60 protein-coding genes and 1 tRNA gene are annotated in these 53,964 nt (G+C 60.7%); 30 read left to right on the top strand and 31 right to left on the bottom strand.

The genetic code is table 11. The annotated features are described in order from the left end of the window. Positions 1-116 precede the first annotated feature (116 nt). From AC24GY_RS28120 to AC24GY_RS28085, 8 genes are all read right to left on the bottom strand, one after another. Positions 117-1,730: a peptide chain release factor 3 gene (locus AC24GY_RS28120; RefSeq protein ID WP_487689858.1), complete on the bottom strand. Its 1,614-nt coding sequence runs from the start codon at positions 1,728-1,730 to the stop codon at positions 117-119. Positions 1,731-1,965: 235 nt separating this feature from the next. Further along, positions 1,966-3,081 (bottom strand): glutathionylspermidine synthase family protein, encoded by a 1,116-nt coding sequence (locus AC24GY_RS28115; RefSeq protein ID WP_487689855.1) that lies wholly within the window; start codon positions 3,079-3,081, stop codon positions 1,966-1,968. Positions 3,082-3,088: 7 nt separating this feature from the next. Further along, positions 3,089-3,670, bottom strand: coding sequence for a hypothetical protein (locus AC24GY_RS28110; RefSeq protein WP_422319462.1), 582 nt, complete (start codon positions 3,668-3,670; stop codon positions 3,089-3,091). A gap of 16 nt (positions 3,671-3,686) precedes the next feature. After that, positions 3,687-3,929, bottom strand: a complete 243-nt coding sequence (locus AC24GY_RS28105) for a DUF350 domain-containing protein (RefSeq protein ID WP_487689853.1) — start codon at positions 3,927-3,929, stop codon at positions 3,687-3,689. A 361-nt stretch (positions 3,930-4,290) separates the two neighbouring features. Then, complete coding sequence (locus AC24GY_RS28100; protein ID WP_487689851.1) at positions 4,291-4,455, bottom strand: hypothetical protein; 165 nt, start codon at positions 4,453-4,455, stop codon at positions 4,291-4,293. 45 nt (positions 4,456-4,500) lie between these two features. Continuing rightward, positions 4,501-5,340: a tRNA pseudouridine(38-40) synthase TruA gene (gene truA / locus AC24GY_RS28095; RefSeq protein WP_487689849.1), complete on the bottom strand. Its 840-nt coding sequence runs from the start codon at positions 5,338-5,340 to the stop codon at positions 4,501-4,503. Then, positions 5,315-5,806, bottom strand: coding sequence for a Holliday junction resolvase RuvX (gene ruvX, locus AC24GY_RS28090; RefSeq protein WP_487689846.1), 492 nt, complete (start codon positions 5,804-5,806; stop codon positions 5,315-5,317). Before ruvX ends, truA begins: the two co-directional genes overlap by 26 nt. 30 nt (positions 5,807-5,836) lie before the next feature. Then, a complete protein-coding gene (locus AC24GY_RS28085; RefSeq protein ID WP_487689842.1) occupies positions 5,837-6,919 on the bottom strand; it encodes a mannose-1-phosphate guanylyltransferase in 1,083 nt (360 codons plus the stop codon). Positions 6,920-7,015: 96 nt separating this feature from the next. Between AC24GY_RS28085 and AC24GY_RS28080 the strand changes: the two genes are divergently transcribed. Both AC24GY_RS28080 and AC24GY_RS28075 read left to right on the top strand, forming a co-directional pair. Next, positions 7,016-7,342 carry a hypothetical protein gene (locus tag AC24GY_RS28080; protein WP_422319452.1) on the top strand — a complete coding sequence of 109 codons (327 nt, stop codon included), beginning with the start codon at positions 7,016-7,018 and terminating at the stop codon, positions 7,340-7,342. Positions 7,343-7,674: 332 nt separating this feature from the next. Next, positions 7,675-10,497 (top strand): hybrid sensor histidine kinase/response regulator, encoded by a 2,823-nt coding sequence (locus AC24GY_RS28075; RefSeq protein WP_487689840.1) that lies wholly within the window; start codon positions 7,675-7,677, stop codon positions 10,495-10,497. A gap of 317 nt (positions 10,498-10,814) precedes the next feature. Here the strand turns inward: AC24GY_RS28075 and AC24GY_RS28070 are convergent. Then, a tRNA-Ser gene (locus AC24GY_RS28070) sits at positions 10,815-10,904 on the bottom strand. 118 nt (positions 10,905-11,022) lie between these two features. On the opposite strand from AC24GY_RS28070, the gene AC24GY_RS28065 reads away from it, so the two are divergent. Then, positions 11,023-11,241, top strand: a complete 219-nt coding sequence (locus AC24GY_RS28065) for a hypothetical protein (protein WP_422319448.1) — start codon at positions 11,023-11,025, stop codon at positions 11,239-11,241. A 628-nt stretch (positions 11,242-11,869) separates the two neighbouring features. Here AC24GY_RS28065 and AC24GY_RS28060 read toward each other — a convergent pair. The 3 genes from AC24GY_RS28060 to AC24GY_RS28050 form a co-directional block, all read right to left on the bottom strand. Next, positions 11,870-12,484: a DNA-3-methyladenine glycosylase gene (locus AC24GY_RS28060; protein WP_487689838.1), complete on the bottom strand. Its 615-nt coding sequence runs from the start codon at positions 12,482-12,484 to the stop codon at positions 11,870-11,872. Positions 12,485-12,510: 26 nt separating this feature from the next. Then, the gene (locus AC24GY_RS28055; RefSeq protein ID WP_487689835.1) at positions 12,511-13,113 is read right to left on the bottom strand and encodes an ankyrin repeat domain-containing protein; all 603 of its coding nucleotides are present in this window, start codon (positions 13,111-13,113) and stop codon (positions 12,511-12,513) included. 77 nt (positions 13,114-13,190) lie between these two features. Continuing rightward, complete coding sequence (locus AC24GY_RS28050) at positions 13,191-14,690, bottom strand: catalase (RefSeq protein WP_422319466.1); 1,500 nt, start codon at positions 14,688-14,690, stop codon at positions 13,191-13,193. A 140-nt stretch (positions 14,691-14,830) separates the two neighbouring features. On the opposite strand from AC24GY_RS28050, the gene AC24GY_RS28045 reads away from it, so the two are divergent. Continuing rightward, positions 14,831-15,715, top strand: coding sequence for a LysR substrate-binding domain-containing protein (locus tag AC24GY_RS28045; RefSeq protein ID WP_487689833.1), 885 nt, complete (start codon positions 14,831-14,833; stop codon positions 15,713-15,715). A gap of 207 nt (positions 15,716-15,922) precedes the next feature. On the opposite strand, the gene AC24GY_RS28040 is transcribed toward AC24GY_RS28045, so the two are convergent. Continuing rightward, on the bottom strand, positions 15,923-16,678 hold the full coding sequence (locus tag AC24GY_RS28040; protein WP_487689830.1) for a Nif3-like dinuclear metal center hexameric protein: 756 nt from the start codon (positions 16,676-16,678) through the stop codon (positions 15,923-15,925). A 387-nt stretch (positions 16,679-17,065) separates the two neighbouring features. On the opposite strand from AC24GY_RS28040, the gene gluQRS reads away from it, so the two are divergent. Then, positions 17,066-17,971, top strand: a complete 906-nt coding sequence (gene gluQRS / locus AC24GY_RS28035) for a tRNA glutamyl-Q(34) synthetase GluQRS (RefSeq protein ID WP_487689827.1) — start codon at positions 17,066-17,068, stop codon at positions 17,969-17,971. 64 nt (positions 17,972-18,035) lie between these two features. Here gluQRS and AC24GY_RS28030 read toward each other — a convergent pair whose 3' ends face one another. Then, a complete protein-coding gene (locus AC24GY_RS28030; RefSeq protein ID WP_422319436.1) occupies positions 18,036-18,761 on the bottom strand; it encodes a hypothetical protein in 726 nt (241 codons plus the stop codon). Positions 18,762-18,867: 106 nt separating this feature from the next. Here AC24GY_RS28030 and hemL point away from each other — a divergent pair, with 106 nt between their 5' ends. Genes hemL through AC24GY_RS28000 form a run of 6 tightly spaced genes read left to right on the top strand, consistent with a single transcriptional unit; the run spans position 18,868 to position 22,719 of the window. After that, on the top strand, positions 18,868-20,154 hold the full coding sequence (hemL, locus tag AC24GY_RS28025) for a glutamate-1-semialdehyde 2,1-aminomutase (RefSeq protein ID WP_487689825.1): 1,287 nt from the start codon (positions 18,868-18,870) through the stop codon (positions 20,152-20,154). Between the two features lie 42 nt (positions 20,155-20,196). Then, positions 20,197-20,493: a hypothetical protein gene (locus AC24GY_RS28020; RefSeq protein ID WP_487689823.1), complete on the top strand. Its 297-nt coding sequence runs from the start codon at positions 20,197-20,199 to the stop codon at positions 20,491-20,493. Next, positions 20,474-20,824 carry a type II toxin-antitoxin system RelE/ParE family toxin gene (locus AC24GY_RS28015; RefSeq protein ID WP_487689820.1) on the top strand — a complete coding sequence of 117 codons (351 nt, stop codon included), beginning with the start codon at positions 20,474-20,476 and terminating at the stop codon, positions 20,822-20,824. Before AC24GY_RS28020 ends, AC24GY_RS28015 begins: the two co-directional genes overlap by 20 nt. A gap of 21 nt (positions 20,825-20,845) precedes the next feature. Continuing rightward, positions 20,846-21,193: a cupin domain-containing protein gene (locus AC24GY_RS28010; protein WP_487689817.1), complete on the top strand. Its 348-nt coding sequence runs from the start codon at positions 20,846-20,848 to the stop codon at positions 21,191-21,193. Positions 21,194-21,202: 9 nt separating this feature from the next. Beyond that, complete coding sequence (locus AC24GY_RS28005; protein ID WP_487689814.1) at positions 21,203-21,514, top strand: putative signal transducing protein; 312 nt, start codon at positions 21,203-21,205, stop codon at positions 21,512-21,514. A gap of 8 nt (positions 21,515-21,522) precedes the next feature. Next, entirely contained in the window at positions 21,523-22,719 is a 1,197-nt protein-coding gene (locus AC24GY_RS28000; RefSeq protein ID WP_487689811.1) for a redoxin domain-containing protein, read from the top strand. A gap of 30 nt (positions 22,720-22,749) precedes the next feature. Here AC24GY_RS28000 and AC24GY_RS27995 read toward each other — a convergent pair whose 3' ends face one another. Continuing rightward, positions 22,750-23,769 (bottom strand): murein hydrolase activator EnvC family protein, encoded by a 1,020-nt coding sequence (locus AC24GY_RS27995; protein ID WP_487689808.1) that lies wholly within the window; start codon positions 23,767-23,769, stop codon positions 22,750-22,752. Beyond that, on the bottom strand, positions 23,769-24,431 hold the full coding sequence (locus AC24GY_RS27990) for a hypothetical protein (protein WP_487689805.1): 663 nt from the start codon (positions 24,429-24,431) through the stop codon (positions 23,769-23,771). Before AC24GY_RS27990 ends, AC24GY_RS27995 begins: the two co-directional genes overlap by 1 nt. A 137-nt stretch (positions 24,432-24,568) precedes the next feature. On the opposite strand from AC24GY_RS27990, the gene pyrR reads away from it, so the two are divergent. From pyrR to AC24GY_RS27975, 3 genes are all read left to right on the top strand, one after another. Continuing rightward, on the top strand, positions 24,569-25,120 hold the full coding sequence (gene pyrR / locus AC24GY_RS27985; protein WP_487689802.1) for a bifunctional pyr operon transcriptional regulator/uracil phosphoribosyltransferase PyrR: 552 nt from the start codon (positions 24,569-24,571) through the stop codon (positions 25,118-25,120). Beyond that, positions 25,117-26,043, top strand: coding sequence for an aspartate carbamoyltransferase catalytic subunit (locus AC24GY_RS27980; RefSeq protein WP_487689799.1), 927 nt, complete (start codon positions 25,117-25,119; stop codon positions 26,041-26,043). Before pyrR ends, AC24GY_RS27980 begins: the two co-directional genes overlap by 4 nt. Before the next feature lie 176 nt (positions 26,044-26,219). After that, positions 26,220-27,476 (top strand): PQQ-binding-like beta-propeller repeat protein, encoded by a 1,257-nt coding sequence (locus AC24GY_RS27975; RefSeq protein ID WP_487689796.1) that lies wholly within the window; start codon positions 26,220-26,222, stop codon positions 27,474-27,476. Between the two features lie 107 nt (positions 27,477-27,583). On the opposite strand, the gene AC24GY_RS27970 is transcribed toward AC24GY_RS27975, so the two are convergent. The 4 genes from AC24GY_RS27970 to AC24GY_RS27955 all read right to left on the bottom strand — a co-directional run bounded on the left by AC24GY_RS27970 (position 27,584) and on the right by AC24GY_RS27955 (position 30,041). After that, on the bottom strand, positions 27,584-28,000 hold the full coding sequence (locus AC24GY_RS27970; protein ID WP_487689794.1) for an HNH endonuclease: 417 nt from the start codon (positions 27,998-28,000) through the stop codon (positions 27,584-27,586). After that, a complete protein-coding gene (locus tag AC24GY_RS27965) occupies positions 27,993-28,388 on the bottom strand; it encodes a hypothetical protein (protein WP_487689791.1) in 396 nt (131 codons plus the stop codon). Before AC24GY_RS27965 ends, AC24GY_RS27970 begins: the two co-directional genes overlap by 8 nt. 201 nt (positions 28,389-28,589) lie before the next feature. Further along, on the bottom strand, positions 28,590-28,958 hold the full coding sequence (locus AC24GY_RS27960) for a hypothetical protein (RefSeq protein ID WP_487689788.1): 369 nt from the start codon (positions 28,956-28,958) through the stop codon (positions 28,590-28,592). A gap of 60 nt (positions 28,959-29,018) precedes the next feature. After that, the gene (locus AC24GY_RS27955; RefSeq protein WP_487689784.1) at positions 29,019-30,041 is read right to left on the bottom strand and encodes an NAD-dependent epimerase/dehydratase family protein; all 1,023 of its coding nucleotides are present in this window, start codon (positions 30,039-30,041) and stop codon (positions 29,019-29,021) included. A gap of 241 nt (positions 30,042-30,282) precedes the next feature. On the opposite strand from AC24GY_RS27955, the gene AC24GY_RS27950 reads away from it, so the two are divergent. The 8 genes from AC24GY_RS27950 (at position 30,283) to AC24GY_RS27915 (ending at position 36,108) form a co-directional block, all read left to right on the top strand. After that, positions 30,283-31,056 (top strand): TerC family protein, encoded by a 774-nt coding sequence (locus tag AC24GY_RS27950; protein ID WP_422319407.1) that lies wholly within the window; start codon positions 30,283-30,285, stop codon positions 31,054-31,056. 576 nt (positions 31,057-31,632) lie between these two features. Beyond that, positions 31,633-32,070 (top strand): Hsp20/alpha crystallin family protein, encoded by a 438-nt coding sequence (locus AC24GY_RS27945; RefSeq protein ID WP_422321195.1) that lies wholly within the window; start codon positions 31,633-31,635, stop codon positions 32,068-32,070. Between the two features lie 40 nt (positions 32,071-32,110). Next, positions 32,111-32,491: an Hsp20/alpha crystallin family protein gene (locus AC24GY_RS27940; RefSeq protein ID WP_422321196.1), complete on the top strand. Its 381-nt coding sequence runs from the start codon at positions 32,111-32,113 to the stop codon at positions 32,489-32,491. Between the two features lie 107 nt (positions 32,492-32,598). Then, positions 32,599-33,984 carry an APC family permease gene (locus AC24GY_RS27935; protein WP_487689779.1) on the top strand — a complete coding sequence of 462 codons (1,386 nt, stop codon included), beginning with the start codon at positions 32,599-32,601 and terminating at the stop codon, positions 33,982-33,984. 42 nt (positions 33,985-34,026) lie between these two features. Next, a complete protein-coding gene (locus AC24GY_RS27930) occupies positions 34,027-34,275 on the top strand; it encodes a hypothetical protein (protein ID WP_422321198.1) in 249 nt (82 codons plus the stop codon). After that, complete coding sequence (locus AC24GY_RS27925) at positions 34,268-34,549, top strand: hypothetical protein (RefSeq protein ID WP_422321199.1); 282 nt, start codon at positions 34,268-34,270, stop codon at positions 34,547-34,549. The genes AC24GY_RS27930 and AC24GY_RS27925 overlap by 8 nt, the downstream gene beginning before the upstream one ends. 11 nt (positions 34,550-34,560) lie before the next feature. Beyond that, positions 34,561-35,604, top strand: a complete 1,044-nt coding sequence (locus AC24GY_RS27920) for a 3-deoxy-7-phosphoheptulonate synthase (protein WP_487689776.1) — start codon at positions 34,561-34,563, stop codon at positions 35,602-35,604. Positions 35,605-35,799: 195 nt separating this feature from the next. Further along, positions 35,800-36,108 carry a putative quorum-sensing-regulated virulence factor gene (locus AC24GY_RS27915; protein WP_487689774.1) on the top strand — a complete coding sequence of 103 codons (309 nt, stop codon included), beginning with the start codon at positions 35,800-35,802 and terminating at the stop codon, positions 36,106-36,108. Positions 36,109-36,648: 540 nt separating this feature from the next. Here AC24GY_RS27915 and AC24GY_RS27910 read toward each other — a convergent pair. The 9 genes from AC24GY_RS27910 to priA all read right to left on the bottom strand — a co-directional run bounded on the left by AC24GY_RS27910 (position 36,649) and on the right by priA (position 45,419). After that, positions 36,649-37,083, bottom strand: coding sequence for a DUF420 domain-containing protein (locus AC24GY_RS27910; protein ID WP_422322678.1), 435 nt, complete (start codon positions 37,081-37,083; stop codon positions 36,649-36,651). A 3-nt stretch (positions 37,084-37,086) separates the two neighbouring features. Beyond that, positions 37,087-37,797 carry an SCO family protein gene (locus tag AC24GY_RS27905; protein ID WP_487689771.1) on the bottom strand — a complete coding sequence of 237 codons (711 nt, stop codon included), beginning with the start codon at positions 37,795-37,797 and terminating at the stop codon, positions 37,087-37,089. 10 nt (positions 37,798-37,807) lie between these two features. After that, the gene (gene cyoE, locus AC24GY_RS27900; protein ID WP_487689768.1) at positions 37,808-38,710 is read right to left on the bottom strand and encodes a heme o synthase; all 903 of its coding nucleotides are present in this window, start codon (positions 38,708-38,710) and stop codon (positions 37,808-37,810) included. Between the two features lie 6 nt (positions 38,711-38,716). Continuing rightward, positions 38,717-39,865 (bottom strand): molecular chaperone DnaJ, encoded by a 1,149-nt coding sequence (dnaJ, locus tag AC24GY_RS27895; RefSeq protein WP_487689766.1) that lies wholly within the window; start codon positions 39,863-39,865, stop codon positions 38,717-38,719. 18 nt (positions 39,866-39,883) lie between these two features. Beyond that, positions 39,884-40,450, bottom strand: a complete 567-nt coding sequence (locus AC24GY_RS27890) for a nucleotide exchange factor GrpE (protein ID WP_487689763.1) — start codon at positions 40,448-40,450, stop codon at positions 39,884-39,886. Positions 40,451-40,480: 30 nt separating this feature from the next. After that, on the bottom strand, positions 40,481-41,929 hold the full coding sequence (locus AC24GY_RS27885; protein ID WP_422319472.1) for a PP2C family protein-serine/threonine phosphatase: 1,449 nt from the start codon (positions 41,927-41,929) through the stop codon (positions 40,481-40,483). Positions 41,930-41,964: 35 nt separating this feature from the next. Beyond that, positions 41,965-42,501 (bottom strand): STAS domain-containing protein, encoded by a 537-nt coding sequence (locus AC24GY_RS27880; protein WP_422319474.1) that lies wholly within the window; start codon positions 42,499-42,501, stop codon positions 41,965-41,967. 11 nt (positions 42,502-42,512) lie between these two features. Continuing rightward, positions 42,513-43,007: a hypothetical protein gene (locus AC24GY_RS27875; RefSeq protein ID WP_422319476.1), complete on the bottom strand. Its 495-nt coding sequence runs from the start codon at positions 43,005-43,007 to the stop codon at positions 42,513-42,515. Positions 43,008-43,082: 75 nt separating this feature from the next. Then, complete coding sequence (gene priA / locus AC24GY_RS27870; protein WP_487689760.1) at positions 43,083-45,419, bottom strand: replication restart helicase PriA; 2,337 nt, start codon at positions 45,417-45,419, stop codon at positions 43,083-43,085. Positions 45,420-45,524: 105 nt separating this feature from the next. On the opposite strand from priA, the gene cdaA reads away from it, so the two are divergent. The 7 genes from cdaA (at position 45,525) to AC24GY_RS27835 (ending at position 50,447) form a co-directional block, all read left to right on the top strand. Next, positions 45,525-46,331 (top strand): diadenylate cyclase CdaA, encoded by an 807-nt coding sequence (cdaA, locus tag AC24GY_RS27865; RefSeq protein ID WP_422319480.1) that lies wholly within the window; start codon positions 45,525-45,527, stop codon positions 46,329-46,331. Next, entirely contained in the window at positions 46,309-46,620 is a 312-nt protein-coding gene (locus AC24GY_RS27860) for a hypothetical protein (protein WP_422319482.1), read from the top strand. The genes cdaA and AC24GY_RS27860 overlap by 23 nt, the downstream gene beginning before the upstream one ends. Positions 46,621-46,654: 34 nt before the next feature. After that, entirely contained in the window at positions 46,655-48,016 is a 1,362-nt protein-coding gene (gene glmM / locus AC24GY_RS27855) for a phosphoglucosamine mutase (RefSeq protein ID WP_422319483.1), read from the top strand. Then, positions 48,016-48,639, top strand: coding sequence for a dethiobiotin synthase (gene bioD / locus AC24GY_RS27850; RefSeq protein ID WP_487689756.1), 624 nt, complete (start codon positions 48,016-48,018; stop codon positions 48,637-48,639). Before glmM ends, bioD begins: the two co-directional genes overlap by 1 nt. A 110-nt stretch (positions 48,640-48,749) precedes the next feature. Beyond that, positions 48,750-49,250: a hypothetical protein gene (locus AC24GY_RS27845; protein WP_487689754.1), complete on the top strand. Its 501-nt coding sequence runs from the start codon at positions 48,750-48,752 to the stop codon at positions 49,248-49,250. Positions 49,251-49,347: 97 nt separating this feature from the next. After that, positions 49,348-49,707: a hypothetical protein gene (locus AC24GY_RS27840; protein ID WP_487689751.1), complete on the top strand. Its 360-nt coding sequence runs from the start codon at positions 49,348-49,350 to the stop codon at positions 49,705-49,707. Further along, positions 49,704-50,447: a hypothetical protein gene (locus AC24GY_RS27835; protein WP_487689748.1), complete on the top strand. Its 744-nt coding sequence runs from the start codon at positions 49,704-49,706 to the stop codon at positions 50,445-50,447. The genes AC24GY_RS27840 and AC24GY_RS27835 overlap by 4 nt, the downstream gene beginning before the upstream one ends. Before the next feature lie 7 nt (positions 50,448-50,454). Here the strand turns inward: AC24GY_RS27835 and AC24GY_RS27830 are convergent, their stop codons facing one another. Together AC24GY_RS27830 and AC24GY_RS27825 are read right to left on the bottom strand one after the other, a co-directional pair. Then, complete coding sequence (locus tag AC24GY_RS27830) at positions 50,455-51,054, bottom strand: phosphatase PAP2 family protein (RefSeq protein WP_487689744.1); 600 nt, start codon at positions 51,052-51,054, stop codon at positions 50,455-50,457. Continuing rightward, positions 51,051-52,586 carry an ArnT family glycosyltransferase gene (locus tag AC24GY_RS27825; RefSeq protein WP_487689741.1) on the bottom strand — a complete coding sequence of 512 codons (1,536 nt, stop codon included), beginning with the start codon at positions 52,584-52,586 and terminating at the stop codon, positions 51,051-51,053. Before AC24GY_RS27825 ends, AC24GY_RS27830 begins: the two co-directional genes overlap by 4 nt. A gap of 111 nt (positions 52,587-52,697) precedes the next feature. Between AC24GY_RS27825 and AC24GY_RS27820 the strand changes: the two genes are divergently transcribed. Further along, a complete protein-coding gene (locus AC24GY_RS27820) occupies positions 52,698-53,921 on the top strand; it encodes a bifunctional folylpolyglutamate synthase/dihydrofolate synthase (protein ID WP_487689739.1) in 1,224 nt (407 codons plus the stop codon). Positions 53,922-53,964: the final 43 nt, after the last annotated feature.

Here is a 53,964-nt window from a genome sequence, read left to right as displayed (position 1 = left end):
AGATTTGCGCGGGCATGGTTTGAGAGTGTCGTTTCGAAACGCCGCCTTTTTATGCTGGGCGCGCAATCCTGCATCATCCTGAAATCTTGTTAATCCTGTCGTAAAACGTGGCCTGATCAGGCGGTCGCTTTCTTCTCCACTTCGTCCCATGGGATTTCGGAGAGTTCGGCGTTGGGGTTGCGGCGTTCGAAGTAGTTGATGGCCCATTGGTCGCTGAAGAAGACGACCCAGCGTTCGTCGCTGTCCTGGGCGGTGGTGACGCCGCCGGGGATGTCGAAGTCTTCGATGGCGCCGCCGTCTTTGGTGCGGACCCAGCGGAGGACGGTGTAGGGGGCGGTTTCGATGCGGCTCTGGGCGTTGTATTCGCTTTCGAGACGGAACTGGACGACTTCGAACTGGAGGGGGCCGACGGCGCCGAGGAGGGGGACGCGCTGACCTGCGTGGGGCTGGATGAACTGCTGCACGACGCCTTCGCTGAGGAGCTGCTCCAGGCCGTCGCGGAAGCGCTTGTAGTGGGCGGTGCTGGGGTTGTGGATGTAGGCGAAGACTTCGGGGGCGAAGCGGGGGATTTCGTCGAACTTGAGCTTGGGATCGGTGGCGAGGGTGTCGCCAATGCCGAAGCCGTGATTGCCGACGATGCCGACGACATCGCCTGCGTAGGCTTCATTTACTGTTTCGCGATCCTGGGCGAAGAGTTTTTGGGAGTTGGCGAGGCGGACGATTTTGCCGGTGCGGGTGTGGGTGACCTGCATGTCGCGTTCGAACTTGCCGCTGACGATGCGGACGAAGCTCATGCGGTCGCGATGGCGGGGGTCCATGTTGGCCTGGATCTTGAAGACGAAGCCGGAGAAGCCTTCATCGGTGGGCTCGATGACGCGGCCATCGGCAGCCATGCGGGGCTCGGGTGGCGGGGCGAGTTCCAGGAAACCGTCGAGGAGCATCTGCACGCCGAAGTTGTTGCTGGCGCTGCCGAAGAAGACGGGGGTGAGCTCGCCGCGATCGATCTTGGTGCGGTCGTAGGCGTGGCCTGCGCCGTCGAGCATTTCGAGCTCCATCTTGGCTTGTTCCAATGCTTCGGGGACGGTGTGCTTGGCGACGAATTCGTCATCGAGGCCGCCGACTTTTTCGGGGGCGCGGTAGGCGCCGTGAACGGTGCGTTCGAAGAGATGGACGTCGTTTTTACGGCGGTCATAAACGCCACGGAACTGCTGGCCGAGGCCGAGGGGCCAGTTGATGGCGCAGGCACCGATGCCGAGGACGGTTTCGAGTTCGTCGAGAAGGGTGAGGGGCTCGCGCGCGGGACGGTCGAGCTTGTTCATGAAGGTGAAGATGGGCACGCCACGGCGGCGGCAGACTTCGAAGAGCTTGCGGGTCTGGGCCTCGATGCCTTTGCCGGCGTCGATGACCATGATGGCGGCATCCACGGCGGTGAGGACGCGGTAGGTGTCTTCGGAGAAGTCTTTGTGACCGGGGGTGTCGAGGAGGTTCACGACGCTGCCTTTGTACTCGAACTGGAGGACGGTGGAGCTGACGGAAATGCCGCGCTGCTTTTCGAGCTCCATCCAGTCTGAGGTGGTGGCACGCTGGTTCTTGCGGGCAGTCACGGAACCCGCGAGCGCGACGGCGCCGCCGTAGAGGAGGAGCTTTTCGGTGAGCGTCGTTTTACCGGCGTCGGGGTGCGAAATGATCGCGAAGGAACGACGGCGGGCGATTTGGGCTTCGTGGGGCATGGGGGGCGGTTGTCATCGTCCAAGGCGGGGAAGGATGCAAGTGGAGTGGCGGGGGGCTTTCGAATGGAAAATGGCGAAAGCTGAAGGACGAAGGGAGTGGATGGAGGTGCGCGGAGAGGGATGGACAGGATTAACAAGATTACGGGATTAACAGGAGATGAGGTGACGGCACCGTGGCAGGGAGCTTTTTTTTGCCTGCGGTGCGTGCTTCGACCCGGATGGACCGGAGTTGGGGTTAGAAGCAGTGGGGGATGAAGCGGCTGGTGTTGGAGGTGATGAGGGAGGTGTCTTCGCGGATGCCGATGCCGGCGGGTTCGCCGCCGATGATCCAGGAGCCGATGACGGGATGGTTGCCGGAGAAGGTGACTTCGGGGTGCAGTTCCTGGTAGACCTTGGGCTGGGCGTGCCACGGGCCGTCGGTGCTTTCGAGCAGGCTGCCGTTTTGGATGAGGCGGACGTTGGTGCCTTCGCGGCTGAAGTAGGGCTTTTCCACGTGGTCGCGCATGCCGTCGGGTTTGAAGGAAGTGCGCAGGAGGTTGGGGTGGCCTTCGAACATTTCCCAGAGGAGGACGAGGAAGGCTTTGTTGCTCCAGAGCATTTTCCAGACGGGCTCCATGAAGCGCTGGCATCTGCCGGGGAGATGGCAGGAGAAGTCTTCGAGCCACATCCATTCCCACGGGTAGAGCTTGAAGAGAAGATCGAGCGGGCGGTCTTGATGGTCCACGAAGGTCTGCATGCCTTGGTTCCAGCCGAGATCTTCGACGGCGAGGTCGATGGTGCTTTTGCCTGACTGGCGGCAGGTGTCGATGAGGTAAAGCAGGGTGCGCCAGTCTTCTTCGGATTCGCGCTGGGCGCAGAAGTGGATCTGCTGCTGGGGCCAGGAGGGCCAGGAGGCGAGCAGCTTTTCGTGGATGGAATTGAACTGGTCGGCGTGGGGGCGGGTCTGCTGCAGCCACTGCCACTGCACGACTGAGGCCTCCAGCAGGCTGGTGGGGGTGTCGGCGTTGTATTCGAGCATTTTGGGCTCGCCGGAGCCGTCCCACATGAGGTCGAAGCGGCCGTAGAGGGAGAGATCATCGCGGTCCCAGGATTGAATGATTTCCTGCCAGGCCTGGGGAGAGATGGCGAGGCGGTCGCGCCAGTTGTCGCGGATGGCGCGCTCTGCGGCGGCGATGCTGATGCGCTGAAGCTCGGCGGTGGCCTGCTCCAGGCGGTCGATCTCGCGGCTGGTGAAGCGGTAGTGGGCGGATTCGTCCCAGTAGAGGTGGCCGTCGTTCGTGTGGAAGGTGAGGCCGAGGGCTTCGACCTGGGCCTGCCAGTCGGGGCGGGGTGATTCGGTGATGCGTTGCACGGAAGTATCAGGAGCCGGAGAAAAAGCCGGAGAAAGAGCCCGTGCGGCCGAAGCCGCCGCGAGTGGTGAAGGCGGAGCGGGTCGCGGTGGCCTGGCTCTGGGGGACGCCGACATGGACGGGTGCGCCAGCGGGCTGGCGGGTGTAGTCGTTACGGGTGCGCGGAGCAGTGCTGGGAGCGGTGGCGGCTCCGAGTGCCATGCCTAAACCCATGCCGAGGAGGCCGGGGCGATAATATGGGGAGGTGGAAGTGTAGGCCTGAGTGCTGTGATAACGCGACCAGGTGCCGCAGCGATAATAGCCCCAGCGCTGGTCGTAATGATCGTAGGGATAGGGAAACCATGCGGAGCAGGGCTGATGATAATAGCCGAGCTGGGGATCGTAGGCGTTGTGAGGAGGAATCTGGCCGGAGACGTCCTGACCGGCGACAAAGGGGGGCAGGCTGGCGCGCAAGGCGGGACTGAGGGCCTCCGGGGGCAGGATGGGATTGTCGTGAACATTCACGGGCTCGGCTTCGGTGAGACGATTGTAGCCCGTGACGCCCAGACCGACGCCAGCGAGCGTCAGGATGATGATGTTGCTGCGTTTCATGTGACGGAAGGGTGAATCAGCTGCTCATGGCGGCCGCGAGGATCAGTGACACGCCGATGATCACGCTGCCGGCGAGGATGGCTGCAGCGACGTTTTTGTGCTCGAAGATTTCGGCATGGAGATTGCCGGGGGTCAGCTTGTCGAAGAGCTTGTAGCCAGCGATGGCCATGAGGATGCCTGCGAAGCCGAAGACGATGAAAAGCTCCAGGCCGTGGTAGATTGAGTATTCGGCGAGGATGAGGGACGGGAGCAGAGGCATTGGCTGAGAGGGGATGATGGGTGGTCGGCGGAGAGGGCGGTGGGTTTGAGCCTATGAAAGAGCCGCAGAGTGAGGAAAGGGAAATTACAAGGCGGGTGGAATTTTGTTGGAGGGGAGTGTTGGCGAGAAAACTTCGAGTTTGCGGCAGGTCGTGCGAAAAGCCGGAAGGGATCCGCGCTGTGTGTGCCGAGGGGGGATTGCACGATGGAGGCTGCGATGTTGAAGAGACGTGTGGAGGCATGGGTTCACGCGGAGTGTGCGGACTGGAAGTCCGCGCTCCGAGGTGCTTTGGCCTGCGACGTTCCATTCCACGCGGGAATCTCATTCATACCAGCATGGATGAACGAGAGGCAGGAAAGGATCACGCGACATTGGGCAGACGAAGTCCGGCGATGAATTCTTCGTGTGATATTTCGCGCACCAGTCCCGACTCGATTTCGGCATCGCGACGCATAGCTTCATCGAAGATTTCGTCTGCGAAGGAACTGCCTTCGTGCAGTTGCAATGCGGACTCGTTGGCGGTCATGCCGGGAGATTAACCGACGGCGTGAGCAGTGGCAAGGCGGGAGACTCAAGGGGTCTCGTTTGGATAGTTTACCTCCACCAGATACAAGCCGCAGGCGGGGGCGGTTTGGTTGCTTTGGGGGCCGGCGGGGTCGGAGAGGAGTTGGGCGAACCATTCTTTGGCTTCTCGGCCGCGGGCGACGTGCATGAGGCTGCCGACGATGAGGCGGACCATTTTGTAGAGGAAGCCGTCGCCGGAGAATTCGAGTTCGATGAAGTCGTCTGCTTCGCGGAGTTCGGCGCGGTGGATGGTGCGGGTGGTTTTTTCGAAGCGGAGGCGGCGCTCGGTTTCGGGCATGTCGCCGCGATTGGCGGAGAGGCGGACGAAGTTGTGGGTGCCGACGAGTTGTTCGCAGCACCAGCGGACGGCGTCGAGATCAAGGGGGCCGTAGATGTGCCAGGCGCGGTCGGCCTCAAAGGGGGAGAGCATGCGCTGGCGCCAGATGCGGTAGCGGTAGGTTTTGCCGAGGGCGTCAAAGCGGGCGTGGAAGCTGGGCGGGCATTCCTCCACCCGCAGGATGCGGATGGTGAGGGGGAGGCAGGCGTTGATGGCATGGGCCCAGGATTCGCAGGTCATGCGCAGGATTTCAGGCACATCGCAGTGGGCGATCTGCGCGAGTGCGTGCACGCCGGCATCGGTGCGGCCGCTGCCGTGCACGCGGGCATCGATGCGGGTGGCTTTGCGGATGGCGGTGTGGAGTTCGTCTGTGACCGTGCAGCCGCCTTCGAGGCTCTGCCAGCCACGCCAGGGGGTGCCGCAGTAGGCGATGGTGAAGCGGAGGCGTTTGAATCCCGGCTCGGGGCCGCGATTTTTGCCGGCCTTACTTTCGACGTCGCTTCGGCTCATCGGTCCAGTCGAGTTCGTAGGAGGCGTCGGGCAGCAGGAAGCCTTCGGGGCCGCGCTGCTGGTTTAAGTATTCTTGAAGGATGACGACGGCGGCGAGCTGATCGACGATCTCGTTGCGCTCCTTTTTGCCGGTGATGCCGGCGCGGGACATGGAGGCCTCGGCTTCGACGGAGGAGAGGCGCTCATCGACGAACTCGATGGGCACCGAGTGCTGCAGCTCCTTGCCGAGACTGGTGGCGAATTTTTCGACACGCTCTGCGGCGCTGCCTTTCTCGCCGCTCATGCGGTAAGGCATGCCGATGACGATTTTGCCGATGCGCTTCTCCTGCACGATGCGGGCGAGGGTGCGCTCCGGCTCGTGACTGGCATCGATCGTTTTGAAGGGGCTGGCGACGATCTCGGTCTCGTCACTGAGAGCGAGACCGATGCGCACGGTGCCGTGATCAATGGCGAGGATGCGGGGCATGGGGCTGGATGCTGAATCCTAGATGCAGGATCAGCGCAATTCTTTGGGCAGGCTGTCGACGATTTTCTTGATGTTCTCGGCCTTGCTGCGGGTGGCGACGAGGAGACCATCTTTGGAAGCGACGACGATGAGATCCTGAACCCCGATGAGGGCCACGTGCTGGCCGGTCTGGGTGAAGACGATGTTGTTGAGGGAATCCTGCTGTGAGAGGGCGCAGTTGTGCTGGTTGCCATCGCTGTCGGTGTCGAGATAGCGGCCGACGCTGGTCCAGTTGCCGACGTCATCCCAGTCGAAGGTGGACTCGATGTTGAGCACGCGGGAGGCGCGCTCCATGAGGGCGTAGTCGATGGAGAGCTTGGGCAATTTGCCGAACTGTTTCTCAACGGTGGCGTTGAAGTCCTTGGAGCCGCGGAGTTCGGAGACGAAATCGGCGAGCACGGGGCAGTGGCGGCTGAGCTCGCTGAAGATGGCGGGGATGGTCCAGATGAACATGCCGGCATTCCAGAGGAAGGTGCCCTGGCTGATGAAGTGCTCGGCGAGATCGGGATTGGGCTTTTCACGGAAGCGGGCGACCTCCCAAACGGGGAGGTCATCGAGTCCGCCGATGCTGGCGCGGCGACCGCGCTCCACGTAGCCGTAGCTGGGGCAGGGCCAGGTGGGGGTGATGCCGACGGTGACGAGGCTGCCGCTGTTTTCGGCAGCGAGGGCGGCATTGGAAAGCACGCGCTGAAACTGGGCGTGATCTTTGATCAGGTGATCGGCAGGCAGGACGATCATGGTGGCGGTGGGGTCACGGGCGACGACCCAGCCGACGGCGAGGGCGATGGCGGGAGCGGTGTCGCGCTTCTCGGGTTCAGCGACGATGTTTTCCGCGGGCAGATCTTTGACCAGAGCACGCACGGAGGCTTCCTGCTGCTTGTTGGTGAGGATGAGGATGTTTTCCTTGGGGACGAAGCCGTCGAGGCGCTCGATGGTGAGTTCGAGGAGAGTTTTGTCGCCAAAAAGTTTGAGCAACTGTTTGGGCAAAGCATCGCGGCTGATGGGCCAGAAGCGCTGGCCGCTGCCGCCTGCGAGGATTAGAGCGTAACGATTTTTGGGTGCGGCTTGGGACATGTGCAGAGTAATTTGTGGACGGTCATCCCTTAGCCGGAAAGCAGGACGCGGGCAAATTCCTCTTTGGTGATTCTCGCGGAGAGGTTATGTTTACTTATGAAAGAAAACCTCTCCGCTCCCGGCTACGAAACTTACGCCTCACTGATTGCTCCTGCCGCCGCCGGGTGTGCGCTGGGCATCCTGTTTGGCCGGGGGATGCGGCGTGGATCTTCGAATGTGATCGCCCTGACTCTGCTGGCTGCCAGTGCCGCCATCGCCGCGCCGGTGATCACTGATCTGGTGCAACGCACGGCCAACCGCCCGGGCAGCGAGCGCGGCAGCCGCCGCAGGCTGGAAGGCATCCGCAATCACGGCATGCCGGATGGCGATGTGGGCGAGTTTTTCGTGGACACGCCGGAGCCGTTTGTGGCGAAGGGGCGGTGAGATGATCGCCCCTAGAGGGTGAGTCCGACATATGAGCCAGCAGCAAGCGGCATCCGGGGAGGTGCGGTTGAGGGATGGCTTTGCCTTGGGGTGATGATGGCCGGGCAAAGCCTGTTGCGGCAATTCAGTGAGTGTTTAACACCCTGAATAAGAATCGAATGACGATCTGGTGTGGTTCAGTGACGAACTTGTTTTTGATACAGCCAAACATGGGTCGGCAGACGATCCTTAGGTTTTTCGGAACTGTGCGGAGACTAATAATCAAACCTAAAATCATTGAAAATCAGCCATATACAGTGGAAGGCTTGGCGGATCTTTAGGAAACGATTTCTATGAATGAGCCCAGCCATGCCAACAGCTTCTTCTTGAAACAAACAGAGGGCTCCGCCACGCAGGGAGGAGTGGAGCTGGCTCGTACGGAGAGAAGAGGCGATGAGGTGGTTGCAGAGCGGAACCTCCGCATCGAGCGGGAGCGCCTGAGGCTGGCGCTGTCCGCAGGGCAGATGGGCGTCTATGATTTGTCCATCAAGGATGACGTTTTGTGGTGGTCGCCCGAGGTGTATGCGGTCTTTGGCGTGAGCCCGGAGACGTTTACCCTGACGCGTGACGCTTTCACGGAGCTGGTGCATCCGGATGATCGGGAGAAGTACTGGCAGCATCTGGAGGAATGCATCGAGCAGGGGCAGCACTTCGCGCATGAGTTCCGCATTCGGCGGCCTGACGGGCAGGAGAGGTGGATCGGCAACCGGGCGGAGACGGAGTATGATGAGGCCGGGACTGCGGTGCGGCATTTTGGGGTGGCAACCGACATCACGGAGCGAAAAAAAGCCGAGCTGCAGACGCGGCAGAATGCGGAGCTTTTTTCATCTTTGATCGAGCAGGCGCCCATCGGCACGTATGTGGTGGACGCGCAGCTGCGTCTGCGGCAGATCAATCCAGTGGCGATGCCAGCGTTTCCCGGCATTGAGCCCCTGATTGGCCGCAGTCTGGAGGAGGTGACGGAGATCCTGTGGGGCGCTGAGTTGCGTGCTGACCTCATGGCCCGGTTTCGGCATACGCTGGAGACGGGCGAGCGGTATATTTCCCCGCGCTTTGCGCATGAGCGGCAAGATATTCGGATGGAGGAAGCCTATGAATGGGAGATCCAGCGTGTGCGGCTCCCCGAGGGCGAATATGGCGTGGTCTGCTACTTCAATGACATCTCCCCGCGCTATCGTGCGGAAAAAGCGCTGGTGGAAAGCGAGGAGCGAGTGCGCCTTGCGACGGCAGCCACCGGAGTGGGGATCTGGGAGTGGAATGTGATCGCCAACACCGTCTGGTGGGATGAGGCGATGTTTGATATTTACGGCATTCCGCCGAGACCCGACGGCATGGTGCAGTACGAGGACTGGCGCGATGCAGTGCTGCCGGAAGATCTGGCGGAGAATTTAAAAATCTTGGAGGAGACGCTGAGCATGGGGGGCAGCAGCGCGCGCTCCTTCCGCATCCGCCGCCGGAGTGATGGCGTGGTGCGCCATGTGGAATGCGTGGAGACGACGCGCTTCAATGAGCAGGGGCAGGTGGAGTGGGTGGTGGGCACCAACCTGGATGTGACGGAGCGGAAGCTGGCGGCTGAGGCGCTGGTCCGAAGCGAGCGCTTTAACACGGCGGTCCTGGATTCGCTGCCTGCGGAAATCGCAGTGCTGGACTGTGAGGGACGGATCATTGCCATCAACAAGCCGTGGCTGCAATTCTCCCAAGACAGGGGGGAGGTCCGGATGGACCGAGTCGGAGTCGGGGTGAACTACCTGGACGTGTGCCGAAAGGCCGCCGCCGAGGGAGATGAAGTGGCGGTGCAGACGCTGGAGGGCATCCAGAGTGTGCTGGAGGGCCGAGCGAAGGAATTCAAGATGGAGTATTCCTGCCTTGCTCTGGATCGAGAAAGGTGGTTTGCCATGCACGCCCTGCATGCTCCGCCCGAGGTGGGGGGAGCGATCATCGCGCATACGGACATCACGGAGCGGCGGGCTCTGGAGACGGCGCTGGTGGAGAATGCGAAGCAGCTCACGGAGGCGGACCGGCGGAAGGATGAATTTCTGGCGATGCTAGCCCATGAGCTGCGCAACCCGCTGGCACCGATGCGCAACATGACGGAGGTGCTGAAGTCGGCGACACTGAACGAGGAAGAGAAACAGTACTCGCTGGCGATTCTGACGCGGCAGCTGGGAAACATGAGCCGAATGATCGATGACCTGCTGGATGCGGCCCGGATCACGCAGGGGAAGATCGAGCTGCGAAAGAAGGTGGTGGCGCTGGAGGAAATCGTGCAGGCGGCGGTGAGCCTGGCGCGGGCGGAGGGCATGAAGCGAGGGCAGAAGGTGCTGCTTCAGCTGCCGGAAGAAGCGGTGCATGTGGATGCAGATCCCACGCGAATCGAGCAGGTGCTGGGCAATCTTTTAAACAACGCGCGCAAGTACAGCGACGATGGCAGCCCCATCAAGGTGAGCGTGGAAAGGGATGGGAGCGAGGTGGTGATCACCGTGAGCGACCGTGGCGTGGGAATCGATGCGCAGCTGCTGCCGCGAATTTTTGAGCTGTTTGTGCAGGGGAGCCGATCTCTGGAGCGAGAACGTGGAGGACTGGGCATAGGCCTGACGCTGGCGGAGCGGCTGGTGAGGCTGCATGGAGGAAGCATCGAGGCGAAGAGTGCGGGGACGGGCCAAGGAGCGGAGTTCAGCGTGCGCCTGCCCATGGTGATGGATGCCAAATCTGCAGCCACCGAGAAGCGGCCCGGAACTGCTGCGGCAGGTGCGGTGAGGGAGAGAGCAAGGCGGATTCTGATCGTGGATGACAATGAGGATTCTGCCTGCAGTCTGGCGCTGCTGCATGAGCGCCGGGGGCATGAAACGCGAATCGCTTTCACGGGGCCGGATGCATTGGCAGCGGCGGCGGAGTTTTTACCCGAGGTGGTGATCCTGGACGTGGGGCTGCCGGGCATGAACGGCTTTGAAGTCGCGCGGCGGATTCGTGCCCTGCCGGGGCTTGCCGATGCCTTGCTGGTGGCGATGAGCGGCTATGGAAGCGATGAAGATCTGGCCGAAGGGAAGCGCGCCGGCTTCAATGAGTATCTGGTGAAGCCCGTGGACTTGAAGAAGCTGCGGGAGTGGATCCGGTGAGGGGGCGCAGGGAGAACGAGGGCGTCCTTCGCTCTGCGAGCTTGCTTCTTCGCTGAGGCTGCCGCTTTCGAACGTCTCGTGGCGGGCATGGGGTGATGGGCTGGCGGAAGTTCATCGGCTCCCGCCTTCGAATCAGCAGTGGTATGCGTGAGACGATCAGCACGGCGAAAGCGGTAGCTGCGTTCGTTCCTCACTTCGCGACCGCAGTCCATATGGGAGGCGCACGCAGCGCTTCAGGATGCTTTTTGTGGGTGGTGGCCCGTCCTTCGCTCTGCGAGCTACGGAGGGCATTTTTTGCCTCCTTGGGGCGGCAAAAATGGCGGAGAGGGAGGGATTCGAACCCTCGGTTGCCTTACGACAACGTCTGATTTCGAGTCAGGTGCCTTCAACCACTCAGCCACCTCTCCGGATCATTTTGCGAGGCCGGAGGGTACTGCGTCTGCGCCTGAATGCAAGGCGCGGCTTACAATGAGTCCGGAGAATTGCAGTTGTATTCAGCGGAGGGTGGTGATCTGTGCCGTTGTTATGCAAATTCTCTCTGTTCTTATCGGTCTGGTGTGCGCGGTGCTGCTGGTGCCGGGACTCATCCCTCTGCTCGGCTGGCTGCAATGGGCGGTGCTTGCGGGCTGCGTGCTGGGCATCATCCTGGGTTCGTTCTGTCAGCGGAAGATCGGCCTGACGATCAACGTGGCGGTCGCATTGGTCGCGGCGTTGAGGTTGTTCCTTGGCGGCGGCGTGTTTTAAGCGCTGGCTGTGAGTGTGAGGGCGAGGTGATGCCGTAGGCGATGGCTGCCGGCGGATTCCTGTGCCGACGCTGCTGGCATGCTTGGGGTGTGTGTGGTGCTGGGTTTGCTACCCGGTCGACTGCGCGCTGACCCAGGGGAGCCTTCCTGGTGAATAACACCGCGTGGACATTGAGCGAATCCCTCGTGTCCCCTCACCCCGGCCCTCTCCCCCGAAGAAAAATATTCGCAGTGGTCGTGTGTCAGGGGCGGGGAGAGGGAGAACCGCTTTGGCTGCCTTGGGTTTATAGCGGTTCGCAAAACTCCTTTCCGTTTAGCAGGCTGCTTCTTGCTCGAAAAGCTTGGGCTTCGACGGCGGCTGGTTGAGGACAACCAGCCCTGCCCGCGAGGGGCATTCGAATGTCCAGCGCGAGGTAGGCGGCTTGTCCTCAAGCCGCCGCCGAGCGTCTCAACGCTCACTTTCCGGAAATCAGTTTCGCAAAACGCTATATCGGGTGCGAAATTATTTAAAATGCTCAATTACGCAGCCCCTTCAGGGCTGGTGTGGCGCGGAGTGGAATGGCGGAAGATCGCGGTTTTGCACCAAGGGCGTTCATCAAGCTGGGGGCGATGTGGCAGGAACTCTGCCTTTATCGAGGGCCGGTCTTTGTGGGCAGTTTTACTTTGCCATGTTTGACGCTGAGATGGGGGCTGTGGCGGGAGAGGAAGCGCCAGGGGTAGTCGATGGCCTGGCTGATGCCGACGCGGATGTCGGTGGCGAGTTCGTGGGTGGATGATGAGGGCTGGACGAGGCCGCAACCGGCGGGGCGGTGTTTGTCGGTCATGGGGAGGCCGTGATGGGTGCCGTCGATGCCGAGAGCGAGGGCGAGCTTGCCGGGGCCGGAGCAGAGTTCGTGGAGTTTTTCGCGGTGGCGGCGCTGCTGCATTTGCGGGATGCCGCGGGTGGGCTCGAGAGCGCGGATGAGGATGAGGCCGTCCTGGGAGCCGCCTTTGACGAGGAGGTTGAAGAGCCAGTACATGCCGTAGTTGAAATAGACGTAGGCGGTGCCGGGCGGGTGCTTTTTAACGAACTCACGGGCGCTGGGGCGGGTGGCGGTGTGGGCAGCGAGATCGCCTTCCACGGAGTAGGCTTCGGTTTCGACGATGATGCCGGCGCAGCCTTTCCAGACGAGCTCGACGCCGATGAGATCGCGGGCGACGGTGAGGACGTCGCGCTCGAAGAAGTCGGTGCCAAGAAATGCCATGCGTTCATTGTGCCGTGCCCACGAAGTCAGCGCAACACCTGCGCGACATCCTCCGCCCCTTGCTGGTGGGCGAGAGCGGCGGCGGTGTTTCCGCTGGCATCGACAGCCCTGGCGTCGGCATTGTAACCGAGCAGCATTTTCACGGCATCAAAGCGGCCGGTGAGAGCAGCAAACATCAGCGCGGTCTGGCCGCTGAGGTTGCGCTGGTTGACGTTGGCACCAGCGGCGATGAGTTGCTGCATGATGTCGGTTTCGCCTTTGAAACTGGCACCGGTGAGCGCGGTGAATCCCATCTTGTTTTGGAAGTTCACGTTAATGCCTGGCTGCGAGAGCAAGAGCTTCACGATCTCGGGCTGACTCTTGTAAGCGGCGAGCACGAGGAGGCTGTCGCCACGGGAGTTGATGGCATTGGGCGTGTAGCCGGATTCGAGATAGAGCTGGAGCGCCGCCGCATTGCCTGCGCGGACGTGATTGAAGATGATCTCGGTGAGTTCGGGGCCGGGCTGCTTGCGGGTATCGGCCACCGGGAGCGATTCAGGCTGCCGGGCCGTGAGAAAGGGGATGGAAAGGATGGTGAACATGGTAAGGAGGCCGAGAAGCTGGCCGGGTGCGGGGATGAAGCGTTTCATGATCGTCGGGGGGAGAGTGCGGCTCCCCCGCCATCGCAGCTTGCCGAGGAGCGAGGGAGCCGTGGTTCGGGGTGGGATTACTCGATGAGCGTGGCGGCGAGGGCTTTGACCTTTGCCAGATCGGCCCCGACAGCTTTGGCGAGGCGGGTGCCGTAGTCGGTGTCCGCCTTGTAGGCGAAGGCGACCATGCGGGTCTTCACGTCGTCATTTTTCACGACGCTCAGGTCGCCGCCGAAGTTCATGATGAGGTGCTCCTGATCTTCCTTGCTGAAGGCGCGGAAGGTTTCGCCGGCCTGCTGGAAGTTCAGCGTCTTCTTGATCGGGCGCTGCTGAGTGGTGCCGGTGAGCGGCAAGGTGCTGGACGAGTACTCCGCCACATCCGTGTAGGCATGCGGGGTGCTGCTTGGCTGGTAGTTTACACCACCCTTGGTGTTGCCGCTGTTCGCGGCGCCATCCTGATTGTAAGCGGAAACCACGGCGCGGGGGCGATTGATGGGGAGCTGCATGTGGTTCGGCCCCACACGATGGAAATGCGTGTCGGCATAGCTGAAGAGGCGGCCCTGAAGCAAACGATCTTCGCTGGCTTCGATCCCGGGAACGAGGTTTGAGGGGGCAAAGGTGCTCTGTTCGGTTTCCTGGAAGAAGTTATCCGGCAGACGATTCAGCGTCATCCTGCCGATGGCCTGCCACGGCACGCCGAGCCACTGCTTCGTTGCGTCGAGGGCGTCGTAGTCGAACTTGTCGAGCTCCTCCGGTTTGAGCAGTTGCACGCGGAGTTCCCAGCTAGGGAAGTCGCCTTTCTCGATCGCGGAATAGAGGTCGGTGGTGTAGCGGTTGAAGTCGTCTGCCTGGGCCTGCTTCGCTTCGGCGGCGGTGAGGTTTTTCACGCCCTGCTGACTGATCCAGCGGAACTTCACATAGGTGACTTCGCCTTTGGCGTTCACGAACTTGTAGGCGTGCACGCTGTTGCCATCCATGTGGCGATAGTCGGCGGGGGTGCCGAGGTTGCTGAAGAGATGGGTCCACATGTTGATGCTCTCCGGAGTGTGGCTCATGAAGTCGAAGAAGCGGTTGGGGTCCTGACGGTTGTCATAGGGGCTGGGTTTCAGGGAATGGACCATGTCGGGGAACTTGATGGCATCCCGGATGAAGAAGACGGGGAGGTTGTTTCCGACGAGGTCCCAGTTTCCTTCATCGGTGTAGAACTTCGTGGCGAAGCCGCGTGGATCGCGCAGGGTCTCGGGGGAGTGGTTGCCATGGATGACGCTGCTGAAGCGGACGAAGACGGGCGTCTTGCGCTGGCCGCCGGAGAAGAGTGCGGCGCGGGTGACGGCGGACATGTCGGTGGTGGAAACGAACTCGCCATGGGCGGCGGTGCCACGAGCGTGGACGACGCGCTCAGGGATGCGCTCGCGGTCGAAGCGCTGGAGCTTCTGGATGAGCTGGACGTCTTCCAAGAGCACCGGTCCTCCGGGGCCTGCGGTCTTGGAGTTTTGGTTATTGCCAACGGGAGCGCCGTTGTCGCGGGTGAGGACTTCAGCGGGCAGGCTGCCGGCGAGGAGGGTGGTGGTCATCATGGTGGTGAAGAGTTTGGAAGTGGGTTTCATGGTGAGGTGTTGTGGTGACGTGAGGACAGTGCCGGATTCGATTGATTGATCCAATTTGCAAAACCGGCAGGATTGATTGACAAAACTCATGAGTAGGAAATGAGTGGGGCATGACCTTTCGTGATCTGGAATACATGGTGGCAGTGGCGGAGCACGGGCACTTCGGGCGGGCGGCGGCGCATTGTCATGCGAGCCAGAGCGCACTGAGTCTGCAGCTGCAGAAGCTGGAGGCTGAGCTGGGGGTGCAGCTCATCGAGCGCACCAGCCGACGGGTGGTGATCACGGCCACGGGGCAGGCCTTTGTGGAGCGGGCGCGGCACATCCTGCGGTGCCGACAGGAGCTGCTGGACGGGGCAGCGCTGGAGCCTGGGCGGATGCCGAGTGAGGTGACGCTGGGGATGATTCCGACGATCGCGCCTTACCTCAGCGGCAGGGTGCTGGCGGCGATGAAGAAGGCGCATCCGCACACGCGGGTGCGGGTGGTGGAGGACGTGACGGCGAACCTTGTGCAGGCGGTGTCACGCGGGGAGCTGGATGCGGCGATCATTGCCACGCCGGTGGAGGACACCTTGCTGGAGGAGACGCTGCTGCAGGAGGATGAGATGCTGCTGGCGCTGGCGGCGAGCCATCCGCTGGCGAAGAAGAAGCTGCCCACGCCGCATGACTTTGCGCAGGAGCCGCTGCTGCTGCTGAAGGACGGGCACTGCCTGCGGGATCAGGCGCTGTCCTTCTGTGTGGCGAAGGGCGGGCCGACGGCACAGCATTCCATCGCGGCGAGCATTGAGACGCTGAAGGCGCTGATCCGTGCAGGGCAGGGCGTGACCTTGATACCAAGAATGGCGATCGACGGCTGCCCCAAGGATGAGCTGCTGCGCTATGTGCGGCTGCGTCCTGCACCGAGCCGGCAGATCAGGGTGATCTCGCGAAAGACCGCACGAGTGGGGCAGGTGCTGGCGGAAGCGCTGAGGCGGGTGGGGGCTGGAAAGCAGCCATAGTCTGGTTTTCAAACGCAGGCTGTGCTTATACCACGATCAATTGGAAAATGGGTCGGTGTCGCAACTCAGCAATGAATCAACCACAGAGGCACGATGAACGCAGAGATCTGAAACAGAGACTTGATTGGAAATCTCTGTGTCCATCGTGCCTCTGTGGTTCAAAATAAGCACCCCTTTTATCCAGACCCTTTTTAACTGCTCATGGTATTACAAGCCGGTTGGGTGGTCGACGAACTCCCAGGGGATGCCGAATTTTTGCTCGATGTAGGCGGAGAGGGCTTTGACGCCGAAGGTCTCGGTGGCGTAGTGGCCGCCGTAGATGAGATTGACGCCGATCTCTTCGGCGAGGGTGTAGCTCCAGTGGGGGCCTTCGCCGGTGATGAAGGTGTCGATGCCGGCCTTGGCGGCGGTGGCGACTTCGGAGCCTGCGCCGCCGGTCATGATGCCGATTTTCCGGCAGATGGCGGGGCCGCCGGGGCAGAGGTGAACACGGGCGCCGGTGGCGGTGGCGAGGCGGGTGACGAGTTCATCGCGGCTGATTTCGGTTTCGATCTTGGCGCCGTTTTCGGAGCCCTTGGTTTTCATGAAGTTGCCGGAGGGTTCGAAGCCGAGGGCGCGGGCGAGGACGGCGTCGTTGCCGAGGGTGGGATGGAAATCGAGCGGGAGATGGGAGCTGTAAACGGCGAGGCCGGCATCCAGGGCGGCTTGGATTTTTTGGAAGACGGGGCCGGTCCAGGTTTGGAGGCCGGTCCAGAACATGCCGTGGTGGACGATGAGCAAATCAGCACCTGCTGCGACGGCTTTTTTGATGACGGGCAGCGTGGCGTCCACGGCGGCGACGATCTTGGTGACTTCACCTTTGCGGTTTTCGAGCTGGAGGCCGTTGAGGGCGTTGGAGTAGTCCGCGATCTCGGCGATGCGCAGTTCGGTGTCGAGGTGGGAGACGAGGTCGGCGAGATTCATGGGGGTTAGTTTGGGGCGTTTGTCGCGATTCGCAAAACTCATTTCCGGGATGGCGAGCTTGGGGATATTCGGTTTGCCGTAGAGTAACTGAACTCAAGAGTCTGAATAGTGGGAGGGAGAGTCACTGGGGAGTTTATTCTGGAGCCGTTTGCACGAACTGAGCTTCCAGATTCCGGCTAAAGCCGGGACTACAATACATGCGCTGGCTTGTTTGCAGGTTTGGGGAGATGCGGGGCTTCCAGAACGGGCTACGATCCCGAACTACGTACTCACGGCGGTTGGGACTCAGGCGCTTTCTGGAATCAGTTCTGAAAACGATATGGATGAATTTGTCGAGCCGTGCAAAAAAAGAGGCCAAGAGGTGCGGGTTGTGACAATTTGATGTCCATGCCTGAAGTCACACGATTCGCCCCCAGTCCCACCGGATGGCTGCATCTGGGGCATGCGTATGCGGCGTTGTTTGCGCAGGAGAAGGCGGCGGGCGGGCGGTTTTTGATCCGGCTGGAGGACATCGACGGGACGCGGGCGCGGCCGGAGTATGAGGGGGCGATCTTTGAGGATCTGGCGTGGCTGGGGCTGGAGTGGGAGATGCCGGTGCGGAGGCAGTCGGATCATTTTGAGGATTACCGCGCGGCTTTGGCTAAGCTGGAAGCGCTGGGGGTGCTGTATCCGTGCTTTTGCACGAGGCGGGATATTCAGGAGGAGATCGCGCGGGCGGGGAATGCGCCGCAGGGACCGGACGGGCCGTTGTATCCGGGGACTTGCCGGAATCGCAGCGCGGAAGAGCGTGAGCAGCGAATGGCGACGGGGGAGCAGTATGCGCTGCGGCTGGATGTGGCGAAGGCGGTGGGGCTGGTATCCGGCGAGCTGCTGTGGAGGGACCGGGGGTGCGGGGTTTTCACGGCACGGCCCGATGTGTTTGGGGATGTGGTGCTGGCGCGGAAGGACACGCCGGCGAGCTATCACCTGGCGGTGGTGGTGGATGATGCGCTGCAGGGGATCACGCTGGTGACGCGGGGGGAGGATCTGCTGGAGGCGACGCATCTGCACCGGCTGTTGCAGGCGCTGCTGGGACTGCCGGTGCCGGATTGGTGGCACCACAGGCTGATCACGGATGAGAATGGGAAGCGGCTGGCGAAGCGGGATGATGCGCGGTCGCTTCGCAGTCTGCGGGCGGCGGGGTGGACGGCGGAGAGGGTGAGGGAGGTGGTGGGGAGGAATGACGAATGGGCGCTGTTTTTATGCGCAGTGTCTCGTGGTGTGAGTGAGGTGAACGGCCTGCGAAAGCGGTAGCTGCGCTCCTTCGTCGCTGCGCAACCGCAGTCCAAATGGGGGGCTTTGACTCGACGCTACTGGCTCAGAAGCCGACGACGGGGGGTGGCACGGTGATGGCACCGCGACCGCCGAGGGGATTGCCTTTGGTCTCTTCGATTTCGGAGACCACGTTGTCTTTGAAGCTCAGGCCGAGGGTGCCGACTTCGACGCGGATGTAGACGACGGTTTGAACGATCTGGCCGAAGGCATTGACGCCGGTGCTGGTCTGCGGGACCTGATCGTAGATGGCGTATTCCAGCCGCTCTTCCTTGCCTGCGGCGGTGATCTTGCTGGATTTGCGGGCGGGTTTGCCCAAGGAGGCGTGCACTTCCTGGCTGGTCATGCCGAGGGCGACCTGTTTGTGCTGGATGAGTTCATCGACCAGCTTGGTGCGCTCGTAGAGTTTTTTGAGGTTCGCGCTGAGATTGGGGTCGGCCGAGAGGACATCTGTCTTGAGCACCCAGCCTGCGACGTCGCCATGACGGGCGCGGCCGCGAACGCGGTAGGCGGTGTCTGACATGGCCAGGAGGGTGACGAGAGAGCCGGGGGCAAAGGAGCCGAGTGCGCCCTGAAGCTTGCTGGTGGGATAGACGGGGGCCTCGATCTGCACTTTGAGCACGATGGGCTTGGGCGTCATGCCTTCCACGGCAAAGGTGCCGGGCTCGACAGTGGCCAGCGAGGACCGATTGCGTGGGGAAGAGGTGGCCGACTGTGCCTGGGCGGCCTGAGCGGTACAGAGGGCGAGGAGAACCAAACAGAACGCTTTCATGGCAGGGTGGTCGGGAATTGGGCTGAGAATAGCCGACTCAGACGGTTCGGAGCAACCTTTTGTTCGACGCATAAAATCTCCCGCGTATCCCTTTCCACCCCAAACCATGCCAAACGGACCCCTTTCCACCAAGCTCTTCGACCTCGCCAAGCAGTACATTCCCGGAGGAGTGAACTCGCCGGTGCGCGCCTTCCGCAACGTCGGCGGTGATCCCTTTTTCGTGAGGCGCGCCAAAGGCTGCCGCATCTACGATGTGGATGACCGCTGCCTGATCGACTACGTGGGCACGTGGGGACCGGCGATTCTCGGGCATGCGCCGATCAGCGTGATCGAGGCGATCCACAACGCGGCCAAGGACGGGGTGAGCTTTGGCATTCCGAACCTGTATGAGGTGGAGATGGCGCGGACGATCTGTGAATGGGTGCCGAGCATTCAGAAGGTGCGCATGGTGAGCAGCGGCACGGAGGCGACGATGTCTGCCATCCGTCTGGCGCGTGGATTCACGGGCCGCGACAGGCTGGTGAAATTTGACGGGTGCTATCACGGGCACTCGGACAGCCTGCTGGTGGCAGCGGGCAGCGGGGCGCTGACGCATGGGAACCCGGACAGCGCGGGGGTGCCACGGGCATTTGCGGAACTGACCAGTGTGCTGCCGTTTAATGACGAGGCGGCGCTGGAGGAGTTGTTTGAGAAGCAGGGGCATGAGATCGCGTGCGTGATCGTGGAGCCGTATCCGGCAAATGCGGGCCTCATTCTGCCGAAGCCGGGGTTCCTACAGAAGCTGCGGGACATCACGACGAAGCATGGTGCGCTGCTGATTTTCGACGAGGTGATGACGGGCTTCCGTCTGGCCAAAGGCGGGGTGCAGGAGCTGGAGAAGATCACGCCGGATCTGACCTGCCTTGGCAAGGTGATTGGCGGCGGATTGCCTGTGGGGGCTTTTGGCGGGCGTGCGGACATCATGGACTACCTCGCGCCGATCGGGCCGGTGTATCAGGCGGGGACGCTCAGCGGCAATCCTGTGGCGCTGGCGGCGGGTCTGGCACAGCTGCGCGAGCTGGAGAAGAAGAACGGCTATGCGCTGCTGGAAAACCTGGGACAGGTGATGGAGACGGCAGTGCTCGATGTGCTCAAGAAGAAGGGGCTGAACTACCGGTGGTACCGCAAAGGCAGCATGTTCTGTCTGTTCTTCACGGAGAAGGAGGTGCACAATCTGCAGGACGCGAAGACGTCGGATCTCGCGGCGTTCCGCAAGTTTTTCCATTACTGCCTGGACCATGGGGTGTACTTTGCGCCGAGCCAGTTTGAGACGGGTTTCATCAGCATGGCGCACAGCCGGGATGATCTGGAGCAGACGGCGGAGGTGGCTGCGGCGGCGCTGGCGGCGTTGTAAAATTGGGGGTGTAACCCGGCGGAAACAGGTTATTCTTTTTTCATGCCACAGCTCATCATCGACGTTCCGGAAACGCTCATGCCGCTTCTCACCCGCAAGGCTGAGATTGTGCGGGAGACTCCGGAGGAATTCATCGTGAGTTATCTGTCGGTGAGCTTGGAGCATGACGGTCATGAAACTGCGCAAGGCATGACGTCGGAAGAGCAGGAGCGTCTGGAAGATCTTTTGGAGGAACGGGACAAGGGGCCTTTCATTACCATCACCGATACCAAGGCGCTGAAAGAGCGCGTCATGGCAAGGGCACTGGCCCGAATCCAGCGTGAATCTCATCATGGCTGACTTGCCCTATGAGATTCACCCGGAGGTGGAAATGGTCGATCTTGAGGAGATTGCCACCTTCATTGCCCGGGACAATCCCAAAGCAGCCGATGAGGTGATCGAAGCGATCACTGGAATGTATGATGCCCTTGCCCGCCAGCCGCAGATGGGAACCGAGTACTCTCCACTTCGCCAAACGTTAAAGGGCATCCGCATGATCACCGTCCCGGAATACACCAACTATCTCATCTACTACCGCCTCTTGCCTGGCAATCCAAGTGTCCGCATCCTGTATGTCCTCCATGGCGCCCGTGATGCCGCAGCATTTGCCAAAGAACACCACCGCGAATAATTCTTCGTCCTAGCTCATTTTATGACTGAACCTCGTTTTGCCGTTGCCCAGCTGGATGAAATTCCTCCGACGCCTTGTCCTTGTGGGCAGGCGAGGAGGGCGTTCAAGGAGGACTGGAACACGCTGGCCACGGTGCACCTGACGGACATCCATGCGGATTCGAAGGCGCACTACCACAAGAAGATGACGGAGATCTACATTGTGCTGGAGGGCGAGGGCCATCTGGAGGTGGATGGGCAGATCGTGCCGCTGAAGCCGATGACGACGGTGATGATCCGGCCGGGGTGTGTGCACCGGGCGGTGGGGAAGCTGAAAATCATCAATGTGCCGATGCCGCCGTTTGATCCGGCGGATGAATTTGAGGTGTGAGGCCTGATTATGCGCGACCTCATCACCAGCATTGATTCGACGCGGCTCGGCTTTTTCAGGTCGATCCTCGAAGAGGCGGGCATTGCCTGTTTTATCCGCAATGAAACGACCTCTCAGCTGACCAATATTTTCATCGGTCCGCTGCAGCCGACTCTTTGTCTGGTGGAGGATGCCGACTTTGAGCGGGCAAGCGCGCTGCTGCTGCCGCATCAGTCGGAGGAAGTTTGTACTGCTGAAGAATGGCTGTGTCCTGCCTGCAAAGAATCCAATCCTGCCTCGTTTGAAGTGTGTTGGAAATGCCAGACGGCCAAAAACGAATGATCCAGCCCATGAACAAGTTCGCCCTCATCCTGCTGACCGTCCTGCTTCCGGTCCTTGTCCATGCTGAAACGGCGAAGGGGAAAAAGTCGGCGATGCCGGAGGGGTTTCATGAGCTCAAAATTGGAGATGCGGCACCGGATTTTGATCTTGTGGGCATCGATGAAGAGAAGCACACGCTGAAGAATTACGAGGACGCGGAGCTGCTGATGGTGGCGTTTTTGAGCAACCACTGTCCGACTTCGCAGGCGGTGGAGGGGCGCATCAAGAAGCTGCTCAAGGAGTTCAAGGGCAAGGGGCTGAAGGTGGTGGCGATCAATCCTAATGATCCCGCTGCGCTGCGGCCGGATGAGCTGGGCTACTCAAAGTACAACGACAGTTTTCCCGAGATGAAACTGCATGCGAAGGAGCAGGGGTTCACTTTCCCCTACCTCTACGATGGGGATACGCAAAAGACGGCGCTTGCCTACGGCTGCCTGGCCACGCCGCATGTCTTCATTTTCGACAAGGAGCGCAAGCTGCGGTATCAGGGCCGGCTGGATGATTCACGCCACGCGGATGAGGCGACGGTGACGGCGCCTGACGCACGCAATGCCATCGAGGCGCTGGTGGAGGGAAAAGCGGTGCCGGTGGAGGTGACGAAGCCACACGGGTGCTCGACCAAATGGATCGACAAGCGCAAGCAGCTCGCTGCTGACAATGAGAAGTGGGAGAAGGGCGAGGTGGAGGTGGAGCTGATTGATGCCAAGGGGATCGCGGCGCTGCGGAAGAACGACACGAAGAAGGTGCGGCTCTTCAATGTGTGGGCGACGTGGTGCGGGCCGTGTGTTGAGGAGTTTCCGCAGCTGGTGGCGACATCGCGCAAATTTGGACTGCGTGATTTTGAGTTCATCAGCATCAGCATGGACGACCCCAAGAACGTTGACGAGGTGAAGGCGTTTTTGGAGAAGCACAATGCGATCGTACCGGACAAGCTGAAGGCTTCGCTGAAGGCGGAGGGGCGCAAGGGCAACGCCTATGTCTTCAATGAGGCGAGCCAGGAGGAGCTGATCAAGGCGCTGGATCCGGAGTGGCCGGGACCGATCCCGCACACGCTGGTGGTTGCGCCGGGCGGCGAGGTGATTTTTCGCCACAATGGGCCGATCGACGGGGATGAATTGCGGGCGAAGATCTTGGAGCACATGGGCCGGTTTTATCGGCCGGAGTGAGCCCCTGCAATCGAGACGATTGCGCTACGATCAGAACCAGCCGGTGGCGAGTTTTACAAAGCGGAGGCCTTCGGTGGTGAGCTTGCCGGTGCTGCCGCTGCCGGTGACGCAGCCACGGGTGTGAGTAAAGTGGGGGATGCCGGCGTCTTTGACCCAGGTGACGAAAGGAGCGGCAACGGATGTCGAGGAGGCTTTCACGGCGAGCGGAAGGCCCCAGCGGCTGAAGGTGACCTCCCAGCTTGCGGGTTTGCCTGAAGGACGGGGACCATCGAGCAGCCAGGGGTAGTTTTTGAGGATTTCCATCTCGGCATCTCCCGGCACGGCCACGCGGTAGCTGCTTTCCGTGGCGCGCACGGCACTGGCGGGGGTGAGGCCGGGATTTTTCTGCTGCGCGAGGTAGAGCGACTGGAGATCGAGCCCGATGAGATTCAGGCCGTTGTAGAGGCCATGATGGTTTGGAGTGGGGAAATTGGCGTTGTGCCAGGACTCAAAGCGGCTGGAGAGAAAGAGGTTCAGCTCCACATGCAGATGGGCGCGGCGCTGGTCGATGCCGCTGCCGGTGTAACCGAGAATGCCCAGTGTGGTGCCTGCCTTCACCTTCTGCCCGGCACTGACCTGAGCGGAGGCAAGATGGGCGTAGAGGGAGAAAAACGGACTGCCGCCCCAGTTGTGCTGCACCACGATGTAGCGGCCGTAGTTGCTCAGGCCGGACGAGGCGGCCACGTAAGCCACGACGCCATCGGCGATGGCACCGACTTCGTCCTGAGGATTGCTTTTGGCATCTCGCTGGAGGGGTTTGATGTCGAGGCCTTCGTGAAAGCGTGCGTAGGCGATGCGACCCCCGATATGGCGGGGATCGCGGACAAAGCCGAACTGGCCGCCCTCCCAGGGGGTGGTCTTGGCACCGTCGAAGTCGCGGTCGACGAACTGGAAGAACTCCGCAGGTGCGTCAAACAGGGCGTGGTTGGCGGTGGGCAGCCGAAGCTGCTGCGCGGGCAAGATGCCCGTGAGCAGGCCGAGCAGTGAGAATGAAAGTGCGAGACGCAACATCAGGTGCCGGGGAGTTTGTAGCCTTCGAGCGGGATGTCGTTGGTCTTGGGCTTGGGCGCCTTGGGGAGGATGCCGAGTTCTTTGTCACGTGCAGCGGCTTTTTCGGCGGCCTCCAGAGCCTTGGCATCTCTGCGAGAGTTCATTTTTTCCTTGGAGGTGGACGGCAGCATGTCGTCCATCCAGCGGGAGGAGGATTTCATGTATTTGATGCGCGGGTAAAACTTGTCCATTTCATCAATCGTCTGCTTGGAGAGTCCGCGCCAGATGGTGAAACGACCGTCGGTGATCGGCTTGTCGATCTCGATCAGGTCGATGGGCAGGCCATTGACCATGGTCAGGAAGGTCATGCCAACGTACTGACGGGAGGCGAGATCGAGGGCGGTGCGGCCCTTGGTATCGAGCTGGAGAACCACGCCGTAGCCATCGTTGTTGTCTGCTTCGAAGGGTTCAAAGCCGGAGATGCTGCGCTGGCTGAACTCGGGGACTTTTTTGAAGATCATCTGCTGGCCGGCGATGGTGACTGGCATGAGCTCGCTTTGATGTTCCAGCTGGTCCGTCTGCACGTGCGTGGTGATCAGCAATTTGTTTTCGCGGAGAATGTCACAGCTGGCCAGCAGGGCGGGGAGGGCCAGCATCAAAATGGCACGGGGGAATCTTTGCATGGGCGTATCAAATCAAATGCGCGGCTGCTTTGCAACCCTGGAGGCGTGTGGAGGGGCGAAACTTCTGTGCCGGTGCTGCCATCCCCCGATTTGACAAGACGGTGAATCGCCGGACTGTCCGCGCACCCTTTTCCACCATGCCCGGCAATGAACGTACGCTACTCACACAGGCCCAGATGGCCGCAGGGGTGCAGGCATTGACGCAAAGCATCCTGACGGCGAATCCCGGCGCGGAGAGCATCGCGCTGGTGGGTGTTTTCACCCGCGGGGTGCCGCTGGCGAAACGCATTGCTGCGGAGATCGAAAAGACTGGTGGCGTGAAGGTCTTCCTGGGCACGATCGACATCACGCAGTATCGCGATGACCTGAGCACCTTTCAGATGGTGCCGAAGCTGGAGGGGTCCGACATCGCCTTCGACATCGACGACCTCAATGTGGTGCTGTGTGATGAGGTGATCTACACCGGCCGCAGCGTGCGTGCGGCGCTGGATGAGCTGCTTAATTTTGGCCGCCCCAAACGGGTGCAGCTGGCCGTGCTGGTGGACCGTTGCGGCCGTGAATTTCCTGTGCAGCCGGATTTCTCCGCCCTCAAAGTCACCCTGGCCCCCGGAGAGCGGGTGGCGGTGCGCTTTACCGAGGTGGACGGTGAGGACGCCTGCACCGTGCAAACCCAAGCCTCACCGAGATGACCCCGCGCAAAGACCTCCTCGACATCGCCTCGCTCACGGACGCTGAAATCGCCTTCGTGCTCGACAACGCCGTGCCGTTCAAGGACCTCTTCAAGCGCAGCGTGAAGAAGGTGCCCACGCTCAAGGGGCAGACGATGCTGACGCTGTTTTACGAACCCTCCACGCGCACGCGGTCGAGCTTTGAAGTGGCGGCGAGCCGCCTCTCTGCGGACGTGACACACTTTGACATTGAGTCGAGCAGTGTGGTGAAGGGGGAGTCCATCCTGGACACGGTGGAGACGCTGGAGGCGATGCGGGTGGACTACATCGTGGTGCGGCACAAGCAGGCGGGGACGCCGAATCTCATCGCCAAGAACACGCGTGCGAGCGTCATCAATGCCGGGGACGGCTGGCACGCGCACCCCACGCAGGCGCTGCTGGATGCGTTTACGCTGCGGGAGATTCACAAAAACCTGAGCGGCTGCCGTGTTTTAATTGTGGGCGACATTCAACATTCCCGTGTGGCACGCAGCACGAGCCTGATTTTCCGCCGCCTCGGCATGGAGGTGGCCTATCTTGCCCCGGGATCCATGATGCCGCGCGAGGTGCCGGCGGAAATCCCGCAGTTTGGCAACTGGCATGATGCCTTCGAGTGGAAGCCGGATGTGATTTATCTCCTACGTGTGCAGGGCGAGCGCCTCGACGAGCCGCTGATTCCAAGCGCCGCTGAGTACCACCGTAACTATGGGCTGACGAACGAGCGGGTGGAAATTTTGCGCGAGCGCGGACTGCACCTGATGCATCCGGGGCCGGTGAACCGCGGGGTGGAGATCACGGATGCGGGGATGAATTATGAGCGGTGCCTGATCAATCAGCAGGTGGAGAATGGGATCGCGGTGAGGATGAGCGTGCTGTACTGGCTGAGGCCGGGTGCGGCGGAGTAGAATTGGAGTGGCGCGGAGAAATCTCAGGCCCGCTTTCATCTGCCTGCGGGTGCCACCTAGGATGGCGGTCGCGTCACCGGAGTTCATTGCCACGCCAAGAGAGTGCTGTGAGCCTGGGGTTTGCAAGAACCCCGGGCACCCGTCGTTCAGGCTTCAGCAGTATTGCTCCATCCAACATGCACCGCCTCCTTCTGGTCTACCTCGTCTCGTCTCTTCACGCCGCCGACTGGCCGCAGTTTCGAGGGCCCACTGGCGACGGTGTCACCACCGAAACGAACCTGCCCCTGAAGTGGAGCGAGAAGGAGAATCTGGTGTGGCGGACCGAGCTGCCGGGACCGGGTTCATCAAGCCCCATTGTGAGCGGGGAGCGAGTCTTCCTCACCAGCTACAGCGGCTATGGCGTGGACATCAAAGCGCCCGGAGACATGAGCGAGCTGACACGGCATGCCTTGTGCCTCGACAAGCGCAGCGGCAAGATTCTGTGGGACTACCCGGTGAAGACCGATCTGCCGGAAACGGCCTACAACGGCAGCTACATCACCATGCATGGTTATGCGTCAAGCTCGGCGGTCACTGATGGCAAGGGCGTGTTCTTTTTCATGGCCAACGCGGGAGTGTTTGCCTTCACGATGGACGGCAAAAAGGTGTGGGATGTGAGTGTGGGTGAAAAGCCGCATCCCTGGGGTGTGGGGACCTCGCCCATCCTGTATGGCGATCTGCTGATCGTGAACGCGGCGCTGGAGAGCAATCAACTGCTCGCCCTGGATCGCAAGACGGGCAAGACGGTCTGGAGCGCCACGGGCTTCCCGGCTTCATGGAACACGCCGACGATTGTGAAGGTGGGAGATCACGATGAACTCGTGGTGAACTCCAGCGGCAAACTGCGCGCCTTTGATCCGAAGGACGGCAAAGAACTGTGGTCCTGCGAAAGCATCAAGGCTGCTGAGCTGTGCCCGTCGGTGGTGGCGCATGATGGGGTGGTGTTTGTGCTCGGTGGCGGTGGCAAGGCCTTTGCCGTACGCGCTGGTGGCAAGGGCGATGTCACCGCGACTCACATTGTCTGGCAGGTGCAGAAGGGCTCGAACGTCGGATCACCGGTGTACCACGGGGGGCATCTCTACTTCGTCAATGACACGCGCGGCACGGCGACGTGTCTGGATGCGAAGACCGGGGAAACAGTCTATGAGCAGCCCCTGATGAAGGAGAAGCGCGACCGCTGGTATGCGACGCCGCTGCTCAGCGGCGACCGGCTGTACTATACGAGCCGCCAGTCAGGCTCCGTGGTGCTTGCGGCCAAACCGCAATTTGAGGTGCTGGCAACGAACGTGATCGCGGATGATGTGAGTGTGACGAACGCGAGCCTGGGAGTGTCGGATGGCCAGATATTCCTGCGCTCGGACAAGTATGCGTATTGTTTTGGGGCGAAGCGGTGAGAGCGGCAGTGCGATAGAACCGGGGGGCGAATGGGATCGCGGTGAGGGTGGGCCTGCTGTAGTGGCGGAGGCCGGGAAAGGTGGAGTGATCTGGTAGCGCGGACAGACTATGGGTGGACGCCGAGGGCGATCAAAGCTTCGCGCAGTCCCATCAAGCCGGGGCGATTCAACCGCAGCATTTCCGCCGTTGCTCGCCCTGTGGGTGAGATGCCGAGCAGCCGCCGCGCATCCGGCAGCCAGACAAAATGGTCATGCCACGCATGCTGGCGAGGATGGTAGAGTGGCACTATTAGTTCAGTCACGGGATCGACAGCCCGGATGCGGGTGAACTTGTGGTTGTTACAGCCCTGGCAGGAGAGAGCGAGGTTGTCAGCTGTGGATCTGCCACGCTTGCTGCGCGGGAGAATGTGTTCCACTGAAAATGACTCCGGTGCATAGGCCTCCGGAGTCATGCAGTACTCGCAACGTCCCTGGGCGCGGGTGCGGACGATTCGCCGTAGTGCCGCGCTGACATGCTCAGGCATGGGAAGTCAGAGATTTCAGCCCTAGTCGTTCCATCAATTCGGGTACCGTGATCTTGCGCAGGGCGGCGAGTCTGACCAGACTTTGCACGCGACGCGCATGCAAGGTTTCTACCAGATCCGAAAGCCGCAGAAGTTCACGATGCTCGGCAGGAGTGAGTGAGCCATTTTTGCGCTTGGTCGAGAGGCGACGGTAAGTGGTGCGTTGATCGGTGGGCAGCGTGGTATTGATCGCTTCCAGAAGTCTTGCCTCATCCGCCTTGAGAGCGCCCTTCTTGGTCGCAGCAATCATCTGAAGCTTATGCAGGACGCCTTCGATGTCCGCCACGTTCAGCTTGCCTAATTCGCGAAGAATCAGCGCGGGCGTGAGATGTGTGGCAGTCAGCGACATGGATGAAGAATGGCGTGGCAGGGTGAAAATACAAGTGGTGAACTGTACCAGCTCCGGGCCAAGCCTCGCTGAGGTATAAGAGGTGCCTCATCAACCAGCAGGGGAGGAATGGAATCGCGGTGAGGGTGAGCGTGTTCTGTATTGGCTGATGCCGGAACGGTGAAGTAGAATTTTGACGTTAGGCAAAACTACTGTCAGCGGTCACATGACCCATCCTCCAATGGGTTCGCTGTCCCATAAACCTGACCCATAAAATATTAAAATCCGGATTCCGCCTCCACCCCGAAGTGAACCGATGATGTATCCAGAGTCTGCGATCAAGACTCCCGGCAATATGGGGATACACCAGTTAACTATCGCGACCGGGCCGCCAGGCAGAAGATCCGATTGATAGGGGGCTAGTCCCAGATGTGCTCGATCAACAGCTGTTTCAGCCTCAGCTTTACGGCTTTCGTCATAAAGTGACTGCGCCTGCTTTTTCAAAGCAATAGAATGGAGACGAAAGCCACCAATCCAAGTGATGGCGTAGAGCGTGGCGATGAAGAACCAGATTTTCCGCGCAGCACTCATGCGCTCAAGTATTGGATGGGAAAGATCCCTGTCGAGTGTTGTTCGTCCTTGTTCCCGCCTTCAAAACTTCCCGTCGCGGGATTCGAAGTGGGTGGGTTTGCCGAGGGATTCGCCGCCGGTGGAGATCCATTGGGCGACCCATTCGGTGAGTTCTTCGTCGCGGATGAAGGGGATGCCGAGTTCGACGAAGCTGCGGTAGGGATTGCTGAGGAGGGCGTCGGGGGCTTCCTGGCCGGTGATCTGGACGGGTTTGCCGAAGAGTTTGCCGAAGGTATGGGCGACTTCGCGGACGCTGAGGGTGGCGGTGCCGGTGAGGTTGACGACCCAGGCGGGGCTGCGGGCTTTGACGAGGCTGAGGAGGGAGAGGGCGTTGGCATCGCCCTGCCAGATGGTGTTGAAATAACCCATGGTGACGTCCACGGGCTCGCCGTTCCAGACCTGGCGGGCGATGTCGACCAAAACGCCGTAGCGGAGATCGCAGGCGTAGTTGAGGCGGATGAGGGAGACGGGGGTGCCGCGGGTCTGGCTGAAGTACTCGAAGATGCGCTCGCGGCCCAGGCAGCTCATGGCGTATTCGCCTTTGGGATTGAGTGCGTCTTCTTCGCGGCTGCCACCGCGCTCCACGGGGACGAGGCCATAGACATTGCCGGTGGAAAAGGCGGCGATGCGGCTGCGGTGGTAGCGCTCGCACACGAGGCCGGGGAGCCAGGCGTTCATGGCCCAGGTCATGGATTCCTGGCCGGTGGAGCCGAATTTCATGCCTGCCATGTAGATGACGTTGGGCGCATGCGGGAGGTAGGCGACGGCGTTGGCGGAGAGGAGGTCGGTGGCGATGACCTCGATGCCATGCTGCTGGAATTCCTCCGCTGATCCCGGCGAGCTGAAGCGTGAGACGGTGATGACGCGGCGCGGTGTGCGTGATTCGTCGCTGGCGCGTTTGGCCATGCGTGCGAGGGAGGGGCCCATTTTGCCTGCGGCGCCGAGGATGATGATGTCGCCGGGGAGCTGGCTCATCATTTCAATGACGGCAGGTGTCGGGCGGCTGAGGCGTTCTTCGAGATCTGCGAGGCTGGCGGGCGGCATGGGCGCATCTATGAACGGGTTTTCGATATTGGAAAATTTTTTACTGCATGAGGTGGCGAGAGGTGGGGCCTGTGATTGAAGCTGCTGGTTCTGGTGCGGCTCTTCGTGTGGAGGACAAAAGTGACGTAAGTGACCCAAAGGACGTGGGATTCGGTGGCTGCCAGACATGCGGGCCTGCGTGCCGCAGCAAATTCATCGTGGAGTTTGCTGATGCGGTATTTTCCGCTAGGGTCGCGGCCCGATGATTGCCAACGCTGCCGCTGCTGTAACCGCCAATTTGAACGTGCTCGACTTTTCCTGGGTTGCGAATCCGGAGGCGTGGATCGCGGTGCTGACGCTGTGCGTGCTGGAGATTGTGCTGGGGATCGACAACATTGTGTTCATCTCGATCCTTGTGGACAAACTGCCGGCGGCGGACCGTCCGCGCGGACGCTTCATAGGTCTGGGACTGGCGATGCTGACGCGCATCCTGCTGCTGCTCTCCATCACCTGGGTGATGTCGCTGACGACGCCGCTGTTTACGGTGCTGGAGCATTCGATCACCGGGAAGGATCTGGTGCTGATCTTTGGCGGCCTGTTCCTGATCTACAAGAGCACGCATGAGATTCATGAAAAACTCGAAGGCGACCCTGAAGGAGAGGTGAGAAAAAGTGTGGGCAAAGGAGCCGCATTTGGCGCGGTGATGGTGCAGATCGCGCTGCTGGACATTGTGTTTTCGCTCGATTCGGTGATCACCGCTGTGGGCATGGTGAAGCATATTTCCATCATGGTGACGGCGGTGCTGATCTCCGTGGGATTCATGATGGTGTTTGCCAGAGCGGTGGGTGAGTTCGTGACACGGCATCCGACGGTGAAGATGCTGGCGCTGAGCTTTCTGATTCTCATCGGCACGGCCTTGATTGGTGAAGGGCTTCATTTCGAGATTCCGAAGGGCTACATTTATTTCGCCATGGGCTTTTCGATGATGGTGGAGATGCTGAACCTGAAGGCCAAGAAGAAAGCAGCCAAGGCGTAGGGCGGTTCTTAAAACGCCTGTCACAATGTCCGGCGGCGGAGACGCTTAAGGACATTGATCGTGACTTTTTGGTGCAGGCGGGACTCTTCTTGTGGGGCGGAGCTCATTGCAGACGCTGCTGTTGAGTACAAGATGCGGCGGAGTGCTGGGTTTGCTTCCCGGACTGATGGTGCATCACCCAGGGTCAGCCTCGCTGAGGCTCGGCTGACCCTGGGCTCAACTCCGCAGCCCCGTTGGGGCTGGTGTGTCGCGGAGTGGAGTGGGGAAAGATTGCGACAGTCAGAAGAGAAAACTCAGGGCGCAGTGGTGTCAAAGTGAGCGAAACATGGGTGAAATGAGTGCCATTGAGGCCCGTCATTTTGAGGACTGGTTTGAATTGGCAAAAATGTCTCACTGGAGAGACAGGACGTGCCGTTTATGGCACATCTTGAGGGCGGGTGGGAAGAGTGTGAATTGGTTTAGATAATTGATTTGCAATGAGTTGATTGGAGGAAGGGGTGTCTGGCACGGCTGATGCACGGGTATGAGGTGGAAAGAATCTTCCGACTCAAAAACTCAAACCAAACCACCCAAGCTATGAAACTCATCCGAACCAACCCCTTCAGCCTCAACCGCGTTTCCGACTTCGACGAATGGTTCCGCCATCCGCTGGCCGGACTGCCATCCTTGAGCAGCTTCATCAACAACCTTGGTGAGGTTTTCCCCGGCGTGGCCGGTGACAAGCTGGCCGTGGACGTGCATGAAGACAAAGACAACTACTTCGCCAGCTTTGAAGTGCCGGGCGTGAAGAAGGAGGATGTCAAAATCGAGCTGAACAACGGCATGCTGACCGTCTCTGCTGAAAAGCGTGAGAAGGACGGCGAGAAGGAAAGCTCCTACAGCCTCACCCGCTCGGTGTCCGTGCCAGAAATCGTCAACGCAGACGCCATCGTCGCGAAGCTCGAAGACGGCATCCTGACGGTGACCCTGCCGAAGCAGGAACGCAGCAAGCCACGCACCATCACGCTGAACTGATCTGATCCACACCCATCCCAAAATCCATTCTTAACAAATCATGAACACTACCTGCTCCCCCCGAACCAGCGCTCCCGCCACCTCCGGTGTCACCGAATCCCTGCGCAAACCGCTCTACAACGTCAATGGCAATGCCGAAGCGTTTGAAATCCGCGTCGAACTGCCGGGCGTGCCGAAGAGCAATGTGAAGCTCGACCTTGAGCAAAACATCCTCACGGTGCGCGGTGAACGCAGCACGACCGTGCCGGAAGGCATGAAGGCGCTCCATCGCGAGCTGTCGCCGCTCAGCTACCTGCTCCGACTGCGTCTCAACGCACCTGTGAGCGAGGACCAGATGACGGCGAAGCTGGAAGATGGCGTGCTCACGCTGCGCCTGCCGCTCAAGGAAGTGGCGAAGCCGCGCCAGATCCCGGTGCTGTAAACTGACCTGTGTGTTAACCTCGTGCGCCGCTCTCATCGCTCAAAGACGCGATGGGGGCGGCTGCTTTTTATCTTCCAGCGCGGCATGATCTCGGCTAGTAGCAGGGCATGGAACCCGCCGCGCTTTCTTCAAAGACCGACTCACCGCCCTCTCTGCAGCAAACCATCGGTGGCTGGCAGGTGATGTTTTATGGGCTGGGGTCCATGCTGGGAGCGGGCATTTATGCGCTGATCGGGCGCGCGGCGGATTCCTTGGGGAATGCGGTGTGGCTGGCGTTTTTGACGGCGATGATCGCGGCCATGCTCACGGGGCTGTCTTATGCGTGTGTGGGCAGCCGCTATGCAAGAGCCGGGGGCGCGGCCTATGTGACGCAGCATGGCCTGCGCAAGCCGCTGCTGAGCTACGTGGTGGGAATCGCGGTGATGATGAGCGGTCTAACCAGCATGGCGACCGGATCCCAGGCGATCGCGGAACAGTTGGAGAAGGCGTTTGGGTTTGCGCTGGACATCAAGCTGGTGGCCATCGGGATCGTGTTTCTCGTGGGGTGCGTGATTTATCGCGGCCTGCGTGAAAGCATGTGGCTGAATGTGCTTTGCACGGTGGTGGAAGCTTCGGGCCTGCTCTTTATCATCGCGGTGGGCGCCCGGTACTGGGGCGGCGTGAACTATCTGGAAACGGCCAAAGACACGGTGGCTGGCGGGGCGGGCTCCGGCATCACGCTGGCGCTGGTGATGCAGGGGGCGGTGCTGACGTTTTTCTCGTTCATCGGTTTTGAGGACATCCTGAATGTGAGTGAGGAGGTCAAAAACCCGCGGAAGAATGTGCCGTTTGGCCTGATCGGCGCGATGATTTTGGCGACGCTTATTTACATGGCGGTGGCGATCACTGCGGTCTCGGTGGTGCCGTGGCGTGAACTAGCCGCGAGCAAAACACCGCTGATGGATGTGGCGCATCGGGCCGCGCCCTGGCTGGGAGGCATCGACAAGTTGTACCTGGGCATCACGATTTTCGCGATCGGCAACACGGCGCTGCTGAACTACATCATGGGATCGCGCCTGCTGTATGGCATGAGCCGGCAGGGGCTGCTGCCCGCTGTTTTGGGCCGTGTGCATCCCAAGCGGCACACGCCGCATGTGGCGGTGTTTGTGCTGTTTGGCATTGTTTCTGTGCTGATCCTCAGCGGTGGTGTGAAACAAATGGCGGAATCTACGGTGCTGCTGCTGCTGGCGGTCTTTACCGTGGTGAACATCGCCCTGGTGGTGCTGAAGCGCCGCCCGGGAGAGCCGCAGGGAGGGTTTGAGCCACCCATGTTCGTGCCGGTGTTGGGAGCTCTGACCTGCGCCTCGCTGATCTACACGCGCATTCACAGCGCTGTCACAAGCCCTGACGCTTCCATGCAGATCGCGCCGTTGATTGCGGGAGGGATCATTGTGATCAGCGTGGTGCTGTACGCGGTGCTGAAGCCGAAGAATCCGGTGGTGCAGGAAAATTGAAGAAGGGTTGCCAAATCCAGAGCGGAAAACTAAACTGCCACCATGTCCAAGCTCGCTGAAATCCAGGCCGCCGTGGAGAGCCTCAGCCTCGAAGAGATGAACGCCTTCGAGCACTGGTGGCATTCGCAGCCCGGCAAACCCGGTGCGAGGCTTAAAAAGCTCGTTTCAGATGCCTGGGCGGGCCAGTCCGAGGTGCCGCGACAAGTGACCAATGTTTCTGACGAAACGCTGACGGACCGCGCCATCGAACGTTCGCGTGAACTCATCCGGGAACGCGGCTGGCATGTCTAACCTCTACACACTGCGAGAAAGCGAGTTTTATGCGTGGCAGGTGGCGCGGCTGGGGAGCAGCGAGCGAATGGATGATGTGCTCGCCGGTCTTCTCTGGGCCATCGCACGGCTGGCGGATGATTTTCCGCTGGTTCCAGACACCGAAAAACTACGTGTGGCCGAGTCCACGCGGTTTCTGCACGATGACGGCACGCCGCTTCGCCTGCGGATCTGGTTTGTCGTCGCCAGCGAGAACGAGGTGGATCTGCTTGCCATTGAGGCTGAGCCGAGTTGAAGAATATGACCATGAGCCAGACTGCCAACCTCCACATTGCCTCCAACGTTCCGCTGCCTTCACCGCGCAGCCTGATGAGCGAGATCGCGCCGACTGACGCGCAAACCGCTTTTGTAGCGAAATCACGGCAGGAGATTCGGGACATTCTGTTTGGCCGTGATTCGCGCTTCCTTGTGATTCTTGGTCCGTGCTCGATTCATGATCCTGAGGCGGGGCTGGAGTATGCGCGGAAGCTGGCGGCGCTGGCGGAGGAGCTGAAGGACCGGCTTTGCATCGTGATGCGTGTGTATTTTGAAAAGCCGCGCACGACGGTGGGCTGGAAGGGGCTGATCATGGATCCGCATCTGGACGGGAGCTGTGACATCCCGGCGGGTTTGCGACTGGCGCGGAAGATTTTGCGGGATGTGCTGGATCTCGGGATGCCGACGGCGACGGAGCTGCTGGACCCGATCACGCCGCAGTACATTGCGGATTTGATCAGCTGGAGTGCGATCGGCGCACGCACGACAGAATCGCAGACGCACCGGCAGATGGCGTCGGGTTTATCGATGCCGCTGGGTTTCAAGAACGGGACGTTTGGGCACATCATGCCGGCGATCAATGCGATCAAGGCGGCGATGCAGCCGCAGACTTTTCTGGGGGTGAGCGAGGATGGCGTGGCTTCTGCGGTGACGACGAGTGGCAACCCGGACTGCCACATCATCTTGCGCGGGGGAGAAGACGGCCCGAACTATGGTGCGGATGATGTGAGGGAGACGATTGACGGGCTGGAGTCTGCGAAGCTCAAGGCGGCGATCATGATCGACGCGAGCCATGGGAACTGTGCGAAGGACCACCGCCGGATGCCGGATGTGTTTCGTGAAATTGTGAGGCAGCGTGTGGCGGGGCAGAAGGCCATCATTGGCGCGATGCTGGAGAGCAACCTTGTGGGTGGCAGCCAGAAGTTTCCGCAACCGCTGGATCAGCTGGTGCGAGGGCAGTCGATCACGGATGCGTGCATTGACTGGGAGATGACGGAGGCGCTGCTGCGCGAGGCGTATGCGGGGCTGAAGTGAGGGAGGGGTGAGTTTGTGGACGTTCGCCCGGAACCGCCTAAAGGCGGGACTACAATACGTGCGCTGGGTCTGCGGTGTCTTGGGGCGAAGGAAATCGTGCGCTGATCAAGGGTGGCTTGATATTGCTCGGCGATTTCAGGCTTCGTCGTGGGGAATTCTGGTTTCGTGGTTTCTGGCCACGGGTATTGTGTGCGCATGGACGACCTTGCTGCACGGATGCGCGCTGATCTGGAAGAGATCGGGCGGACGTTCATGCCGTTTGGGAAGTATGGGCCGCAGCATTTTCCGCCGAACGGGGTGCCAATCTATGACATTCCGGCGGAGTATCTGGGGTGGTTTGCGAACAAGGCGGGTTTTCCGAAAGGACGATTGGGAGTCCTCTTGCAGATGGTGCACCAGATGAAGGCGGATGGGTCCGACGTGGTGTTTGATGTGTTCCGGAAGAAGTACGGACGCACGGACCTCAAGCCGGCGAAGCGGAAGTCGTGGAAGTTTGAGGAGTGAGGGCGGCGGGCGAGGGAGGATGCGTTGTTTGCATGTCGAAGGGACGTTCGGTTTTGCCGCGGAGGGGCGGAGAGGCAGAGGGGGCAGAAGATGGATTTAATTTCCTGCTGCCTTTGCGGTAAGCTGGAACGCCTTGAAGCTCGGCACCAAGGGGCGAGTTTTGCGGACGGCTATCGGGGGGCTGAGGGAGCGCTGATTTTCGGCAAAGGAATGATTTGGCAAAGGAATGTCCGGAGATTGGAGGCGCTGATTTTGCACCGTGAGGTGTGCAGCGTGGAACCTCGAAACGAAGGGGACGGCCCACGGAACACGCGGAATACACGGAAAACCAGACCGAAGCCCAAGCGTGCTGGAAATGGACAACCGCAGAGGTGGGACGGGCGCAGAGATTGATCCAGAGTTCTCTTATCGGTGGTTTGGAACTTCGAAAATCAACAATCGATTGTTCGACAATCTTCAATTTTCTGGAATCGGAGCCCCCTGGGTGTGCGCGATTGAGGATTGATGAGCAGGGATTGCTGATTGAAGAGGTTCCTCCCCCTATGCCCGGATGGGCGGGCCGTACCAGACGTAGCACATGAGATAGACGATGATGCCGGTGACGGAGACGTAGAGCCAGACGGGGACGGTCCATTTGGCCATGCGCTTGTGCTTGTCGAAGCGGCTGCGCAGGGCGGGGACGACGGTCATGATGATCATCGGCAGGCTAAGCACAGCGAGCGGGATGTGCGTGAAGAGGATGGTGAAGTAGATCGGACGGGTGAGGCCGGTGCCGGCGAACTTCACGTGGCCTGCGTGGTAATGATAATAGAGGTAGCAGCCGAGGAACGCGGTGGAGAACAGCAGGGCGATGATCATGCTGACGATGTGCGGCTTCTTGTGGCCGAGCTTGATCATCGTCAGACCGAGGATGATGTGCAGCAGCGCGCAGCCGTTGAAAATCGTGTAGAGCTTGGGGAGTTCGGTGACGTCCATGGTTTATTTCGAGGCAGCGGGTACGTAAGGGGCCTTTTTCTGTTCGTTGAGAAGGTAGTGGAGGTCTTTGCGCAATTTTTCATCCCAGAATTTGGCGAATTCGGGGTCGGGATTCAGGATGTCCGCCAGACTGCGCACGTGACCGCGGTGGTCGATGACGGCGACGCGGAGGTCGTGGATGTATTTGTCATCCGGGGAGAGGCGGTCGGCCTCGGGCATGTCCTGCACGGGGCGGAACTGGGCCTGGCTGGTCATGAACTTGCGCACGGCGTCTTTCTCGCCGTTCACGAACCACCAGTTGGCGTCGTCCTTGATGCCGAGGCCGCTGGCGAATTTTTTCATCATCTCCGGTGTGTCATCGGCATCGAGGGTGAAGCTGACGAACTGGAGGCCGGGCTCATTGGCAAATTCCGCCTGCAGTTTCTTGAGCTTGGCGATGACGGCAGCGCAGCCACGGGGGCAGCGGGTGAAAACCCAGGAGATGACGAGGACCTTGCCTTTCAAATCTTCGAGATGGACGGTCTTGCCGCTGCGCTCGGTGAGTTCGAGGTCTTTTTCGAGGCGGCCAAGGATCGGAGGGCGGTTCACGTCGTTGTCGATGCGTGAGCGGTAGATGAGGTAGTTGTAAAAGACGACGAGGCCGAGGACGGCGATGATGACGGGCACCCAGATGGTCCAGGGGCTGAGCTTGGCTTTGGCGGGGGAATCGTTCATGGCGGTGCAGTTACGCGTGTTTCCAGGCGATGATGGATACGGTCAGAATGCCCGGGAGATACATCAGCGTGCAGAAGAAAAGTTTGCGGGCGGTCACGCGTTCCGGCTGGCGATTGAAGCGAAGCGCCAGCACGCAGAGCCAGCCGCTGAGGAGGAGGGCGGGGGGCAGAAACCACCAAGCATAGGCAGCGCCGGCATAGACGGGATAGAACATCAGCAGCACGGTGCTGACGGCGTAGGCGAGGGCGTGCTGCGAGGTGCGCGCGCCGTGTTCGTCGTCGTTGGCGAGCATGACGAAGCCGCCTTTGCGGTACTCATCGCGATACATCCAGTTGATGGCGAGGAAATGCGGGAGCTGCCAGAGGAAGAGGAGGAGGAAGAGGTAGATGGCGCCCGGCTCGACCATGAGTTCCCAGCGGAAATGGGGCGCGGTACCCGCAGGCAGCGGCCCGGCGGCACCCGCCCAGCCGATGAGCGGTGGCAGCGCGCCGGAGACGGCGCCGACGAGGGTGTTGGTGGCGCTTTGACGCTTGAGCGGGGTGTAGATGAAGAGATAAACCGCGAGTGTGAGCGCGGTGAGGGCTGCGGCCTCCATGTTCACCTGGATGGTGAGATGGATGAGCGCCCAGGCGCTGAGCAGCCAGCCGATGCCGAATGCGGCGGACGGGCTCACGCGCCCGGAGGGCAGGGGACGGTCCAAAGTGCGCTGCATGCGCGAATCGGGCTCGATCTCCATGAGCTGATTGAACACGGCGGCACCGAATGCAGCGAGGGTGCTGCCGATAATGGTGTGAAAGAGCAGCCAGAAGTCGAAGCCTTTGGGCGCACGCAGCCAGAAGCCCACAAACGTGGTGACGATGACGAGCGCACTGAGGCGGAATTTCGTCAGGGTCAGCAGGTCGCGGGTTGTCATGAGCGGTTAGCGGAAAAACTTTTTCGCCTTCTCGAAGAAGGTCTCTTCCATGGGAGAGGTTTGTTCACCGAGGGATTTGGCGAATTCGTCGAGTTTGCTGCGCTGCTCGGCATTGAGCTTGGTGGGCACGGCGATTTGCACGTGGACGTAGAGATCGCCGAAGCGGTCTTCGCCCAAGATTTTCATGCCTTTGCCGCGCAGGCGGAAGGTGGTGCCGTTTTGGGTGCCCGCAGGCACTTTGACGGAAGCCTTGGCCTCCATGGTGGGAACGGTGAGTTCGCCACCGAGGGCTGCGGTACCAAAGGAAAGCGGGATGTCGCAGTGGAGGTCGTTTCCTTCGCGCTCGAAGATTTCGTGGGCTCTGACCTGCACGACGATGTACAGATCGCCGGGAGGGCCGTTTTTCACGCCGAGATCCCCGTTGCCGGTGGAGCGGAGGCGGGAGCCGTCTTCGATGCCTGCAGGCACTTTGACGCGGACTTTGGTGCGTTCCTTGGAGCGACCGGTGCCGCTGCAATTGCGGCAGGGGTCGCTGATCATTTCACCACTGCCACTGCAATCCGGGCAGGTCTGCTGGATCTGGAAGAAGCCACGTGAACTGATGACCTGGCCGACGCCGCCGCAGGTGCGGCAGGTTTTTTTACCGCCGCCGCTGGCCGAGCCGGAGCCGGAGCAGACTTTGCAGGAGGCGCTGCGTTCGTACTCAATCTCACGCTCCACGCCATGCGCGGCGTCTTCGAGGGAGATTTCCATGCCGTAGCGCAGGTCGCTGCCGCGCTGCGGGCCGTCGCGACGACGACCGCCGCCGCCACCACCGCCGCCACCGAAGAACTGCTCAAAGATACCGCCGCCACCGCCGCCGCCGAAGACTTCACGGAAAATGTCGAAGGGATCGTGACCACCGGCGGAAGGCCCGCCCATGCCACCGGCGAAGGCGGCATGGCCGTAGCGGTCGTACGCAGCGCGTTTTTGTTCGTCGCTGAGGACGTCGTAGGCTTCGCCCACTTCCTTGAACTTGCCTTCGGCCGACTTGTCGTCCGGGTTTTTGTCGGGGTGAAACTTCACCGCGAGCTTGCGGTAGGCTTTCTTCAACTCCTCGGCCGAGACGTCACGGGAGACGCCTAGGACTTCGTAATAATCGCGTTTATCGGCCATAGCTGTGTGAAAAAGGGGTTACGCCTCTGCAGGGGGCGTTGGACCACTGGAAACGATGACGCTGGCGGCACGCAGGAGGCGGTCCTTGAGCTTGTAGCCACGACGGGTGACGCGGATGACGGTGCCCTCCGGGACAGTGGGGCTGGCTTCCTGGGCGACGGCCTCGTGAAGATTGGGGTCAAAGACTTTGCCCTGGGCTTCGATTTCCAGCGCACCACTGTCGCGCAGGAAATCTTGAAGCTGGCGGTTCACCATGCTCATGCCCATGAAGACCATGGACTTTTCGGACTCCTGGCGGGCGGCTTCGAGACCCATGTCGAAATTATCGAGGATGGGGCACAAGGCGCGGAGGAGATCGCCATTGGCGTAGGCGCGGGTTTCCTGGGCCTCGCGGGCGGAGCGTTTGCGGAAGTTGTCCAGCTCGGCCTGGCTGCGGTAGGCCATGTCTTTCCAGCGCTCGACTTCCTGGGTCAGTGCCGTGATGGGGTCAAGCGGGGCTGCCTCCTCCCCTGGAGCGGCGGCTTCAGGATTGGGGATTTCTTCAACAGGTGCTTGCTGGGTCGTATCGGGACTCGGCTCGGTCATAAGTTTTCGCGGTGATTTGGGGGGCCGCGACTATGCCGTCTTCTGGATAGCAATCAAGGTGATGTCGTCATGGGAGCGCCGCCCCTTCAAAAAGTGTTCCAAATCCAGGATGATGCCGCCGATGACGGCTTTGGGCCCGTTCGGGGCATGTTTGGCGAGTTCCTCCTCCACGCGTTCCTCGCCGAATTCGATGCCTTTGGGATCCATGGCCTCGTTGACGCCGTCGGTGTAGAGCAGGAGGCAGTCGCCGGTCTGCATTTCGAAGCTGGCGTCCTTGGTGACGCGCTCAAAGACTGCGCCTTTGTCGATGCCAACACCGAGGCCGGGAGGGTGGATGGCCTCGACCTTGCCGGTGGCCTTGCGCCAGAGCAGCGCGGCATTGTGGCCGGCACGCGAGAGGGTGAGGTTCGAGCCGTCCTGCTCGACCACGAGGTAGGACATGGTGATGAACATGTCCTCGCGGATGTCCGGAGCGATCTGGCGATTGACGGCGCCGAGGACGGTGCTGGGGGAGGCGGAACTGGAGGCATTGGCGCGCATCAGGGTACGGCACATGACCGTGATCATGGCAGCACCGAGGCCTTTGCCCGAAACATCGGCAATGACGGCACCGAACCGACCGTCTGGCAGCGTGAAATAATCAAAATAATCACCGCTGAGGGTACGAGCGGGGATGTTTTTGCCCGCGATGATGAAGCCTGGGACCTGAGGATCGCGATCTGGCAGGAGCACCTTTTGGATCTGGCTGGCGTTTTGGAGCTCCTGCTGATCCATGCGGTTCTTGGCCGCCTCCTGATGAGACATGGCATTGGCCAGGGCGAAGGCGGACTGCTCGATGAGTGAATTGAAGACTTCGAAGTCGTTGGCGTTGTAGCTGCGGCCTTCTTTGGGAGAGGTGACGGCCAGAACACCGAGCCTGCGGACGCCAAAGCTCAGAGGGCCGATCATGGCGGTGACGTGCTGCTGGGAAGGCACCAAGTGCTCGCCGAGGCGTTTGTCCGTGCCGAGATCGGGCATCAACTCGGTCTTTTGCTGCATGAAAACGCTGCCGAGCAGACCTGACTGCACTTTTTCTGCATGCATGCGCAGGGTGCTGAGGAGAGTGGCTGAATTCTCCTTCATCTGCTGCCGCACGCGCTCGGGCAGGCTGATGAGGGGTGCACAAAAATCGGAGTAGTGCCGGGGCACGAGCTGCTGCGTGGCTTCGTCGTAGAGGTAAAGGGCACCGCCGGTGCTTTGAGTCACACGAATGGCGCCTTCAACAATCAAGCGGTACATGGAAGCCTGCTGATCGTCGCGCCAGATGGCCTCGCCGAGATCGTGCAGGTAGTGAAACATGCGGCGTTCTTCGGCCACGATGGCCTCTTCCTCGGCCCGGAGCGCCGCGATGGCGTGCTTTTGCTGACGTGCAATTTTTGCCAGCATTACCAGTCCCGCCGTCATCAGCAGTACGATCAGGACAAGAAGAGCGATGATCATGGGGGTAGGAGGCGGCCCGGCTCATCCGGGGGCGCCTAGGCAGGAACAGCAGATGTGCCAGCCTCCAGCTCTTTTTCCAAAAATTCGATCACATCGTGAAAACGGCTTTCGTTGGCGTCGCTGACTTCAGCGAGGGCCTGATGAGCGGAGAGCACGTGCTGGGTCTGCACTTCCTTGCATTCAGCGGTGGATTCGCCGCAATGCTGGAGCGCGTCGCAGACTTCCTTGCGTTCGGCTTCCCAGAGATTGCCGTCACGGTCCAGCTCAAGAATGTGGTCCAGTCCGAGGCTGGTGAGCAGCTGCAGATTGCGCTGGTTGGCGTTGACGACGCTCAAGGAGCCGCCACCGGATTCGCGGAGATTCAAGGCAGCACCCGTGAGCATGCCGAGAAAGGTGGAGTCCATCATGGGACAGCGCTCGAGATCGACGACGAGATTGCGCATGCCCTGGGCAACGACGCGTTGGAGAGCCTTTTTTGCCTGCAGGCTGTTTTGAAAGGTGCCTCGTCCATCCACCCTCATCCAGAAAACGCGGCCGATGGTGCCAACAAGAATATGAGTGGGAGGAGTCATGCGTTGCGGTTTTAGTTCCAGAGCGCGGATTGCTGGCTGACCAGTTCTTCCTTGCCGCGCAAAATACTGATGCGCCATGCGATTACCCGGCCACTTTTTTGGTATTCTGGGCCGACGACCTGGAATTTGGAAACGTTGCTGCGGTGAATGTCTTCGACGACCTGCTCTTGAACACGTTTGCTGAGGCCTGACTTCGCCTGCTGGTATTCGAACTTGACCGTCACCGGGCCGGTGCGGTCCGTAGTCTTCCAGAAAAACGCGTAGTAGTGGCCGAAGCGGTCAATGATGTCCTTCTTGGTCACTGCGCCGTAAATGAAGTGCTGGCGCTCAAACAGAATGGTCGGGTTCGTCGTCTGTGGCGTGAAGAACGGCATCAGGTGGTAGTACTTCACCTTGGAGATCTGGCCGCCCGGACCTTTCGTCGTGCTCGAACAGGCAGAAAGCGCAAAGGCCAGGATGGCTAGACATCCGAGGCGGAGGCAGGAGGTGCGTTTCTCTGTCGTCATGTAGGGGGGGCAATATTGAATCGGGACGCTTGATGTCAACGTTCCCTTCGATTCTTCGAATCGACAAAGGATAATTTACAAAAGTGACACGGGATCGACATCCCAGGTCACAATGACGTCCTGGGGGAGGGTGGTGGCCTGCAGAACTTGCTGGATGTGGCGGCAGAGGGGGCGGATTTTGGCCGCCCGTAGAAGGAGCTGGTAGCGAAACTGCCCGTGCGCCTTCGCCATGGCACAGGGGGCAGGCTCGCCCATGAGGACGTCTTCGGGCAGGCCCTCCAAGAGGCGTTTGTGAAGTGTTTGCAGGGCAAATTCGGCCATGGCCTGGTGTTTTCCCCGGCTGGCGAGGATGACCACGTGGGTGTAGGGCGGGTAATGAAAGGCGCGCCGCTGCTCCAATTCCTGCTGGGCGAAGCCCTCGAAGTCATTGTGACGGGAAAACTGCACGGCCGGGCTGTGAGGTGCGTGGGTTTGCACGACGACCTCTCCTTTGACCTCGCCACGCCCCGCACGGCCGGCGACCTGAACGAGGAGCTGAAGGGTGCGCTCCGCCGCGCGGAAATCCGGCAGATTGAGCGCGAGATCGGCATTCAGGACTCCGACGAGCGTGACATTGGGGAAATCAAGGCCCTTGGCGATCATCTGGGTGCCGATGATGAGATCGATTTTCTGCGCACGGAAATCCCGCAGGAGGTCGCGGAGCTGGTTTTTGCGCTGGATGGTGTCCGTATCCACGCGGGCGATGCGAGCGTGGGGGAACACTTCGCGCACCACGGTTTCGACACGTTCGGTGCCATAACCGGCGAATTTCAGGCCGGGCTCCTGGCAGGAGGGGCATTTCGACGGCGGCAGGCGCCGCGAACCGCAGACATGGCAGACGAGGCGGTTCTCGTGCTTGTGAAGCGTCATGGGAATGCTGCAGTCCTGGCACTGCACGGTCTCACCACAGGCGAGGCAGGCGAGGGAGGTGTTGAAACCACGACGGTTCAAAAACAGGATGGTCTGCTCCTTTTTTTCCAGGCGTGAGGTGATCGCGGTGCGGAGTTTTTCAGAGAGGATGCCAGTATTTGCCACGCTGGTGCCGGTGCCTTTGCGCCGTTCCATGCGCATATCGACGATGCGGATCAGCGGCAAAGTGCGGCCGTCCGTGCGGTTCAACAGCTTCAGCAGTTCGTACTTGCCGCTCGTGGCATTTTCGAAGGATTCGAGGCTTGGTGTGGCGCTGCCGAGCAGGACGACGCATTTTTCGATGCTGCCACGCACCACGGCGACATCCCGCGCATGGTAGCGTGGTTTTTCGTCCTGCTTGAATGAGGGCTCATGCTCCTCGTCCACAATGATGATGCCGAGGCGTTCAAGCGGGGCAAAAATCGCGCTGCGGGCACCGATGACGATGTCGGCACGGTCTTCGTGAATTTTGTACCACTCGTCGTGGCGTTCGCCGTCGCTCAAATGACTGTGAAGGACGGCGATGCGATCACTGCGATCGGAGAACCGGGCCTTGAAGCGCTCGATGGTCTGCGGTGTCAGCGCGATTTCCGGCACCAGCACGAGAGCGGTGCCACCACGCTCCAGCACACGGGCGATGGCCTGGAGATAGACTTCGGTCTTGCCGCTGCCGGTGATGCCGTGCAGCAGGATGGGTTTGGTCTGCTCCGTGGAATCAATCGCTGCGGCGACGCGGGTATAGGCGGCCTGCTGTTCATCCGTGAATGTCAGCGCCTGGCTGGGAAGGAAGGCCTCGTCGTGGAACGGATCGCGTTCCACGCGGACTTCGCTGCGGGTAATCCAGCCTGCTTTGATCAGGGAGGGGAGAATGGAGGCGGCACGGGGCACGTCTTTGCGGATCTGGCTGAGCGTCGCCTCGCCTTTGCAACTGCGCAGGATGTCCAGCACGCGTGCCTGCATCGGTGCCTTGTGCCGCAGCTTTTCAAATGCGTCCGGCGGTGGTTCGCGCAGGAGTTTGAGATGGCTGTCCATCACGAAACTGCCCGGTTTGTCCCGCACCGCCTGCGGCAGCATGGTGCGCAGCACGGTGTGAACGGAGACGAGGTAGTACTCCGCGATCCAGCGTGCGAGTTTGAGCAGTCCGGGGGTGAACATGGGCCGCTTGGCCACGATGGAGGCGATCTCCTTGAGCCGGCCGCGATGAGGTGACTCCTTCAGCAGCTCAAGCACCACGGCATTCATGCGCCGGTTTTGCAGGGGGACCATGACGCGCGAGCCGACGACGATCTCGCCCGAAAGGTTCTCTGGAATGGCGTAGTCGAGCTCCATGGCGGCGGCACCTTCCAGCTGCACGCGGGCAATTGGCACGGCTGCCTGTGGAGCGGGCGCCTCAACCACAACAGGCGCGCCAAACAGATCGCTCTGTTTTGGCGTGGCGGCGGCGCTGGGGCTGGTGCGTGACATGCGGGTGCATCCTAGCTGCCGTGAATCACAGGCCAAAACGATTCTTCTTTTGAGAAACAATTCACCCCGTGCGATAGTTTCACGGAGCAGGACGGAGCGAACGGCATGTGGAACTTTTTGACAGCACACTGGCGCGACGGCGTGGAGATTTTGATCCTCGCCGCCCTGGCGTATCATGGGTATCTGTTTTTCCGGGCCACACGTGGCGCACGCATTCTGACGGGGCTGCTGGTGCTGTTGCTGAGCCTGGCCTTGATCTCGCTGCTGCTGGAGCTGTCCGTCATCAGCAGCCTGCTGCAACGATTCTCGGTCTTCCTTGCGATCGCGCTGGTCATCATTTTTCAGCCGGAGCTGCGCCGAGTGCTGGCGGAGCTGGGCAGCAGCCGTATTTTTTCCTTCAATCGTCCGGATCCCGAGGTGCTGGATGTGCTGCTGGAGGCGATGCAGCAGCTGTCGTCACGCCGCTGCGGGGCGCTGTTTGCGCTGAAGCGTGGCATTGATCTCAAGCCTTATGCTGAGTCGGGTGTGGAGCTGGATGCGGTCATTTCGAATGAACTGGTCACCACGATTTTTCAGCCCAAGACTTCGCTGCATGATGGCGGGGCGATCATTGACCAGGGCCGCATCTCCGCGGCAGGCTGTGTTTTTCCGGTGAGCCAGCGTGATATTCAGGACCGAGCGATCGGCCTGCGACATCGGGCGGGGATGGGCATCTCGGAAGAGACGGACGCGATCGCGCTGGTCGTTTCCGAGGAGACCGGGGCGCTCTCGCTGTGTTTTCAGGGCAGGCTGGAGCATGATCTGGAGCCGATGAAACTGCGCCAGCGCATCAATGAAATTCTCAACAACGGCGTCGCGACAGGTTCAGAATCCGCACCGGAGGGCAGTCATGAACTGGGGAAATCAGCTTAAAGAATTCATCATGCGGAACTGGCGGGAGAAGATCATCTCCCTGGTGCTGGCTTTTTTGTTCTGGTTCATGATCAAGGCGCAGGACGCCCGCAACATGCCGTCTTACTCGATGCCGCCACCCGCGAGGATTCCCGTGCCGTCTTCTCCGGCGCCTTCCCAGCTCACGCCGGTGATTCCTGCGCCGGTGCAGCTCCCCTCGGAACTGGAGCCCATGCTTTCGCCGCCGAATGCTTCGATTCCGCCTGCGCGCACGCCGGGGACGGCAGGGAGTGGCAGCGCCGGGCTTTGACACTCTGGAAGTCCTGCGCTAGAAGCGCCGTCCTATGTCTGAAAAGCGCCAGTTCTTCGGCACCGACGGCGTCCGTGCCGTGGCCAATCGTCACCCAATGACCCCTGAGTTTGTCATGCGCCTCGCGCAGGCTTCCGCCGTGGTGCTCGGCGGCAAACCGGAGGGCGGTGAACGCCCCAAAGCCGTGCTGGGCCGCGACACGCGTGCTTCTGGCGAAATGCTTGAGTCCGCGCTGGCGGCGGGTCTGAATTCCGCGGGGGTGGATGTCATCCTCGTGGGACAGGTGCCCACGCCGGCGGTGGCCATGCTCAGCGCGCAGCTCGGCGCGAACTTTGGAGTGATCGTTTCGGCTTCGCACAATCCTTTCAAGGACAACGGCATCAAATTCGTCCATGGCGACGGTCACAAGCTCAATGACAAGACGGAGGTCGCGATTGAGCGCCTGGTGCTTGGCAATGAAGACACGCCGCGTCCGGAAGGCCGGGGCATTGGCCGCATCACCAAGCTGGCGGACGGCGTGGACCGTTATGTGGCGCACGCGATTGCCTCGATGGCAGGTGTGCGGCTCGACGGCATGCGTGTCGCGCTGGACAACGCGCATGGCGCTTCATCTTTCACCAGCGCGCTCGCTTTGGAGCAGCTCGGTGCCGACGTGCAGGTGTACCACTCCGAACCGGATGGCTTTAACATCAACGAAGAGTGCGGCTGCACGCACGCGGATGAGATCGAACGCATCGTGCGCCAGTGCCAGGCGCAGGCCGGCATCGCGCATGATGGCGATGCGGACCGCAGCGCGTTGTGCGATGAAGAAGCCATCGCACTGGACGGTGATGAACTGATGGCGATCGCCGCAGAATCCATGCTGCGCAAAGGCACGCTGAAGCAGAACACGCTGGCCGTCACGGTGATGAGCAACTACGGGCTGGACGATCTCGTTTCGCGTCTGGGCGGCCGTGTCATCCGCACGGGTGTGGGCGACCGCTATGTGCTCGAAGAAATGCGCGCACGCGGACTGAACTTCGGCGGCGAGCAGAGCGGCCACATCATCTTTGGCGACTGGGCCACGACCGGGGACGGATTGATCGCGGGTCTGCAGATTCTGCGCATCATGAAGGAAACGGGCGAGCCGCTGAGCGAGCTGCGCAAGTGCCTCAAAAAATTCCCGCAGTGCTCGCGCAACCTGCGCGTGCGCACGAAGCCGCCGGTGGACCAGCTCGTCGAGGCGCAGAAGATCATCAAGGAGACGGAGAAAAAGCTGGGCGACTACGGTCGTGTGCTGCTGCGCTACTCGGGTACGGAATCGCTGATCCGCCTGCTGGTTGAAGGCCGCGATGTGGAGTATCTTGAAGCGCAGGCGGATAAGATTGCGTCTGCAGTTCTTGCTCAGATCGGCTGATGTCACACTACTTCATCACCGGCACCGACACGGACGCAGGCAAGACTTACGTCACCTGTCTGCTGCTCGAAGCTTTGAAGCGCAGCGGTAAAACCGTGGCCGGCTTCAAGCCTTTTGTCTGTGGATCACGTGATGATGCGATTCATCTGGCCAATGCCGGGAGCGAGGGGCTGACTGTCGAGGAGGTGAATCCGGTATGGTTCAAGGTGCCGGCTGCACCTTACGCCGCTGCTTTGATGGAAAACCGGCGTATTGAACTGAACGAGGTCATCGCCTGCTATCAGGGGCTGGCGCAGCGCCACGAACACGTCCTCGTCGAGGGGGCGGGGGGATGGGAAGTGCCGCTCAACGAATTTTCGACGATGGCCGACTTTGCGCAGCGTCTGGCGCTGCCGGTGATCGTGGTGGTGAACAACAAGCTTGGGTGCCTGAACCACACGATTCTGACCGTGCGCAACATTCAGGCCCGTGGCCTCACGTGTGCCGGAATCATTCTGAACTACGTCCAGGAAGAGCGCGATGCTGCGAGCATCAGCAACCGGATGGTGCTGGAACATTTTCTGGATGTGCCGGTCCTTGCAGAAATCATGCATGGCGAGACGGAGATCGAGTGGCCGTTGTGAGGGTGGTTTGGGAAAGTGGAACAGTCACGGAGTCGAGGTTGACAACATCCTGCTGAGATTTCCTATTCGGGTACTGGCTCAGCACAATGTTGCGCTTTGCACTCAACATCATGAAAACATCGCTTCTTCTTTGTCTGGCCACTCTCATCGCAGCACCCCTGGCCCTCGCGGCTGACAAGGCGGTTGATTTTCCCAAAGCAACTCCGCTCGTCACCTTCGTGCTGCCCGACACCTGGCTGGTGGATTTGGACGACGAAGGTCTGATGGCCACGCCGACGAAGGACGATGACAGTGTGATCGTAGAATTGTCTGAACTCGAAGCCGGGCTGGACAGCCTTGAGGCTGCCGTGAAAGAGGCCAAGGAGACCGTTTCGGAATTCAAGAACATGAAGTACGACGAGATGGAGAAGGGCCAGAAGGACGGCCTGGGCATCGCCATCCTCAATGCCGAGGGTGAAGATGACAATGGCAAGGCTTTCATCAATCTTGTGCTGCTCGCCAAACCCGGTGCCAAGAACTGGATCCTGCTGTCCTGCATTTCGTCCAAAGAAGGCAGTGAGAAGCAGGGGCCGGCCATCGGTGCCATGATTGGCTCCATCAAGGCCAAGTAAGTCCTGCCGCAGCCATGCTCTTCAACGTCGTCCCGCTGGAGTCATTGAAGCAGCATGGTGACGCGATCGAAAAAGTGCTGAAATTCATCAAAGGCAAATGAGCGAAGCGACTTCGCCGACTGCTGCCAAAGAGGGCGTGTCCGTGGTGTGGAAGATCTGCGGCATCCTCTTCATCGTGCTCTGGATCATCGCGCACCTGGCGTGGGGTGCGATGGCGTTCATTGCGGATGTGATGGCGAATGACTCGGGCAGGGCGGACCCGGACAAGCACATGATGCTGATCTTTGGCATGATGGGCGGCCAGGTGCTTTGTGGGGCGGCGGGCGTTCCGGCCGGGCTGGCGTTTTTCTGGCGGAGCAAACGCAAGCTGCTGCTCGGGCTGTTTGCCATCCTGTTTGTGGTCGGGGCTCTGATCCAGGGCGGTGTGTTTTATTCTTTCTTCTCTTCGATGCCATGAACAAGTTTCTCATCCTTCCACTGCTCCTGCTGAGCACCGTCGTCTCAGCCGGTGAACCGCAGACGCTGTTTTTTGCGCAGGAGAACGCCAAGGAATACACGCGCATCGCTCTTACCATCGATGGGGACAAGGTCACCGGTACGCAAAACTGGCTGCCGAAACAGCCTGACGGGCATGGGGCGCATGGAACGATCAGCGGAAAGGTCACCGACGGCATCATCCGGGTGCTGTTTGAGTACACGATCGAAGGCTCTGAGCAGTCCGAGGAGGAGGTGCTCAAGCTTGATGGCGACAAACTTTACATTGGGGAAGGTCAGCTGCTGGCGGACCCCAAGAATGACGCACATCTGAAGCTCGAAGATCCCAGCAAGGTGGTCTTCAAGAAGCCGCTCAGCAAGATCCCAGTCTCTGAGCCGAAGGCCGGGACGCCGGAGCGCAAAGCCATCATGGATGCGATGCGTGCGCCGGTGAGTGCGGAGGTGGGGAGGGACGTGGTTTTCACCGGCACGGTGCGAGTCAGCGGCTCATGGGCGCGCTTCAACGGCCACGTGGATCCTGTCGGAGGCAAACCGAAAAACGAAGATATCGCTGCGGAGATGGAACTGGACTTTTTCGCGCTGCTGCAAAAAGACGGCAAAGGTGGCTGGAAGGTTCTGCACCAAGGCTTCGCCGGAGACATCGGCGTGATGGAGGCGGCGAAGGAAAATTATCCGAAGGCGCCGTGGGTGCTGTTTGAATGATGGCGAGTCACGCCTGACGGAGGAAACTCCTCGATGCGAACACCACTCCAAGGCCCACCAAGATGCCGATGGCCATCGAGGGCGGGATGTCGCTGGGCCAGTGTGCGCCACAGTAGATGCGTGAATAGCCAACTGCGGCTGCCAGGAGATACATGAACAGGCCGGCGCGGCGGTAGAAGCAGGCGATGACCGTGGCGGCTGCGAACATGTTGACGGTGTGGCTGGAGGGGAAGGATTTGCCAGTGGTCGCGCCGTTTGGTTCGCTGGGTTTGACCACAGGCTGCTGGAACAAGCGCATGAAGGCGGGTGAGGCGGTGCCGAGATCGCGCACGATGACATCACTGCGGGCATCGCGGGGACGCACGCGGCCGATGGATTTTTTCAGGGTGTTGGAGATCACGCCGTCGCCGAGGCCGATGGCGATGCCGAGGCAGAGCAGCATGATGCGGGCACGTTTGCCGCCGCGCCATGCGGTGATCAGCACGGCGGCGATGATGAGGGGCAGCCATGCCTCGATGGCGGAAAGGGCGGGCATCAACCAGTCGAGCGCCTGGTGGGACCAGGCGGTGTTGATTTGATGCAGCAGGCTGAGATCCCAGGCGTTCATTTTGTGGGCACAGGCTTCCACTGTTTCAAATTGTGTCCGAGATAGACACTGAACTCGCGCACTTCTTTCCCCAGCGGGACGCGGATGCTGCCACGGAATTCGAGTTTTTCGAAGGCGGTGGTGAAGAGGGTGTTTTGCAAAAGAGCGGGAACAGGGCCGGGTTCGAGAATCAGGGCATCGTCGCCGATGCGTTCTTCGGGGCCGGGCCAGATTTCATACTGGGACTGCACCGAGTCGCTGGGCTCCCAGCGATAGAGGCGAGGATGCGAGGGCATGTAGAAGGCCATCTCTGCTGCGTGGTAGCGATGGCCGAGGGCCATGACGAAGGTGTTCTGCGGCCTTGGCACCTGATCGAGGAATTTCTGGGCCTCGATGCCGGCTTCATTCCAGCCGCGCAGGCTGGCGAGCTTGTCGATGCCTTTCAGCTCCGTGGTGAAGATGATGACGAGCGCGAGATGCACGATGAGGACCAAGGCACCGCCGACCCGCAGGGACCAGCGCTCCCAGCCGGGATGCAGCTTGAACGGTGCGGCCCCGCGCAGCCATGCCGCCGCCAGAACGAATGCAGGCACAAAGAAGGCGGCGGGCCAGTTTGGATTGATACGCTGACGCAATGCCAGCACCGCAAAGCAGGCCAGCGCCGGAGCGGAGGCCAGGGTGAGGAACAGGAGCGGGCGGGAGAGATTTTTGCGCTGCTTCACCGCTGCTCTCATGGCTGCAACGAGCGCGACAAACGTCACCGGGGTGTAGATGAGCGCCTGCAGGCCGACGTTTTCCAAGGTGCGGCTCAACCAGCGGCCGAAACTGAGGTTTGAGGTGTCGAAGTGATGCTTGGTGTGCTCCAAGGTGATCCAGGCGTGGTTTTGGTTCCATTGCAGCACGGGGATGATGAAGGCCATGCCAAGGAGAATGGAGAGCCACATGCGCGGATTGCGCAGCAGGGCGCGGTCTTCGCGTGAAACGGCGGCGAAAACCAGCATGAGCGCCGGAAAGGCGAGCATCATCTGCTTGCTCAGGGTGCCGACGCCGATCACGAGAGCGAGTGCCAGCCAGCGCGTGTTGCACGTTGGTTTTTGCGCGGCATACCAGAAGAGCAGCAGGCCCAGCGTCCAGCACAGAAGAAGGGGAGCATCGATGGTGAACAGGAGGTTCAACCCGGCATTGGCAATGGTCAGAAGCACCAGCACGGCGGTGAGGAAAGCTGTGCGTGCATCAAACAGCACCAGAGCGATACGGTGGATGATGACCAGAGTGGCCGTACCCAGCAGCAGAGCCGCGAAGCGGATGCCCCACTCGGCATTGCCCGTGAGCGCGCCGATGACGCCCATCATCCAGCCGATCATGGGCGGCTTGCTGTAGTAGCACCAGTCTGGCCGACGGCCCCAGTCCCAGTAGTAGGCCTCGTCTCCTGCGAGATCCGCGCCATGTACAAACAGCAGCATCACGCCGATGCGTGCGATGAAAACGGCGGCGAGCAGCCACCAGAAGCGTTTAATCCAGGTCGAGGAGTCAGAAGCGGGAGTCAAAGACATGCGCGTGCATGATAGCCGTGAGTGCCGGGTGGGAAATGGGAATCCAATCTGACGATCTTGTTTCTTGGCTGCTTGCACCCTGCTGCGGCGCAGGCACCGTGCGGAAAAGGAATGATGAACGATACGGCGCAAAAAGAAATCGACTGGCTCTACAGCACCCAGTTCTACGGCATCAAGCTGGGGCTGGACAATGTGCAGCGACTGCTGAGCGAGCTGAAGCTGCCGGCGGCGGGGCAGAAGTTCATTCACGTGGCGGGGACGAATGGCAAGGGCTCGACCTGCGCCTTCATGCAGTCGATTTTGAAGGCGGCTGGCATCAACGCGGGGTTGTTCACTTCGCCGCATTTGATTCAGTTTGGGGAGCGCATTCGGGATGCTGAGCGCATGATCACGTCAGACGAAATCGCGGCAGGTGTCGTGCGATTGCGTGAACGTGTGGCGGGATGGGACCCGCATCCGACGTTCTTTGAGCTGACGCTGGCCCTAGCGTTGGAATGGTTCGCGCAGCGTGGCAATCCGTGGGTGGTGCTGGAGACGGGGCTTGGCGGGCGGCTGGATGCGACGAATGCGATCATGCCTGCGGTGAGTGTCATTACTCCGATCGGCTGGGATCACATGGACATGCTGGGGGATACGCTGGCGAAGATTGCGGCTGAGAAGGCGGGCATCATCAAGCCGGGGGTGCCGGTGGTGACGATGAGGCAGGAGGCTGAAGCGCTGGAGGTGATTTCACGTGCCGCTGCCGAGCGTGAAGCGCCGCTTACGATTGTCGAAACGCCCTGGCATGGAGAGACGGGGCTCGTGGGTCCGCATCAGCGGTGGAATGCGGCGATGGCTGTGGCGGCACTGAGGGCGGCAGGATTCAACTTGGATGAGGAGGTGATTGCGCGCGGTTTGCGTGAGGTGCAATGGCCTGCGCGGTTTCAAAAAGTGGGCGGTTGCATCATTGACGGGGCGCATAACATCGATGCTGCGCGTGTGCTGGCGCAAACCTGGGGCGAGCAGTTTCCGAATGAGAAGGCGGAGATCATCTTTGGCGCTGTGGCTGGCAAGGATACCGCTGCGGTGCTGCGTGAGCTTGCGCCCATTGCTGCGAGCTGGCATTTCACGGGATTTGAATCACCGCGTGCGCTGACTCCCGAGGCGCTGCGGGAGATTTGGAATGGGCTTGGACTTGAGGCCCGAGCTGTGACGACGCATGCGCGTGTGGTTGATGCCTTGGGCGCTGTGAAGGCGGAGGGGCGGGTGCTGATCGCGGGTTCGCTTTATCTGGCGGGAGAAGCGCTGGCACTGATGGAGAACAAGGCGGCTGCGTTTGAGAAGAGTGCGCAGTGAGGTGCGATGGCGCTCATGGATTGCGGTGGCGCTGATCGACAGA

It is taken from the genome of Prosthecobacter sp. Pr1, assembly GCF_057652315.1.
Note: the sequence above shows the minus strand (reverse complement) of the source record. Positions and strands in the feature narration are given on the sequence as shown.

Coding starts and splice junctions, on each gene's coding strand:
- AC24GY_RS28120 (WP_487689858.1), bottom strand. CDS start 1,730: ATGCCCCACGAAGCCCAAATCGCCCGCCGTCGTTCCTTCGCGATCATT.
- AC24GY_RS28110 (WP_422319462.1), bottom strand. CDS start 3,670: ATGAAACGCAGCAACATCATCATCCTGACGCTCGCTGGCGTCGGTCTG.
- AC24GY_RS28105 (WP_487689853.1), bottom strand. CDS start 3,929: ATGCCTCTGCTCCCGTCCCTCATCCTCGCCGAATACTCAATCTACCAC.
- AC24GY_RS28100 (WP_487689851.1), bottom strand. CDS start 4,455: ATGACCGCCAACGAGTCCGCATTGCAACTGCACGAAGGCAGTTCCTTC.
- truA (WP_487689849.1), bottom strand. CDS start 5,340: ATGAGCCGAAGCGACGTCGAAAGTAAGGCCGGCAAAAATCGCGGCCCC.
- ruvX (WP_487689846.1), bottom strand. CDS start 5,806: ATGCCCCGCATCCTCGCCATTGATCACGGCACCGTGCGCATCGGTCTC.
- AC24GY_RS28085 (WP_487689842.1), bottom strand. CDS start 6,919: ATGTCCCAAGCCGCACCCAAAAATCGTTACGCTCTAATCCTCGCAGGC.
- AC24GY_RS28080 (WP_422319452.1), top strand. CDS start 7,016: ATGAAAGAAAACCTCTCCGCTCCCGGCTACGAAACTTACGCCTCACTG.
- AC24GY_RS28075 (WP_487689840.1), top strand. CDS start 7,675: ATGAATGAGCCCAGCCATGCCAACAGCTTCTTCTTGAAACAAACAGAG.
- AC24GY_RS28065 (WP_422319448.1), top strand. CDS start 11,023: ATGCAAATTCTCTCTGTTCTTATCGGTCTGGTGTGCGCGGTGCTGCTG.
- AC24GY_RS28060 (WP_487689838.1), bottom strand. CDS start 12,484: ATGGCATTTCTTGGCACCGACTTCTTCGAGCGCGACGTCCTCACCGTC.
- AC24GY_RS28055 (WP_487689835.1), bottom strand. CDS start 13,113: ATGAAACGCTTCATCCCCGCACCCGGCCAGCTTCTCGGCCTCCTTACC.
- AC24GY_RS28050 (WP_422319466.1), bottom strand. CDS start 14,690: ATGATGACCACCACCCTCCTCGCCGGCAGCCTGCCCGCTGAAGTCCTC.
- AC24GY_RS28045 (WP_487689833.1), top strand. CDS start 14,831: ATGACCTTTCGTGATCTGGAATACATGGTGGCAGTGGCGGAGCACGGG.
- AC24GY_RS28040 (WP_487689830.1), bottom strand. CDS start 16,678: ATGAATCTCGCCGACCTCGTCTCCCACCTCGACACCGAACTGCGCATC.
- gluQRS (WP_487689827.1), top strand. CDS start 17,066: ATGCCTGAAGTCACACGATTCGCCCCCAGTCCCACCGGATGGCTGCAT.
- AC24GY_RS28030 (WP_422319436.1), bottom strand. CDS start 18,761: ATGAAAGCGTTCTGTTTGGTTCTCCTCGCCCTCTGTACCGCTCAGGCC.
- hemL (WP_487689825.1), top strand. CDS start 18,868: ATGCCAAACGGACCCCTTTCCACCAAGCTCTTCGACCTCGCCAAGCAG.
- AC24GY_RS28020 (WP_487689823.1), top strand. CDS start 20,197: ATGCCACAGCTCATCATCGACGTTCCGGAAACGCTCATGCCGCTTCTC.
- AC24GY_RS28010 (WP_487689817.1), top strand. CDS start 20,846: ATGACTGAACCTCGTTTTGCCGTTGCCCAGCTGGATGAAATTCCTCCG.
- AC24GY_RS28005 (WP_487689814.1), top strand. CDS start 21,203: ATGCGCGACCTCATCACCAGCATTGATTCGACGCGGCTCGGCTTTTTC.
- AC24GY_RS28000 (WP_487689811.1), top strand. CDS start 21,523: ATGAACAAGTTCGCCCTCATCCTGCTGACCGTCCTGCTTCCGGTCCTT.
- AC24GY_RS27995 (WP_487689808.1), bottom strand. CDS start 23,769: ATGTTGCGTCTCGCACTTTCATTCTCACTGCTCGGCCTGCTCACGGGC.
- AC24GY_RS27990 (WP_487689805.1), bottom strand. CDS start 24,431: ATGCAAAGATTCCCCCGTGCCATTTTGATGCTGGCCCTCCCCGCCCTG.
- pyrR (WP_487689802.1), top strand. CDS start 24,569: ATGCCCGGCAATGAACGTACGCTACTCACACAGGCCCAGATGGCCGCA.
- AC24GY_RS27980 (WP_487689799.1), top strand. CDS start 25,117: ATGACCCCGCGCAAAGACCTCCTCGACATCGCCTCGCTCACGGACGCT.
- AC24GY_RS27975 (WP_487689796.1), top strand. CDS start 26,220: ATGCACCGCCTCCTTCTGGTCTACCTCGTCTCGTCTCTTCACGCCGCC.
- AC24GY_RS27970 (WP_487689794.1), bottom strand. CDS start 28,000: ATGCCTGAGCATGTCAGCGCGGCACTACGGCGAATCGTCCGCACCCGC.
- AC24GY_RS27965 (WP_487689791.1), bottom strand. CDS start 28,388: ATGTCGCTGACTGCCACACATCTCACGCCCGCGCTGATTCTTCGCGAA.
- AC24GY_RS27960 (WP_487689788.1), bottom strand. CDS start 28,958: ATGAGTGCTGCGCGGAAAATCTGGTTCTTCATCGCCACGCTCTACGCC.
- AC24GY_RS27955 (WP_487689784.1), bottom strand. CDS start 30,041: ATGCCGCCCGCCAGCCTCGCAGATCTCGAAGAACGCCTCAGCCGCCCG.
- AC24GY_RS27950 (WP_422319407.1), top strand. CDS start 30,283: ATGATTGCCAACGCTGCCGCTGCTGTAACCGCCAATTTGAACGTGCTC.
- AC24GY_RS27945 (WP_422321195.1), top strand. CDS start 31,633: ATGAAACTCATCCGAACCAACCCCTTCAGCCTCAACCGCGTTTCCGAC.
- AC24GY_RS27940 (WP_422321196.1), top strand. CDS start 32,111: ATGAACACTACCTGCTCCCCCCGAACCAGCGCTCCCGCCACCTCCGGT.
- AC24GY_RS27935 (WP_487689779.1), top strand. CDS start 32,599: ATGGAACCCGCCGCGCTTTCTTCAAAGACCGACTCACCGCCCTCTCTG.
- AC24GY_RS27930 (WP_422321198.1), top strand. CDS start 34,027: ATGTCCAAGCTCGCTGAAATCCAGGCCGCCGTGGAGAGCCTCAGCCTC.
- AC24GY_RS27925 (WP_422321199.1), top strand. CDS start 34,268: ATGTCTAACCTCTACACACTGCGAGAAAGCGAGTTTTATGCGTGGCAG.
- AC24GY_RS27920 (WP_487689776.1), top strand. CDS start 34,561: ATGAGCCAGACTGCCAACCTCCACATTGCCTCCAACGTTCCGCTGCCT.
- AC24GY_RS27915 (WP_487689774.1), top strand. CDS start 35,800: ATGGACGACCTTGCTGCACGGATGCGCGCTGATCTGGAAGAGATCGGG.
- AC24GY_RS27910 (WP_422322678.1), bottom strand. CDS start 37,083: ATGGACGTCACCGAACTCCCCAAGCTCTACACGATTTTCAACGGCTGC.
- AC24GY_RS27905 (WP_487689771.1), bottom strand. CDS start 37,797: ATGAACGATTCCCCCGCCAAAGCCAAGCTCAGCCCCTGGACCATCTGG.
- cyoE (WP_487689768.1), bottom strand. CDS start 38,710: ATGACAACCCGCGACCTGCTGACCCTGACGAAATTCCGCCTCAGTGCG.
- dnaJ (WP_487689766.1), bottom strand. CDS start 39,865: ATGGCCGATAAACGCGATTATTACGAAGTCCTAGGCGTCTCCCGTGAC.
- AC24GY_RS27890 (WP_487689763.1), bottom strand. CDS start 40,450: ATGACCGAGCCGAGTCCCGATACGACCCAGCAAGCACCTGTTGAAGAA.
- AC24GY_RS27885 (WP_422319472.1), bottom strand. CDS start 41,929: ATGATCATCGCTCTTCTTGTCCTGATCGTACTGCTGATGACGGCGGGA.
- AC24GY_RS27880 (WP_422319474.1), bottom strand. CDS start 42,501: ATGACTCCTCCCACTCATATTCTTGTTGGCACCATCGGCCGCGTTTTC.
- AC24GY_RS27875 (WP_422319476.1), bottom strand. CDS start 43,007: ATGACGACAGAGAAACGCACCTCCTGCCTCCGCCTCGGATGTCTAGCC.
- priA (WP_487689760.1), bottom strand. CDS start 45,419: ATGTCACGCACCAGCCCCAGCGCCGCCGCCACGCCAAAACAGAGCGAT.
- cdaA (WP_422319480.1), top strand. CDS start 45,525: ATGTGGAACTTTTTGACAGCACACTGGCGCGACGGCGTGGAGATTTTG.
- AC24GY_RS27860 (WP_422319482.1), top strand. CDS start 46,309: ATGAACTGGGGAAATCAGCTTAAAGAATTCATCATGCGGAACTGGCGG.
- glmM (WP_422319483.1), top strand. CDS start 46,655: ATGTCTGAAAAGCGCCAGTTCTTCGGCACCGACGGCGTCCGTGCCGTG.
- bioD (WP_487689756.1), top strand. CDS start 48,016: ATGTCACACTACTTCATCACCGGCACCGACACGGACGCAGGCAAGACT.
- AC24GY_RS27845 (WP_487689754.1), top strand. CDS start 48,750: ATGAAAACATCGCTTCTTCTTTGTCTGGCCACTCTCATCGCAGCACCC.
- AC24GY_RS27840 (WP_487689751.1), top strand. CDS start 49,348: ATGAGCGAAGCGACTTCGCCGACTGCTGCCAAAGAGGGCGTGTCCGTG.
- AC24GY_RS27835 (WP_487689748.1), top strand. CDS start 49,704: ATGAACAAGTTTCTCATCCTTCCACTGCTCCTGCTGAGCACCGTCGTC.
- AC24GY_RS27830 (WP_487689744.1), bottom strand. CDS start 51,054: ATGAACGCCTGGGATCTCAGCCTGCTGCATCAAATCAACACCGCCTGG.
- AC24GY_RS27825 (WP_487689741.1), bottom strand. CDS start 52,586: ATGTCTTTGACTCCCGCTTCTGACTCCTCGACCTGGATTAAACGCTTC.
- AC24GY_RS27820 (WP_487689739.1), top strand. CDS start 52,698: ATGATGAACGATACGGCGCAAAAAGAAATCGACTGGCTCTACAGCACC.